This is a genomic window from Cryptosporangium phraense, from assembly GCF_006912135.1.
GTDB lineage: Bacteria > Actinomycetota > Actinomycetes > Mycobacteriales > Cryptosporangiaceae > Cryptosporangium > Cryptosporangium phraense.
The window spans coordinates 57,469-113,666 of record NZ_VIRS01000011.1; the positions used below are offsets into that span (position 1 = coordinate 57,469).

A 56,198-nucleotide genomic window follows, 5' to 3' on the forward strand; every position below is an offset into this window, starting at 1 on the left:
CCGCTGACCGACGAGCGCTTCTTCACGGTCACCAAGAAGAGCTGAGTTCGATCGTCCCCCGGGTCGGGGAAGGGCTGAACCGCCCCGACCCGGGGGACGCTCCCGTTTAAGGACGTCAATGCTTCGGTACGTCGTGCGCCGGCTCCTCGGAGTGATCCCGACGCTGTTCGTGCTGTCGTTCCTGCTCTACGTCTGGCTGCGATCGCTGCCGGGCGGGCCGGCGACAGCGCTGCTCGGCGATAAGGCAACTCCCGAGAAGATCGCGGCGCTGAACAAGACGCTCGGTCTCGACCAGCCTCTCTGGGTGCAGTACGGAAAGTTCGTCGGCCGGGTCTTCACCGGCGACTTCGGCTCGTCGCTGGCCAGCTCGCGCCCGGTGATCAGCGAGCTCGCCGACGCGCTGCCGGCCACGATCGAGCTGAGCGCGGCCGCGCTGCTGTTCGCGATCGTGCTGGGCATCCCGCTCGGCTACCTCTCGGCCAAGCGCCGGGGCGGCTACTTCGACAACAGCACGGTCATCGCCACGCTGGTCGGCGTCGCCGTGCCGGTGTTCTTCCTCGGCTACGTGCTCAAGCAGTGGTTCGCGGTCGACCTCGGCTGGCTGCCGCCGTCCGGGCGCATCACCGCGGGCATGGACCAGACGAAGATCACCGGCTTCCTGATCCTCGACGGCATCATGACCCGCGAGTGGGACGTCGTCTGGGACGCGATCCGGCACCTGATCCTCCCGGCGATCACGCTCGGCACGATTCCGCTCGCGGTCATCGTCCGCATCACCCGGGCGTCCGTATTGGACGTCCTCAACGAGGACTACGTCCGGACCGCGGAGGCCAAGGGCCTCCGGGCGCGGACGATCCGCAGCCGGCACGTGCTGCGCAACGCGCTGCTGCCGGTCTCGACGACGATCGGCCTGCAGGCCGGCCTGCTGCTCGCGGGGGCCGTCCTGACCGAGAAGGTGTTCGTCTGGGGCGGGATCGGGTCGCTGCTCGCGGAGGGCATCGAGAAGCGCGACTACCCGCGGTTGCAGGCGCTGATCCTGGTCGCCGCGCTCACCTACGTGCTGGTCAACCTCCTGGTCGACCTTTCGTACGCACTGATCGACCCGAGGGTGCGTGTGCGTTGAGCTCCGTTGAAACCTGCAGCATCGACACAGGTCCGGATGGGGTGCGTGTGCGTTGACAAGCCTCCTCGAACGTAAGCGCGACCGCATCGATCAGACCGCCCGGGGTCAGAGCCTCACCCGCTCCGCGTTCCAGCGGCTCTCCCGCAACCCGGTCGCGATCCTCGGCGCGATCATCGTGCTGCTGTTCGTGCTGGTCGCGATCTTCGCGCCGCTGCTCGCGCCGAAGGACCCGTACGTCCGGTACCTGATCGACGAGGTGCGCCAGAACTCGCCGCTGCCGGCTCGCGACGGATTCCCGCTCGGCGCCGACCAGAACGGCCGCGACGTGCTCAGCCGGCTGATCGTCGGCTCCCGCCAGTCGCTGCTGGTCGGCGTGCTGGCCACCACGGCCGGGCTGGTCGTCGGCATGCTGATCGGTGGCCTGGCCGGCGCGGTCGGCGGCTGGGTCGACACGGTCCTGATGCGGTTCGTCGACATCCTGCTGTCGGTGCCGAGCCTGTTGCTCGCGATCTCGATCGCGGCGGTCTTCAAGAGCGCCAGCCAATGGACGGTCATCGCCGCGGTCGCGGTCGTCTCGGTGCCGATCTTCGCCCGGCTGTTGCGCGGCGCGATGCTCGCCCAGCGACACGCCGACCACGTGCTGGCGGCCCGCTCGCTGGGCGTCAAAGAGTCCTCGATCGTGCTCCGGCACATGCTGCCGAACTCGCTGTCCGCGGTGATCGTTCAGGCCACGCTGACGCTGGCCACCTCGATCATCGACGCGGCCGCGCTCTCGTTCCTCGGCCTCGGCGACGCCGACCCGAACCGCGCCGAGTGGGGCGCGATGCTCGGCGATGCCCAGACGTACTTCGACATCCAGCCGTCGCTGGCGGTCTGGCCCGCGCTCTGCATCATCGTGGTCGCGCTGGGCTTCACCCTGTTCGGTGAGTCGCTGCGCGAGGCCCTCGACCCCAAGAACCGGCGGTAATTCCATGGCGCTCCTCGAGGTCAAGGACCTGACCGTCACGTTCGGCCGCCGCGGCGAGAAGCCGGTGCGGGCCGTGGACGGTGTCAGCTTCAGCGTCGAGCCCGGCCAGACGGTCGGGCTGGTCGGCGAGTCCGGCTGCGGCAAGTCGGTCACGTCGCTGGCGATCATGGGCCTGCTGCCCAAGCGGGGCGTCGACGTGGGTGGCACGGCCACCTTCGAAGACGTCGACCTGCTGAAACTGCCGGCCAAGCAGATGCGGGACCGGCGCGGCAAGGACATCGGCATGGTGTTCCAGGACCCGCTGAGCTCGCTGAACCCGGTCATCCCGATCGGCAAGCAGGTGACCGAGGTGCTCGAGCGGCACCGCGGGATGCACCGCGGCGAGGCTCGGGCCGAGGCGACCGACCTCCTCAAGGCGGTCGGGATCCCCGACCCGGAGCGGCGCCTGAAGGACTACCCGCACCACCTCTCCGGCGGTATGCGTCAGCGTGCGTTGATCGCGATCGCCCTCGCCTGCCGACCGCGTCTGCTCATCGCCGACGAGCCCACCACTGCTCTGGACGTGACGGTGCAGGCCCAGATCCTGGCCCTGCTCGAGCGTCTGGTGGACGAGGTGGGCAGCGCGCTGGTGCTCATCACGCACGACCTCGGAGTGGTCGCCGGGCTGTGCGACAGCGTCAACGTGCTCTACGCCGGGAAGGTGGTCGAGAAGACCGACCGGTACCGGCTGTTCGCGCAGCCCCGACACCCGTACACGGCGGGCCTGCTCGGGTCGGTGCCCCGCCTGGACGCCCCGCGCGGGCAGGCCCTCACGCCGATCCGCGGGTCGGTGGCGGACGCGATCCCGTGGGAGTCCGGCTGCGCGTTCGCGCCGCGGTGCGACAACAAGATCGACCGCTGCACGGCGGAGAGCCCGCAGCTCGAGCCCGACGCCGAGGACCGTCGGCTGCTGCGATGCTTCAACCCGGTGGAAGCGCCGGCCGTCGAGGAGGTTGCCCGATGACTTCTCCGGAATCCGAGGGGTTCGGGGAGCCGCTCGTCGAGGTCACCGACCTCGAGGTGCACTTCCCGATCAAGCGCGGGGTGCTGTTCGACCGCACGATCGGCCACGTGCACGCGGTCGACGGCGTCTCGCTGACGATCCTGCGCGGCGAGACGTACGGCCTGGTCGGCGAGTCGGGGTGCGGCAAGACGACGTTCGGCCGGGGCCTGCTCCGGCTGGTCGAGCCGACCGGCGGCAAGGCGCTGTTCGAGGGCTCCGACCTGCGCGAGCTCAAGGGCGAGGCGCTCCGGAAGGCTCGCCGCCGGATGCAGATGGTGTTCCAGGACCCGCTGTCCAGCCTGGACCCGCGCCAGAACGTCGAGTCGACGCTGTCCGAGGGCCTCAAGGCCCACGGGCTGTGGGGCTCCGACGGACACCGGACGCTGACCGAGATTCTCGACGCGGTGGGCCTGCCGAGTTCAGCGCTGCGCCGGTACCCGCACGAGTTCTCCGGCGGCCAGCGTCAGCGCATCGGCATCGCCAGGGCCCTCGTCCTCAAGCCCGACCTGATCGTCGCCGACGAGCCGGTCTCGGCGCTCGACGTGTCGGTGCAGGCCCAGGTGTTGAACCTGCTCGAGGACCTGCAGCTGCAGTACGGGCTCACGTACCTGCTGATCGCCCACGACCTGGCGGTCGTCCGGCACAGCGCCGACCGGGTCGGCGTGATGTACCTGGGCGGGCTGGTCGAGGAGGCCACGTCCGAGGCGCTGTACGAGGAGCCGCTGCACCCGTACACCCGGACGCTGCTCTCGGCCGTGCCGGTGCCGGACCCGCTGGTCGAGGACGATCGGCAGCGGATCCTGCTCGCCGGAGACCTGCCGTCGCCGGCGAACCCGCCGAGCGGCTGCCGGTTCCACACCCGGTGCCCGTGGCGGCAGGAGACTCGCTGCGACACCGAACGGCCGGTGCTGCGCGAGATCACGCCGGGCCACCGGGTGTCGTGCCACTACGCCGAGGACATCCGGGACGGCAAGATCCAGCCCCACGAGGTGCGTCCGGAGCTGGTGGAGGCGTCCGAGGCCCTCGGAGCGGCGTCCGTCCAGACCGTGACCGCGGAGATCGCCGGCACCCTCCCGCCCGGACACTGACGTCAGGTCATGACGGCCAGGTAGCCGTCCTCCAGGGCGGGCGCGGCCGGGCTCGCCCCGGGGGGCGGCGCGGTGGGGGCGACCACCCGGTAACGCATGCCGCCCTCGTGGGGCAGCGCGGACACCACCGTGCCCTCGGTCGGCGGCGGACCGTCGGTGACGACCGACCAGACCCGTCCGTCGGCCCGCTGGACCAGCTCCTCGGTCGTCCCCCGGAAGATCAGCCGGCCCTTGGCCAGCACCGCGACCTCCCGGCAGGTCTGCGCGATGTCGTCGACGATGTGTGTGCTCAGCAGCACCGTCCGGCTACCGGCGAACTGCGACAGCAGCGTCCGGAAGCGGATCCGCTCCTCCGGGTCCAGGCCCGCGGTCGGTTCGTCGACGATCAGCAGCTGGGGGTCGGCGAGCAGCGCCTGCGCGATGCCGACGCGCTGCCGCATCCCGCCCGAGAACCCGCGCAGCCGGCGGTCGGCATCGGCGGTCAGCGCGACGACCTCCAGCAGTTCGCCGACGCGCCGACGCCGGGCCGAGCGGTCGTCCAGGCCCTTGAGCAGCGCGATGTAATCGAGGAACTGCCGGGCCGTGAGGTCGGGGTACACGCCCAGGTCCTGGGGCAGATAACCGAGCTCGCGCTGGACGGCGGCCCGCCCCTCACCGGTGCCGAGGTCGTGACCACCGGCCACGACGCGGCCGGACGTCGGCCGCGCGATGCCGGCCAGGATGCGCATCAGCGTGGTCTTACCGGCCCCGTTCGCGCCGAGCAGCCCGAACATCCCGGTGGGGATCGTCAGGTCGAGGCCGTCGAGGGCCGCCACCCCGCCTCGAAACGTCTTGGTCAAGCTCGTGATCGTGATCTGCACAGGACTTCCTTTCAAGAGGCTCGGCGGGCGCGGAGGACCGAACCACCCGCGAGTGCGGCGGCGGCGAGGACCAGCAGCACGGCGATCGAGAGCCACGCGGTCAGCGTCGTCGGCTCGGGCCGGAGGAAGTTGAGCGTCGCGCCGGACGTCGGGCCGGCCAGCGTGTCGTCGCCGTCGACGCCGTTGAAGTGCAGCAACACGGTCAGTGGGTAGCCGCCGAGCGGGTTGATCAGCGTCCGCGCGAGCGTGGGCATCACGTCCGGCGGCACCAGGTTGCCCCAGAGCCAGTAGCCGACGAACAACACCCGGAACAGCGGCGCCGGAACGATCAGCGGGACGGTCAACGCGAAGGCGGCCACGAACAGCAGACCCGGCACGATCACCACGGCCGAGACGACGAGCGCCCAGCCCAGCGCTTCCGGCGCTGCGGTGTGCACCGCGTAGGCGGCGGCGAACCCGAAGTAGGCCAGGAAGACCGGGATGGCGGTCGCGGCGGCGGTTCCCAGGTACTTGCCGAGCAGGCGTCGGCGTGGCGAGGTCGGCGTCGCGTCCAGGATCGGGGCCACCCGCAGCCGGTCGTCGCGGATCAGCCGGTCGGCGAGCAGGCAGCCGAACCCGATCGACAGCAGCCCGTGGATCTGGACCGCGAGGCCGGTCACCGCGGTCCGCGCGTCCGGCGGAGCCTCGTTCGGGTCGAACAGGTCACGCAGCAGGCTGCCGCCGATCAGGACGAACAGCAGCAGCGTCAACGCGGGCACGATCCACACCGACCGCTTGCGGACCTGCATCCGGAACTCGTAGCGCAGGCTGGCGATCATTCGTCCTCCTCGCGAATGAGTCGCTCCGAGCGACCCAGCACCACCACGGCGAGCGTGATGAACACGGCGGCCGCGCCGAGCAGCGTCAGCCGGTTCGCGGTCCAATCGTCCGGGGCCGCGCCCCGCGTCGTCGCGAACAGGTAGAGCAGGCGTCCGGGCCCGAGCTGGGACGCGCCGGCGAAGAACTGCTGGATCGCCCAGATCGTGGTGACCAGCGCACCGGCCGCGGCCGCGCTGCGGAACAGGGCGGCCAGCGCGAAGCCCAGACCGCTCAGGCCGAGCGTCGGCGCCACCCAGGTGAGCTGCCCGACGACCGCGCCGTGGTTCTGCGGCCAGCGGGCCCACCAGCCGGTGACGATCAGCACGACCGCGGTGCCCAGAGCGAGCGCCGCGGACCAGCCGAGCGTCACCACCATCCGCCGCACCAGCGTGACGCGGTAGCGGGTGGGCGACGTGAGCTGCAGTTCGATCGCCGCGTCGTGGCCGACCAGCGAGGCGCAGGCGACACCGGCGGCGAGCGGGATCGCCATTTCCAGCGTGCCGAGCAGGACGCGGGCCGTGCTGGAGTCGCTCTCCAGTGGGTTGGCCAGCGCGGCCGCGACACCGAGGGCGATCGCGAGCGGTGGACCGAGCAGCGCGGCCCAGCCCGCCCGCCGGGCCTCGTACTGCCAGAGGGTCAGTGGTTTCACAGCAGGTGGGTAGCGCGCCGGGCGCTGAACGGTTCACCGCTGGCGAGCACCATCGCCGCGATCAGGACGACGACGCTGGCCGTCAGCACCGGCCCGTTCGTGGACCAGAGGTCGAGTACCAGCCGGGCCGGCCACGCGTTGTGGGTCAGGACGCTGTCCGAGAGCACCCGCACGGCCCACAGCCCCACCGCGGCCCCCAGCGCGATGTCCGGCCCGAACCGGACCGCGATCAGCAGGCTCAGCGACGACAGCAGCGCCATCGGTCCGAGCCAGGCCCCGACCAGCGTGTTCAGCCCGGCGGTCCCGGACGTGCCGGTGACGGCCAGCAGGATCGACGCCGCGCCCGCGAGTGCCAGGTCGTAACCGAACACCAGCGTGACCCGGACGAGCAGCAGCAACCGCCCCGACGTCGGCGCGGCCGCGATCAGCTCGGCGACCGGATCCCGCCGGGAGCGGTAGGTGCCCGCGATACCGGCCGCCGCGACGATCGGCGCGATCAGGCTGAGCACCAGGCCGGCGCTGCCCTCCGGCCCGAAGTCGCCTTGGAGCAGGACGAGCGCCACCCCGAGTGCCATCACCAGCGCCGACGCGACCGGCACGGCGAGCCGGACGAGCCGCACCTCGGCCAGTACCAGCCCGCCCAGGTACCGCAGCCGCCTTCGCGCCGGGCGCTCGGCCGGGCTCTCCAGCGCACTCCGGGTGAGCACGGTCCGCACGAGCCGGGCCGGGTCCGGGGGCCGAATCGTCGGTGTGGCGTCGGCGATCGTCTCCCAGGCGGCGAGGTCGGCGCGGCACCGTGGGCAGTCCGCCAGGTGGGCGCGGACCTTCTCGCGTTCCGCGTCGCTCAGCGAGCCGGCCGCGTAAGCCGGCAGCAGGTCTTTCACTCGGACACCTCCTGGGCGGTGAGCGCCGCGGCGACGGCGGCTCGGGCGTGGAACAGCCGGCTCTTCACCGTGCCGACCGGGATCGCCAGCACCTCGGCGACGTCGGCCAGCGGCAGGCCGGCCACGAACACCAGCGCGATCACGTCCCGGTGGTGGGCGGGCAGCAACTCGATCGCCGCGGCCACCGGGGTGCCTCCGGCGGCCGCGATCGCCAGTTCTTCGGGCCCGGCGCCCACGTCGGGCCGGTCGGGGAGATCGGTGGGCTCGGGCGCGAACCGGCCTCGCAGCCGGTTGTGGGCCTGACGCCGGGCCACCCCGAACAGCCACGTCCTCACCTTTGCGCGCCCGGAGAACGTGCCGGCCGAGCGCCAGACCGCGAGCATCGTGTCCTGGAGGACCTCCTCGGCGACCATCCGGTCACCGGCCAGCCGGTGGAGGTAGCCGAACAGCGCGCCCGCGTGCCGCTCGTACAGCCGGGACAGCGCGGTCGCGTCACCGACGGCGACCGCCCGCAGTAAGTCCTCGTCGCTGCCCGGCTCCACGTGACGTGGGTAGCAGCCACCGGCGCGAATGGTTCAGCAGATCGCGGGGTACTGGCGAGTAACATGAGCGACATGGCGGATCTCGCGGAGCTGCGTCGGGTGTTCGACGGGCACTGGGGGTGGGTGCGCGACGAGGCGCGCGAGGCCCTTCGGCGGCCCGAGTTCGGGCTGGCCGGCACCCTCGGGCTGGACGAGCACCGGCAGCACGTCTGGGAGCAGCTGCAGCAGCTGGCCAAGGTCGGCCACTCCCGGCTCGGCTTCCCGACCAGGTACGGCGGCGCGGGCGACACCGGGGCCTCCGTCGTCTCGTTCGAGATGCTCGGGTACGGCGACCTCTCGCTGATGGTGAAGTCCGGCGTCCAGTGGGGGCTGTTCGGCGGCGCGATCCAGGCGCTGGGCACCGAGCGGCACCACGCCGAGTACCTGCCCGCGGTCATGAGCCTCGAGCTCCCGGGCTGCTTCGCGATGACCGAGACCGGCCACGGGTCGGACGTCCAGCACCTGCTCACGACCGCCACCTACGACCCGGGGACGCGCGAGTTCGTCGTCGAGACCCCGGTCGAGGCGGCCCGCAAGGACTACATCGGCGGGGCGGCCCGCGATGCCCGGCTCGCGGTGGTGTTCGCGCAGCTCATGACGAACACCGAGACCCACGGCGTGCACGCGTTCCTCGTCCCCATCCGGGACGACCACGGCAACCCCTGTTCGGGCGTCCGAATCGAGGACTGCGGCGGGAAGGCCGGGCTGACCGGCGTCGACAACGGGCGGCTGTGGTTCGACCGGGTCCGGATCCCGCGGGAGAACCTGCTCGACCGCTACGGCCAGGTCGCCGAGGACGGCACGTACTCCTCGCCGATCGAGAACGCCGGCCGTCGGTTCTTCACGATGCTCGGCACGCTGGTCCGCGGCCGGATCAGCGTCGGCGGTGGCGCCGGGTCCGCGACCCAGACCGCACTGTCGATCGCGATCCGCTACGGCGAGGTCCGCCGCCAGTTCTCCGCTCCCGGTCAGGACCGCGAGGTGGTCCTGCTCGACTATCTGGCCCACCAGCGCGCGCTCCTGCCCGCGCTCGCCAAGACCTACGCTCTGCGCTTCGCGCAGGAAGGCCTCGTCCGGACGTTGGACGAACTGCAGCCGGGGGACGGTGTTCCGCCGCACAGCGTAAAAAAAGATGCGGACGTCGAGCAGAGGGAACTGGAAGCGCGCGCAGCGGGCTTGAAGGCCATCGCGACCTGGCACGCGTCAGCGACCATCCAGGCGTGCCGGGAGGCCTGCGGAGGGGCGGGCTACCTGACCGAGAACCGCCTTCCGCAGCTGCGGGCCGACACGGACGTGTTCACGACGTTCGAGGGCGACAACCGGGTGCTGTTGCAGCTGGTCGCGAAGGGTCTGCTGACCGGCTACCGGGACGAAGTCGGGGACCTGGACGCGTTCGGGATGGCGCGGTTCTACGCCGACCAGGTGTGGGAGCTGGTGGCCGAGCGGACGTCGGCGCGCAACCTCCTGGGCCGGTTCGGCGAATCGGACCTCCGCGACCGGGAGTGGCAGCTGGCGCTGTTCGAGGATCGGGAGAAGCACGTCCTGGAGGGGCTGGCCAAGCGGCTGCGCAAGGCGGGCGAGCCCGGAGCCGACCCGTTCGCGGTCTTCAACGACGCGCAGGACCACGTTCTGCGGCTGGCCCGTGTCCACGTCGAGCGGATCCTTCTGGAGGCGTTCTCGGCCGCCGTGGAGGGCTGCGAGGACGACGGCGTGCGCGCGCTGCTCGACCGGGTCTGCTCGCTGTTCGCGCTGTCGACGATCGAGGCGGACCTGGCCTGGTTCCTCGGCCACGGCCGGCTGACGCCGGGCCGGGCCAAGCGGGTCACCGGCGAGGTGAACGCGCTCTGCCAGGAGGTCCGGCCGGACGCGCTGCTGCTGGTGGACGGGTTCGGCATCCCCGAGGACTGGCTCGACGCGCCGATCGCCCAAGGTGCCGAAGCGGCGCGCCAGGCCGAGGCGCTCGGGTGAGAAGATCCCGTCCGTGACGGATCGGGGCGCCATCGCTGACGTGTGCAAACGGATGGTCGCCGACCGTCTGGTGATCGGGACGGCCGGGAACGTGTCGGCGCGGACCGGCGACCGGGTCGCGGTGACGCCGACCGGCGTTCCGTACCTCTCGATGGAGCCGGAGGACGTCGGGATCCACGCGCTCGACGGGACGCCGATCGACGCGCCGCTGCGGCCGACCAGCGAGTTGCCGCTGCACCTGGCGATCTACGCGGCCCGGGCCGACGTGGGCGCGGTCGTGCACACGCACTCGACCGCGGCCACGTCGCTGTCGTGCCTGGTGCCGCAGATCCCGGCCGTGCACTACTACCTGGGGTTGTTCGGCGGGTCGCCGCGCGTGGCGCCGTACGTCGAGTACGGCACCGACGCGCTGGCCGCCGGGGCGGTGTCGGCCCTGGAGGGGCGCACCGCGTGCCTGCTCGGCAACCACGGGGCGGTGACGGTGGGGGCCACGCTTGCGGAGGCCTACGACCGCGCGGTGTACCTGGAGTGGGTGTGCGAGGTCGCGCTGCGGGTGCTGTCGTCCGGCGTGATACCCCGGCTGCTGGACGGAGTGGAAATGGACGACGCGACCGCGCGCCTGGCCACCTACGGCCAGGCGGGCGGTCACTGAGCGGTCAGGACCGGTAGGCGCGATTCACCGCGCTGACTACCGCCTTCAGGGACGACGTGACGATGTTCGTGTCGACGCCGACGCCCCAGCGCACCTGATCGTCGCCGATCGCGCACTCGATGTAGGCCGCGGCCTTCGCGCCGCTGTCGGCCGACATCGTGTGCTCGGTGTAGTCCAGCAGCCGGGCCGGTATGCCCGCGCTGCCCAGCGCGTTGACGAAGGCGTTGATCGGGCCGTTGCCGCTCGCCCGCAGCGTCTTCGGAGACCCGTCCAGTACGACGTCGAAAGACACTTCCTCGCCGACGTTCTGGTAGCCGTTCAACGCCAGCCGGCCCCAAGGGTTGTCGGGGTTCGGCAGGTACTCGTCGCGGAAGACCGACCACATCGCCTCGGGGCTGACCTCGCCGCCCTCGTTGTCGGTGATCTTCTGGACGACCTGCGAGAACTCGATCTGCAGACGGCGGGGCAGGTCGAACTGGTGCTCGGTCTTCATGACGTAGGCGACCCCGCCCTTGCCCGACTGCGAGTTCACCCGGATGACGGCCTCGTAGGTGCGGCCGATGTCCTTCGGGTCGATCGGCAGGTACGGGACCGCCCAGCGGAAGTCGTCGACGGGGGTGCCGGCCGCCGTGGCGTCGCGCTCCATCCAGTCGAAGCCCTTCTTGATCGCGTCCTGGTGCGATCCGGAGAAGGCCGTGTAGACGAGGTCGCCGCCCCAGGGGTGCCGCTCGTGGACCGGCAGCTGGTTGCAGTACTCGACCGTGCGACGGATCTCGTCGATGTTGCTGAAGTCGATCATCGGGTCGATGCCCTGGCTGAACAGGTTCATGCCCAGCGTCACCAGGTCGACGTTGCCGGTGCGCTCGCCGTTGCCGAACAGGCAGCCCTCGACGCGGTCGGCGCCGGCCATCACGCCCAGCTCGGCCGCGGCCACCGCCGTGCCGCGGTCGTTGTGCGGGTGCAGCGACAGGATGATGTTGTTCCGGTGGGCCAGGTTCCGGTTCATCCACTCGATCGAGTCGGCGTAGACGTTCGGGGTGGCCATCTCGACCGTGGCCGGCAGGTTCAGGATCACCGGCCGGTCGTCGGACGGCTCCCAGATGTCGCTGACCGCGTTGCAGATCTCGGCCGCGTACTCCAGCTCGGTGCCGGTGTAGGACTCGGGGGAGTACTCGAACCGGATGTACGTGTCGCCCATCGACTCGGCCAGCTTCTGGCACAGCCGGGCGCCGTTGGTGGCGATCGCGGTGATGCCCTCGCGGTCGAGGCCGAACACGACCCGCCGCTGCAGCGTCGACGTCGAGTTGTACAGGTGGACGATGGCCTGCTTGGCGCCGCGGACCGAGTCGAACGTGCGCTGGATCAGCTCGTCGCGGGCCTGCGTCAGGACCTGGATCGTGACGTCGTCCGGGATCAGGTCTTCCTCGATGATCTGCCGGATGAAGTCGAAGTCGGTCTGGCTCGCGGCCGGGAAACCGACCTCGATCTCCTTGTAGCCCATCTTGACCAGCAGGTCGAACATCTTGCGCTTGCGGGCCGGGCTCATCGGGTCGATCAGCGCCTGGTTGCCGTCACGCAGGTCGACCGCGCACCAGAGCGGGGCCTCGTCGATCGTCTTCGTCTGCCAGGTGCGATCGGGCAGGTCGATCGGGGTGAACGGCGTGTAGCGGTGGATCGGCATGCCGCTGGGGCGCTGAGGGTTTTTGAAGCTCATCGCGGGGTGCTCCTCAAGACTTGGCGAGTGCAAGCCGGCAAGCACGCCAAGCGCCGCGACGAGGAAGCCGGCTCGTTAAGAGGCCTCGTCGCGGCAAAGAAGGAGGAGTCCGACCATGCGCACGTCCATCACCTTAACAGCACGAGAGGCCGCGGCTGAAAGCCGCGGCCTCTCGTGAAGGTGGATCAGCTGCCGACGCCGGCCGGAGCCGCGCCACGCAGGCGTAAAACGTACTCGACGAGCGAGATCAGCAGCGCCTTCGTCGAGTCGCGGCCACGGGCGTCGCAGTTGATGATCGGCACTTCCTGGCCGATCGTCAGCGCGTCCCGCACGTCCTGCGTCGTGTACGGCTGGATGCCGTCGAAGCAGTTCAGACCGACGACGTACGGCAGCCCGCGCTGCTCGAAGAAGTCGACGGCCGCGAAGCAGTCGGCCAGCCGCCGGGTGTCGACGAGAACGACCGCACCGATGGCCCCGCGCACCAGCTCGTCCCACATGAACCAGAACCGCGTCTGCCCGGGGGTACCGAACAGATACAGGATCAGGTCCTCGTCGAGCGTGATACGGCCGAAGTCCATCGCCACCGTGGTGGTGTTCTTGCCGGGGATCTTCGAGGCGTCGTCGACGTCGATCGCGGCGGCAGTCATCACCGCCTCGGTCGTGAGCGGGCGGATCTCCGAGACCGAGCCGACGAGCGTGGTCTTGCCGACACCGAACCCGCCAGCGATGACGATCTTGGCGGAGGTGGCGCGGCTCGCCGCAACCCGCGGCGCCGGGCGGCCGGGGTTAGAGCTTCCGAAGTCCACTGAGCACCCTTTCCAGCAGGTACGTTCCGAGCTGGTCGTCGAGCCTGCCGGGCTCGTGCACGTCCAGCATTCCAGCCTCGGCCATGTCGCCGACGATCACTCGGGCGACCCCGAGAGGAGTGCCAAGATACGCCGCGATCTCTGCCAGCGACTGCACTTGTTGACAGAGCTCGACGATCTTCTGCCACTCGTGCCGGGCCGATCCGGCCTCACGGTCACCACGGGCGGTGGCCGTGACCAGTGCCTCCATCGCGATGTCGACCCGTGGTCTGGTTCGACCACCGGTCATCGCGTACGGGCGCACCAGCGGCCCGCTTTGATCGACGTACTCGGTACTCATCGCGCGACGTCTCCTGTCGTCCCTCAGCGCGTCTCAGCTTGTCAGCGGGGCAGAGAAGCGTGGAGCTCGGATCGCAGAGCAGGAGTGAGCACCTGTCCCACGCGCTCCACCAGCAGAGCCATCTCGTACCCGACCTGACCGATGTCACACGCCCGCGACGCGAGCACGGCCAGCGACGAGCCGTCGCTGATGGACATCACCAGCAGGAAGCCGGTGTCCATCTCGACCACCGTCTGACTGACGTTCCCGCCCTCGAAGCAGAGAGCAGCACCCTGGGTGAGGCTCACCAGACCCGACGCGATCGCGGCGAGCTGGTCGGCCCGGTCACGCGGGAGTCCGTCGGAGACCGCCAACAGCAGTCCGTCGGCCGACACCGCCACGGCGTGTGCGATGCCGGGGACTCGGTTGGCGAAGTTCGCCACCAGCCAGTTGAGGTTCTGGGCATCGTGGCTCAGCGAGCTCACATCTCCTCCTGCGTTTCAGGTGAGCCGGCAAGGGTCGTACCGGTCCGGGACGGGCGCCCGGCGTTCCGCCCTTGCTCGAGACCGCTGCGGTAGCTGGACAGAACGCCCCGCACCGCCTCGGGAGACCGGTGGGACGCCGGGCGAGAAGGCTTCTTCGCCGCCGTCTCCACACGGCCTGGAACGAAGTGTGCCATCGGAACACGCTTCGGTAGACCCGACTTGGTGGTGCTGCTGGGAGCAGATTCGGCGGCCGCCTGGGCGGCGCGCCATCCGGCGTCCGCCGGCGACTCCCATGCGGCCGTCGCCGGCTGCCGCGAGGCGCCGACTCCGACCGGCTCCCCCTGCCCGAGGTCGGGCGCCTCGGAGGCGTCCGGCTCGTCCGGGGTACTGCCGTTACTGCCGTTACTTCCGACGGGACGCGGACGGCTCCAGGCCGCGGTCGCGCTCTGCGGGAAGGCTGTGTCGCCGCCGACCGCCGGGGACACCGGAGCGTCCGCGAGCGAACCGCCGGTGAGGCGGCTGGCGTCGTCGTCCGGCGCCTCGGCCTCGCTGTCGTCGGCGCGGCGGGCGGCGCCGGGCGCCTCCGGAACCCGCGGCGGCGACCAGGAGCCGTTGCTGCCGTTGCGCTGCGGGGCCGCGGTGGTGCGGGTGCGGAACCACTCCGACTCGATCGCGTCGAAGATCGGCAGCGGCATCTCGATCGTCGGGTCCGAGTTCGGCGGGTCCGACGGGCCGGCGCGGAAGATCTTCTGGGCGCCGGTCGTGCTCGAGCGCTCCGCGGACGCTTCCCGCCGCAGTGCGGCCATCGCGTCCGCGGCCGAGCCGCCGCGGCTGCCGTTCTGCGGCTGCTGCGGGACCTCGGCGGCCGGTGCCTGCGGAGCCGGTGCCTGCGGAGCAGGTGCCGGGGCCGGGGCGGGCGGGGTCTGGGCGGCGGGCTGCTCGGGGCGGGCCTGCTGCTGCGGGATCTGTTCGCGGGTGCCGAACGGGTCCCGGACCGGGAGCGGCGACGGCCGTCCCGGACCCTGCTGCTCCTCCTGCGGGCGCGGGCTGAGGCGCTGCTCGTCCTGCGGGCGCGGGCTGAGGCGCTGCTCGTCCTGCGGCCGCGGGCTGAGGCTGCCGGTGATGTTGCCGGTGTTGCCCCAGGTCAGGTCGGGCTCGCGGGCCTCGGCCGGAGCGGGCTCGGGCCGCAGGTCGCCGAGGATGCTGTGCGTTCCGGTCGCCGCGGCGGCGGCCGGGTCGCGGATGATCGGCACCGGACGGGTCGGCTCGGACCAGCTCGGGTCGGGCTGCTCGCTGCCGCCGTTACCACCCGGGGCGGTGAACGGCGGCTGGGCCGGCGTCGGCGTCGTGTGCGCGAACGGGAACGCCCCGCTGTCGTCGCGCTCGTCGCGACGCGGCAGCGGCTCCGGCGTCACCGGGCCGAACAGGTCGCGAGCGCTCGGCTGCTGGAAGCCGCCGGTGTTCTCGCGCTGCACCTCGTGCTCGCCGGTGTTCTGGCGGACGCCACCGAACGGCAGCGCGTTCAGCGGACGCCACTGGTCGCCCGGCTGCTCGGTGTTCTCCGCGGACGCCGCCGGAGCGAACGGCTGCGGAGCGGGCTGACCGAACGGCGGCGCGGCCGGGAGGTTCGGGATCGGAGCCGTCGGCGCCCCACCGAACGGTGGCTGGCCCGGCGCCGGAGCACCGAACGAACCGGTCGGCGCGTAGGGCGCGTTGGCGGCGGGCAGCGCGGGCTGGCCCGGCTGACCCTCGCCCCAGGACGGCTGGTCGATCCGCTCGGACGCGACCCGCTCGACCGGACGTCCGTCGGCGTCCTCGGCCTCGGCCGAAGCCGGCGGAAGAGCGCTGACGATCGGCTGGTCGCCGTGGAGGATGCCGGCCGGGAGCGTCACGATCGCCAGCACACCGCCGCCGGACGCGTCCCGCAGCATGACCTTGACGCCGTGGCGGGAGGCCAGCCGGCCGACCACGAACAGACCCATCATGCGGGAGACCGCGATGTCGAAGACCGGCGGCTTGGCCAGGCGCTCGTTGAACTCCGCGAGCTGCTCGCGGCTCATGCCGATGCCCTGGTCCTCGATCTCGATGACCACGTGGTCGCCGACCCGGCGGGAGTCCACGACGACGTCGGTGCGGGGGGAGGAGAACGAGGTGGCGTTCTCCAGGATCTCCGCGACCAGGTGGACGAGGTCGTTCACGGCCGCCGCGGAGATCTCCACGGTGTCGTCGATCGAACCGAGCTTGACCCGGGTGTACTGCTCCACCTCGGCGGTCGCGGCCCGGAGGACGTCGACCAGCGGGGCCGGGCGGGTCCACCGGCGGCCGGCGTCGGCACCGGCGAGGACCAGGAGGTTCTCGTCGTTCCGCCGCATTCGGGTGGCCAGGTGGTCGAGCTTGAACAGCTCGGACAGCCGGTCGGGGTCGCGCTCGCCCTGCTCCAGACCGTCGATCAGGCGGATCAGCCGGTCGACCAGGAGCTGCGAGCGGCGGGAGAGGTTGACGAACATCGTCGAGACGCTCTGCCGCAGCTGCGCCTGCTCGGACGCGACCCGGACCGCTTCCAGGTGGACCGCGTTGAACGCCTGGGCCACCTGGCCGATCTCGTCGCCGGAGCGGATGTCGAGGGTTCGGGCCCTGGTCTCCACCGCGGCCTGGGCGGCCGTCTGCTGGTCGGCGTCCTGCAGCTTGCGGACGACCTCGGGCAGCGACTGGTAGGCGACCTCGAGCGCGCTCGAACGCAGGCGGACGAGCGGGCGGACCATCGACCGGGCGACGGCCAGCGAGACCAGCAGCGCGACGACCAGAGCGGCCAGCGCGACCGTGATGACGATGATCGTCTTGCGGATCGCGTCGTCGCGGAAGTCGGCGGCAGACTGGACCGCGGAGCCGTTCAGCTTCTCTTCGACACCGCGGAGGACCACGTCGGCCTGGTTGCTGGTGCTGATCCAGGCCGTGTCGGTGACGTTCACCTGCTGACCGATCGACGTCTTGCCGACCCGGTTGCTCAGCGTCCGGTACTGCTGTTCCTGGCTGACCGTCTCGTTGCGGATGGTCAGCTGGTCCGGCGTCGCGGTGTTGCGGAACTGCTCGAGGAAGCTCTCCTGGTCGGCCACCGCGCGCAGGTCGCTGCGGAGCGTGTCGTTGGTGAACCGCTTCTGCCCGTCGACCAGCACCGACAGGACGACGATCTGCTCGTTGCCGACCGACTCCTTGTAGTGCGCGTAGGACGCCACCGCGCGCAGCTGGTCGGACAGGTTCCGGTCGTCCGCGGAGCGGGCCAGGCTGTCGGACAGGTGCAGCAGGTCGTTGATCAGGCCCTCGTACTTGCTGGCCGCCGCGTTGACGCTGACGCCCTGGTCGCGCGCGCCGTCCATCAGGTTGGTGCGGCCGTTGACCAGCGTCTGCGACCCGCGGGTGACGCTCTGCAGGTCGTTCTGGATCGGCGCCTTGGTGTCGGCGTCGAGCCGGTTGGCCTCGGCGAGGAACTCGCGCAGCGTGGCCTCGGTCTGCGTGCCCCGCTGGATGAACCGGCGCAGCTGCGGGTGGTTCTTGTCCTTACCCGGGTTGGCGGCGTACTCGGCGGCGGCCTGTCGCTCGAGCTGGAGGTCGTTCACCAGCTTCGAGGATTCGCTGCCGAGCCGGGCCAGCTGTTGTATCTGCTGGGCAGACTGGGCCTCGTCCGTCACGATGTACGTGAGCACGCCGGCGAAGAGGAACATCGCCATCAGCGGGACGAGCGTGATCAGAACAACTTTGACCCGGATCGGGGCGTTACCGAGGAAGCGTTGACTCCGGGTGAGTGGCCGTCCGACCTGCTCATGCCCGGAGTTGTTCCGGTCCTCGGAGGGCATTCCGGCGTTCGGGACCCGCCTGGCCGGCCCCTCTGAGGTTGCGGCCGGACGTAAGCCCTTGAGGGACGTGGGCACGACTCCTCCGTCTGTGTCGCTGCTTGGCGAAACGCGCCCCCGCGGCCGGTGAGTAGATCTCACCCACCGGCGGTGTTCGCTGTGGCATTGCACCACGATCCAGACCCTCTGGAAAGCGCGACCGTGCACAGTGGGGCCAGTTGTCCCGCAATGACCTGATACCGGGCGAGAATCTCGTCTACCCGGTGTTGCTGGATCCTCCGAACGAGGGAGGTGCAACTCGTGTGGTTACGGGATTAGCACGAAACCGTGCCATTACGGATTGTCTCGACAGAAGGCTACGTGAGCGCGGCGGGACGTGACGAGTCTCCCACGAGTGGTCAATCGGATACCACCCGGGGGCTGTGCGGCGAGGCAAATCGGCTGGACTCGCCGGTACCCTGGTGCGCGGAACTCTGCCCGGTACCGTCTACCGGGCCGTACGGAAGGAGCGACGTGGGACTCGTCGTACAGAAGTACGGCGGCTCCTCGGTCGCCGACGCTGAGCGGATCAAGCGGGTCGCGGAGCGAATCGTCGCCACCCGGAAAGCCGGCAGCGACGTGGTCGTCGTGGTCTCCGCGATGGGCGACACCACCGACGAGTTGCTCGACCTGGCCGGTCAGGTTGCACCGGTCCCCCCGGGTCGCGAGCTCGACATGCTGCTGACCGCGGGCGAGCGCATCTCGATGGCGCTGCTCGCGATGGCGATCCACTCACTCGGGTACGAGGCCCGCTCGTTCACCGGCTCGCAGGCCGGTGTGCTCACCACCGCCCGGCACGGCGCCGCGCGCATCATCGACGTCACGCCCGGCCGCATCCAGGGCGCGGTCGACGAGGGTGCGATCGCCATCGTCGCCGGCTTCCAGGGCGTCTCCCAGGACACCAAAGACATCACGACGCTCGGCCGCGGCGGTTCGGACACCACCGCGGTGGCGCTCGCCGCCGCGCTCAAGGCCGACGTGTGCGAGATCTACACGGACGTGGACGGCGTCTACACCGCGGACCCGCGGATCGTGAAGAACGCCAAGAAGCTCGAGACGGTCGTGTACGAGGAGATGCTGGAGCTCGCCGCCTGCGGCGCGAAGATCCTGCACCTCCGGTCGGTGGAGTACGCCAGGCGCTACGACATTCCGATTCACGTCCGCTCGTCGTATTCGAACAAGCCCGGCACGATCGTGGCCGGGTCGATGGAGGACCCTTCCGTGGAGCAGGCGATCATCTCCGGCGTCGCGCACGACCGGAGCGAAGCGAAGATCACCGTCGTCGGCGTGCCCGACAAGCCCGGTGTGGCCGCGTCGATCCTGCGCACGGTCGCCGACGCCGAGATCAACATCGACATGGTGGTGCAGAACATCTCGGCCGCCGCGACCGCGCGCACCGACATCTCGTTCACGCTGCCCAAGTCCGACGGCCCGACCGCGATGGCCGCGCTGCAGAAGGCCCAGCCCGCGATCGGCTTCGACCGGCTCATCTTCGACGAGCACATCGGCAAGGTCTCGGTCGTCGGTGCCGGCATGCGGTCGCACCCGGGCGTCATCGCCGGCTTCTGTGAGGCGTTGGCCAAGGTCGGCGTCAACATCGAGATCATTTCGACGTCGGAGATCCGGATCTCCGCCGTCTGCCGGGACACCGATCTGGACGCCGCGGTCCGCGCCGTGCACGAGGCGTTCGACCTCGGCACCGACGAAGAGGCCACGGTTTACGCCGGGAGTGGACGATGAGCAAGCCGACTCTGGCGGTTGTCGGGGCGACCGGCGCGGTCGGCACCGTGATGCTGTCGATCCTGTCCGAGCGCGCCGACGTGTGGGGCGAGATCCGGCTCGTCGCGTCCAAGCGCTCGGCCGGCAAGCGGCTCGTCGTCCGCGGTGAGGAAGTAGAGGTCCAGCTGCTCGAGCCGTCGGTCTTCGACGGCGTCGACGTGGCGATGTTCGACGTGCCGGACGAGGTGTCGGCGCAGTGGGCGCCGATCGCGGTCTCGCGTGGAGCGGTGGCGGTCGACAACTCGGGTGCGTTCCGGATGGACCCGGACGTGCCGCTGGTCGTGCCGGAAGTGAACGGGGACGTGGCGCGGGCCCGGCCGAAGGGCATCATCGCGAACCCCAACTGCACCACGCTGACGATGATGGACGCGCTGGGCGCGCTGCACCGCAAGTGGCAGCTGACCGAGCTGGTCGTCGCGTCGTACCAGGCCGCTTCGGGCGCCGGGCAGCCCGGTGTGGACCGTCTCTACGACGAGCTCGGCGTCGTCGGTGGGCGTCGTGATCTCGGCGTCCGGGCCGGTGACGTGCGGGCCGCGCTGGCCGAGAAGCTCGGCGACCAGCCGTCGCCGTTCCCGGCGCCGCTGGCGCTCAACGTCGTGCCGTGGGCCGGGTCGCTCAAGGACGGTGGCTGGAGCAGCGAGGAGCTGAAGGTCCGGAACGAGTCGCGCAAGATCCTGGGCATCCCTTCGCTACGAGTTTCGGCCACCTGCGTGCGGGTGCCGGTCGTCACCACGCACTCGCTGGCCGTGCACGCGACGTTCGCGTCGCCGGTGACGGTCGACGAGGCGCACGAGGCGCTGGCCGCGGCGCCGAATGTGGTCGTCGTCGACGACCCGGCGAACGGTGAGTTCCCGACGCCGGCCGACACGGTCGGGGCCGACCCGACGTTCATCGGCCGGATCCGCCAGGCGCTCGACTTCCCGAACACGCTGGACCTGTTCATCACCGGAGACAACCTGCGCAAGGGCGCGGCGCTGAACACGGCCCAGATCGCCGAGCTGGTGGCCGCCGAGCTCACCTGAGCCCGCCTGGTGAGCGCCGGGTTCGGGAGCCGGCGCTCACCAGCGCAACGTGGACGATTGTCAGTATCGACGGCGGTGACCTCGTCGGTCGTGCCCGCGTTCGGGATGCCGGCCTTCGCGCAGGCCAGTCGGTCGAGGTGCAAGCTGAGGTCGTGGTGGGGCCGGGCTTGGGCCGGGCATGGGCAGGGTCGGCGCCGGGAGGGCCGGCGTGGGCGCCGGGGCGCTGGCCGGGATCGGCGTCGGTGGTGGGCACAGGAACGGATGAGGCAGGGCAGTTCGTCCGGCGCCTGCGCCTTCACGGGCGTCCCCCGGCGGGCGCGTTCTAGGTCGGGGGACCAGGCGAAGATCGTTCCGCCGCCGACGATTCCGAGCACCATTTCGATCAGGAACTCGCCGAAGTTCGATACCAGCGCGAGCAGCCCCACGTCGGCCCGGTGATCGTCCGGAGCAGCGGCTGAGCCATCGTCGCCGCGCCGAGGACGACGAGCACCGACGACAGCACGATCGTGCCGAGCGGTCGGGCGTGTAAATCCACCGCGAACTCACGTCGATCTCGAGGCCGGTCAGCTTGAACGTCCCGGCCGCGACGGCCCAGGCCTGCAGCTTCGTTCGTCGATCGTCGCCAAGTCCAGCTGCAGCGCGCCGATACCGGCCGGGGTGTCACCGCCGCCGGCGTTCGGGCGGATCGCCATGTCGCCGACCGGGTGCTTCGCGCCGTCGAGGCCTTCGTCCACATCGCCGTAGAGGACCATCTCGTCGCGGTCAGTTTCGTCCGCGGAGTTCCTGTAGTTCTGACCGGAGACGACGAACGGGCCGCGAGGGCGCCCTCGCCGGTCAGGCCGACGATGGCGATCGCGCACGGCGGCGGGGACGACGAGCGCGGCGAAGCGTTTCCATCGGGCGCCGCTGGCCGGCTCGGGCATCGTTGCCTCTTGGCTGGTGCCATCGGGTAACGGCAAGGTGCGCGGTAGTTTGCGCACGAGTAGGGCGAATACTTGAGGGGATCGCGGATAGTTCTTCGCGGTGACCGAGACCGCTTTGATCGTAATTGACATGATTACGCCATATGACTATCCGGATGCCGACCGGTTGCTGTCGTCGGCGGAACAGGTCGCTCCGGTGGTGGCCGACCTGGTCGAGCGGGCGTCGGTACCGGTCATCTACGTGAACGACAACTTCGGGTCGTGGACGTCGAATCGGGACTCGATCTATCAGGCGGCCATCGACGGCAAGGCGCCGCACCTGGTCGAGCCGTTGAAGCCGGCCGAGGACACGATGTTCGTGGTCAAGGCCCGGCATTCGATCTTCTTCCAGACCCCGCTGGAGTATCTGCTCGGGCAGTTGGGTGTGACCCGGCTGGTGCTGACCGGGCAGGTGACCGAGCAGTGCGTGCTGTACTCGGCGCTGGACGCACATATCCGGCATCGCGAGGTGGTCGTGCCGCGGGACGCGGTGGCGTGTATTCATTCCGAGCTGGCGGAGGCGTCGCTCGAGATGATGGCGCTGAATATGGACGCGCGGATCGTTAATTCGGTGGATTTGCGGGGCGACGGGTTCTAGCGTCAACGTCGTGATCAGCTGACAACGCCTGCTGGCGGGGCTCCCCTCGAGGTCGAGCCCAGACGTCCCTGTCACTGCGTTCAGCTGGAGGTCCTCATGCGCCCATCTGTGTCGTCAACCACCGTCGACGTCGAACCGAACGCGGGGCTGAGCCGCGCGGAGCGGCGGGCCGCCGCTCGCGGACGGCGGGTTTCCGAATCGCCGCGGCCGGAGCCGCTGCCGAGCCGCGGGCGGAACGTCGTCCACGACCGGAGCCGGTACGCCGTGCGTCGCCGCGGCTGAGAACTGAGTGGAGCACCGGCCGTCCTGCCCCCTCCGGCAGGACGGCCGGTGCCGCTTCAGACCGTTCGACTCAGAACGGCGACCAGCAAGCCGAGCACCACGGCGGCGCCGAGCGCGAAGCGGAACGCGCTGACGGCGAACGCCCACGCCGCCCGAGCGGCGACCACGAACATGGCGCTGCCGGCGACGAACATCAGGACGACCGCGCCCAGGCTGCCGGCAACGAGCCATTCGGTCACCCCGGCCCCGGTCTGCGGTGCGGCCACATCGGCGGCGCGCGCCGGATCGGACCAACTCGTCACGACGACGAGGACGATCGCGGTGGCGAACAGGACCGCGAAGACCCGCGAGCGCTTCCGCGGACCGGCCACCGCCACGATCAAGACGGCGAAGACGAGCAGCAACCAGCCGGCGACTTCATGGGCGACGGTGATCGCCGCGGCGGCCCCGACCTCGGCAACATGTTGGATCACCGGCCGGGCACCTGCGGAAATGATTAGCTTGTGCATGGTTGGGTCACCCCCCAAACGGCACTGCGGTGCTGGCGGGGGAGAACCCCGCCCGTAGGGATGCGGACACCCCTGGCACTTCGCGCCAACGGACAGCCGGGGGTGGCCGTTACTCGTGCGCCGTGCCGCGCCGTTGCGGCTTCCGACCAACTGCTGCAGAAGAGAAGTGGGGTCGAGTCGTCTCGGCCTCCCGAGGGCCGCCGGAACAAGATTTACGGCGTTGCCGCCGCCCAGATGGGGCCGGCGTAGGAACTTCCGTCACGAAGAGCCACAAGCTCGTCGACTGACGATCTCGAGTGGCAATTGCTAGACCCGCGCTCGGCGGATCTGGCGTCAGGTGGCCGGCTGAAGTCATTATGTGCGCCCATGTGGGGCGTGGCTGACGAGACGGTAGCGGCGACGCCGCCACCGGGCACTACTCCTGAGTATCATTAGATCATTCAGTGAAGTAACTGACAATGCCCTTTCTGTTGTACCCGTCATGCTTAAGCGACAACCGCTTGCTTTGTGTAATTTATGGGCCTTATGTGGCCGATGATGTCTGTGTGACTGACCAGCTAGGCTGCCGTAAAGAGTGGTTGCCACGGGGTCTATCGTTTACTGAGTATCGTTCCCGAGGTCACGGAGCCCGTTCACTTCTTCAGTGAAGGAACCTGAAGTCATGTCGACCGCCTACGACCCAGGGCCGCCGGGGCAGCGCCTCGCCCAGCGGCTCCGGCAATTGCGCCGGTCGGGGCTGAGCAGGTCGATCACCCAGGAGAGGCTCGGTCAGCTACTCGGCGGCGAGGAGCCGCTGAGCGCGCCGCTGATCTCGTCCTGGGAGCGCGCGGTCAACCCGGTCGTCCCGCCGCCCGGGCGCATCCGGGCCTACGCCCGGTTGTTCGCCTCCGAGCGATCGCTGGTGCATGGCCTGCAGAACGAAGACGAACTCACTCCGGACGAGCGCGAGCGCCTCGTCGATCTGGAGCGGGAGTTGCTCCGCCTGCGGCAGGAGGCGGCCTCGACGGGCGATGCCGGGTCGGCCGCGCGGAGCGGGCTCATCTACGAGGAACCAGTCGCGAGAAAGCTGGGGTCGGGCACCTGGCGGTTCGACGACGAGCGGCCGGTCGTTCTCATCTCGAGCGAGCTACCGGTTGCCGATCGGCCCGACTATGCCGACGAGTCCAGCGCGGACTACGTCGAGCTGTACCGCTACGCCGACCTCGACGCGATGTTCGAGCTGCACGGCCACCTCCGCGCCACCAACCCGGAGAACACCCGCATCCGGGTGCGTTCACCGAACCGGCTCACTTCGGACGACTTCGCGAGCCATCTGGTGCTGCTGGGCGGTGTCGACCTGAACCCGGTCACCCGGGACCTGCTGCGCCGGCTCGACCTTCCGATCCGGCAGGTGTCGGCCGACGTCCGCGCGGAGGGCGCCTACTTCGAGGTGCTCGACGACGGTGAACAGCGACGGTTCGCGCCGATCGTTTCGCTCGACGGCGAGTCCGAGGAACTCCGCGAAGACGTCGCGATGTTCTACCGGGGGCCGAGTCCACTCAACCGTCGCCGCACCGTGACGATCTGCAATGCGATGTACGGGCGCGGCACGCTGGGCGCCGTACGCGCGCTGACCGATGCCTGGTTCCGGGACCGCAACGAGCAGTACCTGACCGAGGCGTTCGGGAATGCCGACGAGTTCTTGCTGCTCGTGCGCGTGCCGGTGTTCGCCGGCAACACGGTTACACCAGACTGGACGCTGCCGGACACCCGACTGTTCGAGTGGTCCCGTAGCGCCGACCCCGAGGAATCTGATCTGTGACCATGTCATTGGCCGACCGCCGGACCTCGAACAACCATCACGGCTCGCACCGCGACCTACTGCGGCCGGTCCCGGTGTCGGCGCGGGCACACGCGCGGGTCGACATGATCGCGGTACCGACGAGCCGTCCGGTCTCGTACCTGGCCCAGGCGGTTCACCTTGCCGAGCAGCTCGATTGCGTGCTGCTCGTCCTGGCCAGCGGGAAGTCGTCGGTGGCCGAGATCGAGCGCCGCTACGGCGACCGACTCGACGGTCGGCTGATCGCCGTCGAGGTCCCGCCGGGCTTCGCCCGCTACACCGAGATGTTCCGGTTCGAGACCGACGAGATCGCGGCAGGCGCCTGTACCCGTCCGAGCGACATCAGCGTCAAGCGCAACGTCGCGCTGATGATCGCTCGCGCTCTCGGCGTCCACCGGCTGTTCTTTCTCGACGACGACATCGTCGTTCCGGACCACGTCGACGTTTACCGGGCCGCGAGCGCGGTCGGGAAGCAGCACTGGGCGGTCGGGTTCTCCATCGAGGGGTATCCCGACAACTCGGTGGTCTGTCACGCCCACCGGGAGAGCGGGGGGCTCCAGGACGCGTTCGTCGGCGCCGGTGCGTTGATGGCCAGCCCTCAGCGCGCGGACGGATTCTTTCCCAACATCTACAACGAAGACTGGTTCTACCTGCTGAAATGTGCCGCGGATCGAGCGGTGGCCACGACGGGGAAAGCGATCCAGCGCCCGTACGACCCGTTCGGAACACCCAGCCGCGCTCGCCGTGAGGAGTTCGGCGATCTGCTCGCCGAGAGCCTGTTCTGGCTGCTCGATCTGGGTGGCTCGGTCACCGACGCCGGCCCGGAGTTCTGGCGGCAAGCAATTGAGAGGCGTCGGCTTTTCATCGAGGAGGTGCGAGCGGCCGTCGAACAGATGGCTGCGCCCTCGTCGCAATGGCGCATCGAGGCGTCCCTCGACGCGGCCGTGGACGCGCACCGCGAGTTCACTCCGCGCGTCTGCAGTTGGTACCTCGAGGCGTGGATGCGTGACCGCCTGCGGTGGGCCGATCGGATCGAGAGCTGGCGCCCCGGACGCACGCTGGGGGCCGTCGTCCGCAGCCTCGGGCTGGAATTGGGCGGGTCGGCGGAGTCGACGCTGACCTTCAAGGCGCACCGGCCCGTCCGCACCGGCCTGATGCCGGCGCCGCTGGCCGATCTCTCCGGGCAGCCGCTGTTCGGGTTGGCCAGCCCCGGGACGATGCCGGCCAGCGTCGACAGTGCGATCGCGGTCGGTCGCGTCAGCCGGTTCCGCGACGCAGGGTGAGCGCATCGTAAGTGCGTCGATTCGCCGACGGGGGAGTGCCCAGGTCAGGTCGGTGGTGTGGAAAGTGACACAGGGGAATCAGAGGGAAACGCTGCTGAACCATTCGCGGTGGTGAACCGTGTTGCTCGTATCGCCCCCGATGCTGTGATACCGAACTAAACGGACTCACGGCGTTGGTCGCACGTCGACACCGAGGAGCATGGATGCCTACTCCGCGCCACCGCCGCGCACCGAGCGCGCGCCGACGGACCGTCACCCTCTCGTCCGTCTTAGCCGGAGCCGTCGCCGCCGCGCTGACCGCGTTCCTGGTGACCGCACCGAACGCGGGCGCGTCCGATCGAGCGCAGCCGCAGGCGGAGACCGCGGCCGACACCGGACCGTCGGCGTACGCGCCGGCGATCAGGCAGAAGGCGATCCAGGCGATCGCCGAGGATCTCGGCATCAGCCGGACGCAGGCCGAGGCGCGCCTCGCGCAGCTCGACAGCCGCACCCGCACCGCCGCCGTCGTGCAGAGCACGCTCGGCGCCCGCACCGCGGGCACCTGGATCAGCAAGAGCGACGGCGCGCTGATGGTGGGCGTCACCGACCAGCAGACGGCCGACGCGGTCGCGGCTGCCGGGGGGACGCCGAAGATGGTCCGGCGGAGCATGGGCGACCTGCGGAAGGTCCAGTCGCAGCTCGACGCGACCAGCTCGATCCCGGGCACCAGCTGGGCGATCGACCCGGCCAGCAACAGCGTGACCGTGCAGGTCTCGGACAGCGCGGCCGCCGACCCGCGGGCCGACGCCTGGCTGCGGAAGCTCGACGGTTACGGCGACTCGGTCCGGGTCCAGCGCACCGGCGCGGAGTACACCACGCAGGCGTTCTTCGGCGGGCAGGCGATCCTGAACGCGCAGGGCAGCGGCCGGTGTTCGTCGGCGTTCAACGCGACCGACGGTCAGAGCGCGTTCGTGATCACGGCCGGGCACTGCACCGATGCGGTCCAGTCCTGGACCGACGGCCAAGGTGAGTTCATCGGTCAGTCCGACGTCGTCGAGTTCCCCGGCAACGACTTCGGCACGATCGCCGTCGACGACCCGGCTTCGCTCGACCCGCAGCCCGCGGTCGTCAACCAGAACCAGGCCCAGCCGATCACCGGCGACGAGCTGGTTCCGGTCGGCTCCACGGTCTGCAAGACCGGCTCGACGACCGGTACGACGTGCGGCGCGGTGCAGGCCTACGACACGACGGTCGTGTACCCCGAGGGCCAGGTCCGCGGCCTGACCCAGACCGACGTCTGCACGCAGCCGGGCGACAGCGGCGGCTCGCTGTTCGCCGGCGACCAGGCGCAGGGGTTGGTGTCGGGCGGCACGAACGGCGCGTGCGAGACGCCCGGCTTCACGTCGTTCTTCCAGCCCATCGACGAGGTCCTCGAAGCCACGGGCCTCCAGCTCCTGACCCAGTAGGTCACTCCGAACGACGGGCGGTCCGCACGGAAGCGGGCCGCCCGTCGTCCTCCCGGTCGACGAAACGGCGGGCGCCGGCCAGTAGTCCGAACGCCATCTGCGGCACGGCCAGAACCAGTAGCAGCCCGATCGGCGCCGACCACGAGTGCGTCACGTCGTGCACGGCGCCCACCAGCAGTGGCCCCGCCGCGGCCAGCAGGTATCCCACCGTCTGGGCCTGCGCCGACAACCGCGCGGTCGTCGCCGTCGTGCGCGTCCGCAGCGCGAACAGCAGCAGCGCCACGCCGAACGAGCCGCCCTGCCCGATTCCGACGATCACCACCCACAGGTACGGCGCGCCGGTCGGCGCCACCAGGATCCCGGCCAGCCCGAGTCCCGTCACCACCGTGCAGGCCAGCGTGTACCACCGCTGGTCGGCCGATCTGGCGGCGAACGTCGGCAGGACCAGCGACACCGGAATCTGCACGAACGCCGAGATCGACAGCAACAGACCCGCGGTCGCCGGGTCGTAACCGGCGTCCCGGTAGATCGACGGTAGCCACGACAGGATGCTGTAGAACGACAGCGACTGGAGCCCGAAGTACAGCGTGATCTGCCAGGCCAGGGGCTCGCGTAGGAGGGACGCGCCCGCCCGTGGCGGTGGTGCGTCCGGCCAGCGACGCCGGCCAGGCACCCAGACCAACGCCGTCCAGACTACGAACGCCACCAGGGCCGGCAGCGCCCAGAAGCCCAGGCCTCCTCGCCAGCCCGCGTCGGTCGCGTTCGAGAGCGGCACGGTCACCCCCGCGGCCACGGCCGCGAAACCCGACAGCGCCATCGTGTAGACGCCGGTCATCTGGCCCGCGTGGTCCGGGAAGTCCCGCTTGATCAGCGCCGGGATCAGCACGTTCGAGACCGCGATCGCGCCCGCGGCGAGGAGCGTCCCGCCGAACAGCGCGGTCCGTCCGTCGGTGACCCGCAGCGCGAGCGTGACCGCGATGACCGCCATCGCTATCGCGATGACGCGCTCGCTGCCCCAGCGCCGGGAGAGCGCCGGCGCGGCCGCGGCCATCACGCCCAGGAACACGACCGGCAGCGCGGTCAGGACCGACGCTCCGGCCCCGGACAGGCCGAGGTCCGTGCGGATGTCCGACAGCACCGGTCCGACGCTGGCCAGCGCCGGCCGGAGGTTCGCCGCCACCAGAGCGATGGCAGCGCCCAGCACGAGCGTCCGCCGGCGGTCCGTGTTCATCATTCCGACGTTAGGGGACGCCCAGCAGGCGCAGCCCGGCGGCGGTCACTGCGGCCGCGATCACGACGACGACGAACGGGGCCTTGCGCCAGGCCAGGACCCCGCCGACGAGCACTCCGGCCGGGCGGGCGACACCGGCGGACCCGTCGCCCTCGAGCGTCGCCGAGGTCGCGACCAAGGCCACCAGCAGGACGACCGCGAGCTGGGTCATCAGCGCCTCGACGCGCGGGGAGAGCGTGACGCGGTCGCGGAGGAGCGGGCCGGCGATCCGGTAGGCGTAGGTGCCGATCCCGAGCACGAAGACGGCGAGGATGGTCATCGGCTCCCTCCCGCTGCGGTGTTCAGTTCCGGCTTCTGCGCCGGGCGGCTCTTCCGGACGAGCGCGACGACCGCTACGCCCACCAGCGCGAGCAGCACCGGGGCGCCGGCCGGGAGCAGCGGGGTCGTCGCGAGGGCCACGACGACGCCGATCAGCGCCGCCCAGCGGGTGGCGGTGTCGTTCAGCGACGGCAGCACCAGCGCCAGCAGCACGGCCGGGAACGCGGCGTCGAGGCCGAGCGCGTCGGTGTCCCGGATGACCGTGCCGGCCAGCCCGCCCAGCACCACCGAGACGTTCCAGGCCACGAACAGCGTGACGCCGCTGGCCCAGAAGGCGGCGCGGCGACGGGTCGGGTCGGTCTGGGCCAGCGTGAACGCGGTCGCCTCGTCGGTGAGGAGATGCGAGCCGGCCAGGCGACGCAGCCGATCGCGCGTCGTGTGGGCTTCCGGTGGGTCGCCGCCTTGGACCGTCCTGCGGTGGTTCGCCGGGCGTCGTAGGTCGAAAACATCGGCCACCGCGAAGCCGAAGGGGAGGTGGCGGGCGTTGACCAGCAGACCGGCCGCGACCGCGGCGAACGGGTTGCCGCCGGCGGCGAGCAAGCCGATGAAGAGGAACTGCGCGGCGCCGGCGAAGACGACGACGGAGAGCAGCATCGGGAGCCAGAGCGGAAAGCCGGCGCTGACCGCGATCGCGCCGAAGGACGCGCCGACGAGGGCATCGGCGAGGCAGACGAGCGCGATGCTGCGGGTCAGTTCGGGGCCGAGTGTTCGGTAGATCGAACGCATAGCAAGATACGATGAACGCGTTGGTGTCGTTCGTCAAGGCGAACGGTCGGACCGGTGGAGCGAACGTTGACCGATAATCCTCGGCGGGGTGGCGCCCCGCTGGACGTGATCGCGGCCTCGCTGCGGCGCGAGCGGGCGCGGGCGCGGCTGTCGCTGAGCGAGGTCGCGAAGCAGGCGGGCATCGCGAAGTCGACGCTCTCGCAGCTCGAGTCGGGCACCGGAAATCCCAGCGTGGAGACGTTGTGGGCGCTCAGCGTGACGCTCGACGTGCCGTTCTCGCGCCTGGTCGAGCCGGCGCTGCCGAAGGTGCAGGTGATCCGGTCGGACGAGGGCCCGACGTTCGCCTCCGAGCACGCCGAGTACGTCGCGACGCTGCTCGCGTCCTGCCCGCCGAACGCCCGGCGCGACGTGTACCGGATCTCGGCCGAGCCGGGGCGCGCCCGCGAGTCGGACCCGCACCTGCCCGGCACGGTGGAACACGTGATCCTCTGCACCGGGCGGGCGCTGATCGGGTTGACCGACGAGCCGGTCGAGCTCGGCCCGGGTGACTACGTGAAGTACCCGGGCGACCTCCCGCACGTGTTCGAGGCGCTGGAGGCGGAGACGCGCGCGGTCCTGCTGTCCGAGAACGTATGACGTTTCTGCTGCTCGTGGTCGCGGGCTTCGCGGCCGGCCTGACCGGCACGATCGCCGGTCTGGCGTCGCTGGTGAGCTACCCGGCGCTGCTGGCGATCGGGCTGCCGCCGGTGTCGGCCAACGTGACGAACACGGTCGCGTTGCTGTTCAACAGCTTCGGGGCGGTGCTCGGATCGCGGCCGGAGCTGACGGGGCACTGGCGTCGGGCGCTGCAGCTGGCGTCGGTCAGCGTGCTCGGCGGGGCGGTCGGCGGCGCGCTGCTGCTGTGGACGCCGTCGGACGCGTTCGAGAAGATCGTGCCGATCCTGATCGGTGGCGCGTCGATCGCGATTCTGGCCCGGCGGCCGGCCGAGGCGCGTTCGTTGGAGCAGCGCCCGGGATGGCCGACGTTGCTGGCGATCTTCCTGATCGGAATCTACGGCGGCTATTTCGGCGCCGCGGCCGGGGTGCTGATGCTCGCGGTCCTGCTCGCGATCGGTACTGGAACGCTGGCTCGCGCCGGCGCCTACCGCAATCTGGTGCTCGGCGCGGCGAACGGGATCGCCGCCGTCGGCTTCGCGTTGTTCGGTCCGGTGGTGTGGTCCGCTGCGCTTCCGCTCGCGTTGGGTTTCTTCGTCGGCGGCCGGCTCGGGCCCGTCGTGGTTCGCCATTCCCCGGCGGACGCTCTGCGAGTGGTCATCGCGCTGGCCGGCGTCGGTCTGGCGGTCTATTTGGCGGTGGACGCCTATTGAGCGACGCGTCGTCGGCTGCCGAGTTTCCACGCGCCGAGAATGATTATCGCGTGACCGGTGATCAGCAGTGGAACCGTCGATTCGTTGGTGCTTTCCAGCACTGAATAGAGATACGTTCCGACGACGATCGACGGCGCGGCCGAGGCCAGGAGGGCCGCGTAGCGCAGGGGGCCCTGGCCGTACTGGGCGACCGCGGCGAGGGCGATCCAGACGCCGATCAGCGAGGTGTAGAGGTTGTCGGTGAGGGCCGAGAGCGCCAGGCTCTGGCCTACGACCAGCCAGAACACGGTGAGCGGGAAGTGCCGCCGGACCGCCAGGAACGTGAAACCGAGCGCGCCCAGGGCCAGCGCGGCCAGGCTCGTGCGGTCGAATTCGCCGGCCTTCTGCAGGATGTACGGGTCGACCATCGTCAGGACGTCGACGAGGAACCCGGCCGGGAGAACGATGAGATCTTTTCCGGTTTGCCGGGCGGCGGCTTTTTCCAGGGTGCTCATGGAGCCTTCTGGATGAATTGAGCGCGTTTCTCGACCAGCGTGCGGTCGGTCTTGAAGAAGGGACGGCAAATGAGACCGGGGCAGAACTGGGCCTGGGTGGAAATCGTGCGGTGAGGAACTTCGGCGGCGGCCGGGGTAGCGAAAGTGAGGCCGGCCGCGACCGGGACCAGCAGCGCGATCGAGAATTTGGCGAACATGGGTGCCTCCTAGCGATTGGACCTGATTCGGCGGAGCCGGTCGCCGACGAACGCGATTGCTCCGCCCAGTGCGGCGAGGTTCTGGATGTTGTCGAAGATCGCGCCGGCGCTGCCGGTCCTGGCGTAGAGGTAGACGCCGGCGCCTACGGGCGGGAGCGCCGAGGACAGGAAGAGGCGCAGATCGGAGCCGAGGACCCAGTCCAGCGGGGCCCAGAACGTGGCGGCGAGCCGGTGGGTTCTGATTCGCAGGGCCGCGGAGACCAGATCGGCCGCGTAGCGGAAGCGGCGCCACGGCGTCGGGACGTCCTCGAGGTCGCGGCGGACGCCCTCGGGGGTGAGGGTGTCGTTCGGGCCGGCGAGCAGCCCGATCAGCGCGCCGAGGTCCGCCCGCCCTTGGCGCAGGATCAGGCCGGCCAGCCCCCAACTCGCACCGAGGCTGAGCCCGACGCCGATCACGACCTCGTGGCCGAGGACGGCCGGCGCCCGGGAGAGCGTCGCGCAAGCCGCGTTGACGAGTCCGGCGGCCGCGCCGACCAGGCTGCCGGTTCGGAGCCAGGCGATCGGCCGGGCCGGGGCGGCGCTGTCGAGGTAGACGACGACGGCGGCGCAGGCGCCGAGCAGGGTTCCGGCGAGTGGGTTCGAGTTCAGCGCGGCGGCGAGGCTGACGACCACGCCGGTGAGGAGGGTGGCCGCGATCCGGCGCGGCAGCGTCGGGGGCGCTGGTCGGGCCGGGGCGGCGAGTTCGGTCACGCGATGCCGCCGGCGGCGGCTGGACGCCAGTGAAGTTTCGCTGCCGCTTTTGCTTGCAGGGCCGCGGTGGCGGCGGTGCGGCCCTCGGGGGTCAGCTGGTAGAGCCGACGGCGGGGGCGGGGAGCCGAGTACTCACCCTCCCAAGTGGAGCTGACCCAGTCGGCGACGGTGAGCCGGTCGAGCGCTGGGTAAACGGTGCCCGGCCCGAGTTTCGCCTGTTCACAGATGCGAAGGCCCCAGTGGGGGTCGTCGTCGTTAGCGTCGAGGAGGACGTGCAGGATGGCGACCATCGCTGCCGTCAATCGGGGAATTCTCGTCATGGAGGCACATTAGATCCTCCAGGGCGATATATCGGGCAAGCCACGCTTATCGGCGTAGGAGGCGGAGGAGCGGGTGCTGGCGGCGCTGCTTCCAGTACTTGGTGAGCCCGACGGCGAGCCAGGCGATGGATCCGAGCAGCAGCGCGTACCAGCAACCGGCCCAGATCATTTCTCCGATGGTCACGGAGTTGTCGGTACCCGGTTGGGCCGGGTCTTAGTGCTTCTCGCTCAGCGGACCTCGACGATCAGCTCCACCTCTACCGGCGCGTTCAACGGCAGAGCCGCCACCCCCACCGCACTCCGCGCGTGCTTCCCCGCCTCACCGAACACCGCGCCGAACAGCTCGCTGGCCCCGTTCACCACGCCCGGCTGCCCAGTGAACCCCGGCGCCGAGGCCACGAAACCCACCGCCTTCACGACGCGCACCACGGCGTCCAGATCGATGACGGACGCGACCGCGGCGAGGGCGTTGAGCCCGCAGAGGCGGGCCTGCTCGTAGCCGACCTCAGCCGTCACCTCGGCACCCAGCAGACCGGTGACGGTGAGCTTGCCGTCGACCAGCGGGAGTTGCCCGGACGTGTACACGTACGGGCCGGTGCGCACCGCCGGGACATAAGCCGCAACCGGGGGCGCCACGGCCGGGAGCGTCAGGCCGAGCTCGGCGAGGCGGTCAGCGATCTTGCTCACTGCCCCTCCTTCGGACGCTTCAAGTAGGCAACGAGCTGCTCGGCGTTCGGCCCGGGGATCACCGAGACGAGTTCCCAGCCGTCTTCGCCCCAGTTGTCGAGGATCTGCTTCGTGGCGTGCACCAGCAGCGGAACCGTCACGTACTCCCACTTCGTCATGGCCCGAACCCTACTGTGAGAGGCGGCTACTCCCCGACCGTGGTTACGCTCGTAGAGTGCCCGAGGAATCCACTTCGTTCCCCCAGGCGCGGCTGCACGTAGTCACCGGAAAGGGCGGAACCGGCAAGACGACGGTCGCCGCCGCGCTGGCCCTCGCGTTGGCCGCCGGCGGTCGCCGCACCCTGCTCGTCGAGGTGGAGGGCCGGCAGGGCATCGCCCCGCTGTTCGGCCTGGACCCGCTGCCCTACAGCGAGCGGCCGATCGCGGTCGCCCCCGAGGGTGGCGAGGTCCGCGCGCTCGCCGTGGACGCCGAGGAGGCGCTCCTCGACTACCTGGAGATGTTCTACAAGCTCGGCCGGGCCGGCCGGATGCTCAAGAAGCTCGGCGCGATCGACTTCGCCACGACGATCGCCCCCGGCATGCGTGACGTGCTGCTGACCGGGAAGGTCAAGGAGGCGGTGACCCGTGCGGACCGCGGCCGCCGCGTCTACGACGCGGTCGTGATGGACGCGCCGCCGACCGGCCGCGTCGCCCGCTTCCTCAACGTCAACCACGAGGTGGCCGGGCTCGCCAAGGTCGGGCCGATCAAGTCCCAGTCCGACGGGGTGATGGCCGTTCTCCGCTCGCCGATGACCGCCGTCCACCTGGTGACGCTCCTCGAGGAGATGCCGGTCCAGGAGACGGCGGACGCGGTGACCGAGCTGGCCGGTATCGGGCTGCCGATCGGCGCGGTGCTGGTGAACTCGGTCCGGAGCGCGTCGCTCGTCGACGCGAAGGTCACCCAGGCCGAGCTGAAGCGCGGGCTGACCGCGGCCGGGCTGCCGACCGACCGGGGGACTCTCAAGGGCCTCACCGACGAGGTCAGCGACCACGTCCGGCGGGCCGCGCTGGAGCAGCGCCTGCGCGCCGACCTGACCGAGCTGGGCCGGCCGGTGGTCGACCTGCCGTTCCTGGCCGGCGGGATCGACTCCGACGGTCTGTACGAGCTGGCCGACGTGCTGCGGAACGCGGGGGTGCGAGCGTCGTGACGCGACTGGACATCGAGGCGCTGCTGACCGATCCGGCCACCCGGATCATCGTCTGCTGCGGCTCCGGCGGAGTGGGCAAGACCACGACCGCGGCCGCGCTGGGGCTGCGCGCGGCCGAGGCCGGGCGCCGGACGGTCGTGCTGACGATCGACCCCGCCCGCCGGCTGGCCCAGTCGATGGGGCTCTCCGAGCTCGACAACACGCCCCGCCGGGTGAAGGGCGTCGAGGCCGGCTCCGGCGGCGAGCTGCACGCGATGATGCTCGACATGAAACGGACGTTCGACGAGGTCGTGCTCGCGCACACCGACCCCGAACGGGCCGAGGAGATCTTCGCCAACCCGTTCTACCAGGCCATGTCGTCCTCGTTCTCCGGGACGCAGGAGTACATGGCGATGGAGAAGCTGAGCCAGCTACGGGCGGCCGACGAGTGGGACCTGATCATCGTCGACACCCCGCCGAGCCGGTCGGCGCTGGACTTCCTGGACGCGCCGCAGAACCTGGCCAACTTCCTCGACGGCCGGCTGCTGCGGATGCTGCTGGCGCCGGCCAAGACGGGCGGGCGGGGCGTCATGAAGGTGATGTCGGCGTCGTTCTCGATCTTCGGCCGGGTCATCACGAAGATCCTGGGCGCGCAGCTGCTGAACGACGTCTCGACGTTCGTCGGAGCGCTGGACTCGATGTTCGGCGGGTTCCGGGAGCGGGCTCAGCGCACCTACGACCTGCTGAAGACGCCGGGCACGGCGTTCGTCGTGGTGGCGGCTCCGGAGCCGGACGCGGTGCGGGAGGCGTCGTACTTCGCCGCTCGGCTGATCGCGGAGGACATGCCGCTCGCCGGTCTGGTGCTCAACCGGGTGCACGCGACCGAGGCGCCGTCGTTGTCGGCGGCCGACGCGCTGGCCGGTGCGGAGGAGCTCGAGCGCACCGGCGCGTCGCCGGTGACGGTCGAGGTGCTCCGCATCCACGCCGATCTGTCGCGGCTGGTGGAGCGGGAGAAGCGGATCGCGGCGGGGTTCACCACCGCGCACCCGGACGTTCCCGTCGTCGAGGTGCCGGCCGAGGCCGAGGACGTCCACGACCTCGACGGCTTGCGCCGAGTGGGCGCCGCACTAACCCGTCGGCTGTAGGTCGTGCGCTTTGCGTGCGGTTTCGAGCAGCTTCCACCACGACGTGACGTCGGGGCGCCGGCGTAAGAGAGCACGGCGCTCGCGCTCGGTCATACCGCCCCAGACCCCGAACTCGACGCGGTTGTCGAGGGCGTCAGCGAGGCACTCGGTTCGAACCGGACAACCCATGCAGACCGTCTTGGCACGGTTCTGCGCCGCTCCCTGGACGAAGAGCGAGTCCGGATCGCTGGCACGACAGGCCGCACGTCCAGCCCAGTCAGCGATCATTCCCATCTCTGCCCCCTTCAGCGTCACGCCGTCCCGGCAAGGCTCGTCAGGCACGCAATCCGTGTGGGCGACGCCGTATCGGTCCGGCATGCCTGCCCCAGGACGGTAAGAAAGGGGCGGTAGCAGTTGGCAGCGGCCATTCGGGTGGTCTTTCAACAGAACTAATGGCCAGTGGCCATCCACCGTTCGTTCGAGGTTGCCCTGCTCAGGCCTGGTGCCCCCTGTCACACCAACCCGCGAGTAACCACGCAACCGGGGATTCTGGAGTTCTCTGCGTACTCTGTCAGCCGTGAAGTTGCCTCAGGACCGCACGATCGCCAATGTCGTCTCACTGGTGCTCTGCGGAATCCTCGCCGGTGTGGTGATCGCCGCCGCCGCTTTCCCAGCGGTCGGTGTGTCCGGATTAACCGCTAAGTCGGCCTCGGATTCCTTCAGTGACCTTCCGGCGAACCTCAAGATCCCGCCGGTGCCGCAGAACTCGGTGCTCTACGCGGCCGACGGGCGGAACGTCATCGCCCAGTTCTACGACGAGAACCGGCGGAACGTCGCTCTGGCCGACATCGCCCCGGTGATGCGTCAGGCGATCGTGGCGGCCGAGGACAACCGGTTCTACCAGCACCAGGGCGTCGACGGCCGTGGCGTGATCCGGGCGTTCGTCAAGAACCAGGCGAACGGCGAGGTGTCGCAGGGCGCCTCGACGCTGACCCAGCAGTACGTGCGGTCGATCCTGAAGTACGGCGCGACCAACTCCGAGGAGTACCGGCTGGCCACCGAGGACACGGCGGGCCGGAAGCTGCGCGAGATGCGGTACGCGATCGCGCTCGAGAAGCAGCTCTCCAAGGACCAGATCCTGCAGAACTACCTGAACATCACGTTCTTCGGGAACAGTGGCTACGGCATCTACTCGGCGTCCTACGCCTACTTCAGCAAGCCGCCGTCGCAGCTGACGCTGCCCGAGGCCGCGATGATCGCCGGCATGGCGCAGAACCCGACCCAGTACAACCCGGTCGGCGGCAAGTTCGGCCAGAAGCCGGCGCTCGACCGCCGGGAGTACGTGCTGAACCAGATGGTGAAGCTGAAGTACATCACCCAGGCCGAGGCCGACGCGGCCAAGAAGACCGACCTCGGGCTCAACCCGAAGCCGACCAAGCAGTCCTGTGAGAACGGCAACACGAACTTCGGCTTCTTCTGCGGCTGGTTCCTCGACTGGTGGAAGTCGAACCCGGCGTTCGGCAAGACCCGCACCGAGCGTGAGGACAACCTCAAGAAGGGCGGCTACAAGATCGTCAGCTCGCTCGATCTCCGGATGCAGGCGGCCGCCCAGAAGAACGTCGACAACGAGCTGAGCGCGAGCAACCCGTTCGCGACCGGCGTCGTCGTGGTCGAGCCCGGCACCGGCCGGGTGAAGGCGATGGCGATCAACCGGAAGTACGGCATCGGCAAGGGTCAGGGCCGGAAGAGCTACCCCTACACGGTCAACCCGCTGCTGTCCGGTTCGTCGGTGTCACCGGGCTTCCAGGCCGGATCGACGTTCAAGATGTTCACCGCGGTGGCGGCGCTGGAGAAGAACATCCCGCTGAGTCACACGATCTTCTCGCAGCCGCGATACACCTCGCAGTTCCCCGGCGACTGTTCGGACGGCAGCGGCAAGTGGTGCCCGAAGAACGCGGGCAAGAACATGACCGGCCTGCAGACGATGTCCAGCGCGTTCGGCGAGTCGGCCAACACGTACTTCGTCCCGCTGGAGGAGCAGGTCTCGGTCAAGTCGGCCATTTCGGCGGCCGAGGCGGCCGGCGTCGAGCTCCGCTCGACCGAGGACCTGAAGAACAAGAAGGACGCCCAGACCGACCCCAACGCCTGGGGCGCGTTCACGCTCGGCGTCGCCCAGGTCTCGCCGCTGGACATGGCGACGGCCTACGCGACGATCGCGGCCCGCGGCAAGTACTGCGCGCCGCTCCCGCTCAAGTCGATCACCGACCAGGACGGCAAGCAGCTCACCGACCTGGCCAACCCGAGCTGCAAGCAGACGATCCCGCAGCAGGTCGCGGACGCCGCCGCCGACATGGCGCGCTGCCCGGTCGGCGACCAGTCGATGGTCGGCATCTCCTGCACGCACCCGGGCGGGACCCGGACGGCGGCCAGCGTCGGCGGTCAGATCGACCGCCCGGTCGCGGGCAAGACCGGTACCACCGACGACAACGCGACGGCCTGGTTCGTGGCCTTCACGCCGAACCTCTCGGCCGCGTCGTTCATCGCCAACCCGGACAGCCCGACCCAGGAAGTTCCGAACACGAACATCCCGATCCACGTCGGCCGCAACACGCTCGACGCGGCCGTGTCGAAGCTGCCGGTGAAGCAGTTCACGGCGCCGACGAACAAGCTGGCCTACGGCGTCCGGGTGACGGTGCCGGACACGACCGGCGACTCGGTGGACGCGGCGACCAGCAAGCTCCGGGCGGCGGGCTTCGAGGTGCGGGTGTCGTCGACCCGGGAGAACTCCGACGAGGGTGAGGGTCGCGTCTCCCGGAGCGAACCGCCCGGCGGTAGCTCGAGCACCAAGGGCGGCGTCGTCATGCTGGTGCTGAGCAACGGCCAGGAGAAGGCTCCGGAGACCCCGAAGCCCGGCGAGAACGGCGACGGCGGCATCCGCGACCAGATCTGCGCGGCCAACCCCGACCTGCCGATGTGCAAGGACCAGCAGGGCGGCGGGCCCGGCAACAACGACAACTAGGCGCTCGTGACAGTGGCCCCCGGGATGCTCCCGGGGGCCACTTCTGCGTGCGGTCCGACGTCGGCCTGGGTGACGTCGGAAGGAATCAGGAGAGCTGTCGCTTGACCTCGGCCGCGACGCGGCCGCCGGGCGCGCGCCCGGCGACGGCGGCCTGCACCGCCTTCATGGCCTGACCCATCTGTTTGACGTCGGTGACGCCGGCGTCGGAGAGGGCGGACGCGACGACCGCGGTCAGTTCGTCGTCGGAGAGCTGCTTCGGCAGGTACCGGGAGAGGACCTCACCTTCGGCGCGCTCGCGGTCTGCACGATCGGCCCGTCCGCCCGACGCAAAGGCCTCAGCGGCCTCAGTTCGCTTCTTGGCTTCCCGGGTGAGCACCCGGAGCACTTCGTCGTCAGAGAGCTCACGAGCGGCCTTTCCGGCCACTTCCTCGTTGCGGATCGCGGTGAGGGCCATCCGCAGGGTCGCGGTGACGAGTTCGTCCCGGGACTTCATCGCGGTCGTGAGATCGGTCGTGAGGCGGGTCTTCAGGCCGCCTTCAGTAGTGCTCATGAGGTCCGACCGTACTCCCGGCGGGTGGGGTGGCCGGTGGATTTTCGGCGGGTACGCTGCTCAACCATGAAGCGCTTGCTCCTGGGTGCTGTTGGCGGGGCGGTCGGCGCGGGCGCGGCGACGCTGGCCTACTCGGCGCTGTACGAGCGGACACGCTGGACGCTCCGCCGTTTCGACGTCCCCGTGCTGGCCCAGGACGCCGAGCCGCTACGCATCCTGCACATCTCGGACCTGCACATGCTGCCCGGGCAGCACAGCAAGCAGGAGTGGGTCCGCAGCCTGGACGCGCTGGACCCGGACTTCGTCGCGCTGACCGGTGACAACCTCTCGTCGGCGGACGCGGTGCCGTCGGTGCTCGACGCGCTCGGCCCGCTGCTGCGGCGGCCCGGAGCGTTCGTGTTCGGGTCGAACGACTACTACGGGCCGGTCCCCAAGAACCCGTTCAAGTATTTCGACAAGCACCACAAGCGCGTCCACGGCCCGTCGCTGCCGTGGACCGATCTCCGCGACGCACTGGCCGAGTCCGGGTGGGCGGACCTGACGAACGCTCGGGCGACCGTCACGGCCGGAGGCCGGGTTCTGGACCTGGGTGGGGTGGACGACCCGCACCTTCGTTTGGACCGGTACGTCGCGGGGGCGTTGCCGCCGGCGGACCTGCACCTGGGCCTGGTGCACGCGCCGGAGCCGCGGGTGCTGAACTCTTTTGCCGCCGACGGGTACGACCTGGTGCTGGCCGGCCACACGCACGGCGGGCAGCTGCGGGTGCCGGGCTATGGCGCGCTGGTCACGAACTGTGGCATCGAACGTGATCTCGCTCGCGGTGCGCACCGCTGGAGCGGGGACACGTGGCTGCACGTTTCCGCAGGTATGGGGACGTCACCGTACGCGCCGATCAGGTTCGCCTGCCCGCCTGAGGTGAGCCTGCTCACGCTGGTGCCGAGGCCGGAGCACGGGGGGCGGGATACCCGTGCGCGGGAGTCGGCCGGCGTCGGCTAGTATTTGCTCCGTGCCGCCGGGGTGTGGCGCAGCTTGGTAGCGCGCTTCGTTCGGGACGAAGAGGCCGTGGGTTCGAATCCCGCCACCCCGACCACGTTATTGCAGGTAAAGGCCAGTTTCCCTTCGTGGGGAACCGGTCTTTTTCTGTTTTGACCGTGGACAATGCAGCCGTGACCGTTAGACGACGGCCTGCCAAGGGTCCACGATCTCCACGCCCGTTGGCGCAAAATCGGACACGTTGTGGGTCACGACCAACATCCCGTGCACGAGCGCAGTCGCCGCGATGAGCGAGTCCCTGACCGGATGCGGGTCAGGGACGTGCAACCTAGCGCTGCGCCGGGCGACCGCGGTGTCCACCGGGAGGACGCGCTCCGCGAACGCGGGCAGAACCTGTGATTCCAGCCAGCGGCGCAGCACCGATCCCTGGGCCGGGTCCCGCCGTTCGACGAGGAGGACCCCGATCTCCAGTTCCTGGACCGTGATCGCCGAGATGAACATGCTGCTCGCCGCAGCGCCGGCGGCCCAATCAACGACGTTCTTATCGGCCTTACCCGCCTTCGCCTTCCGAAGCTCGGAAACGACGTTCGTGTCGAGCAAGAACATCAGCTGAGGTCCGCCGGCCGAGCGACGTCACGCGACGGCGTGGTATCGAACTCGATATCCGCCTCGTCTACGGGGCTACCGAGCAGGTCGACGATGCTGTCTTGGCTGCCGGTCAGCCGCTGGTAGACACCGAAGGTCAGCAGGACGTACGCCGGTCGACCGCGGTCGGTGATGAAGACCGGGCCGTTGCGGGCGGCGTTCTTGGCGCGGCCAGTGTCTTGGTTGAACTCGCGACTCGAAAACGTCGTGATGGCCATAGCTCCCCCTCCACATCCGGTAGGAACGTTACTACCTTCAGGGTGTGCGGACCTGAGTATTCACAGATAAGTTGGGGTGATCCTCCCCTTCCCCGGCAGGAGAGCCGATGCCAGATCCCCAGCCCCCGTCGTTCGGGCTGGATGACTTCGGGTTGGACGACCGGCTCCGGCTCTTCGGCTACGTCACCGCCGACAATCGCCTCGCCTACCTGTGGGTGCTGCGCGCCTTCGACGCCGCCCGCTCCAGCTACCACGTGGTCCTGCACACGACCGAGGTCGCGTCGGCGCTGGCCGGGCTGGCCACGACGCACAGTGAATGCCCGGAGCCCGCAACACTCGAACTTCCGCGTCTGCTGGATGCATTGGTCGAGTGGGGCGTCCTCGACCGGGGCCAGGACGGCACCCGGGCGGCGACCCTGGCCGAGTACCGCAATCGCCACTCGATCTACCAGTTCACCGAGGCGGGTTATCGGGCTCACCGGGCCGTCGAGAGTGTGCTCGCGGCGAACGTTCAGGACAGCACCCTGTCGCGCCTGGTTTTTGCCGATCTGCTCGCGGATCTCAAGGCTCTGGCTGTCGCGAACGAGTCCGGTGACGCTGAAGAGGTCTACCGGAAGCTGAACCGATTGGACCGGGAGCTGGCGGACGTCGCCGAGCGAGCCGCGCGTTTTTACCACATGCTCGGCGACCTGAGCCGAACGCCCGACATCCGCCCGGAATGACTTCAACGCCGACCACGCGGCCACGACGGTCTTCGAGGACGGCGTCCACTTCGAACTTGGAATGGTCGCGGTAGTGGTAGAGGTCGACCATCGTGTCCGACCAGTTGCGTTGGCGTGCCAGCTCCGATAGCACGAAAGTCTCCAGCAGCGGGCCGAAGGGGGCGCCGGGACGTAGCAGCGCCCGGGAGTCGACGGACAGTTCCTGCGCGGCGATGCCGGAGTCGACGAAGATCAGCTTCGGTGCGGCGGTCGCGCGTGCCCAGGTTGCGGGACCAGCCGGGGATCCGTTTGACGAGGAAGATTTCCTCCAGGGCTTGCAGATATCGCCCGATCGTGAGCCGGGACAGGCCCACGTCGAATCCGAGGCGGCCGTCGGCGTGCACGATTGTTCCGGTCCGTGCGGCGAGCAGGCGGATCAGGCGCCTCAGCTCGTTCTTGCGTTGAATATCGGCGAGCCGGCTGACGTCCCGATCGATGAGCGACTGCACATAGGCATCGTGGAAGCGAGCCCGTCGGCGCGGGTCGGTGCGGCTCACGGCCTCGGGCAGCCCGCCCCGGACGATCCGGTGGGCGTACTCGGCGCGCGTCATGTCGGACTCGATACGCAAGTCAACGCCGAGCTCGAAAGCGGCGTCGATGAAGCGGTCCGGGGCTCCGTCGATCTCACCCTGACTGAACGGCCACAGCTCGATGGCCTCCATCCGGCCGTGCAGGGCGTCCGGCGCGGCCGCCAATTTACGTTCGCGTCAACTGTTTCTCGGGAGCGTCGAGCATCGGGACGGCGCTGCACCGGCTGATCGCGTGCCTTGGCGAGCCGGTGATTCAAGCGCTACAGACCGTCGACCACACCGCGCACCAACCGCGAGAGCTGAACCTCGAACGTCGCCGTCACCAGTGCCGTCGCCACCGAACTCATGCTCGCGTAATCCTCGATCTTCCGGTCCGGCCCACCCCCGGCCGCCCGGAAGATCGCACTGAACGACTCGATGATCTCCCGCGACAACTCCAGCGCCGCCGCCGCCACCCGCAACTGCAACCTCGTGATCTCCGTCGACGGCATCCCGAGTTCCCTCGCCCGCCTGCCCACGGCCACCAGCACCGGGTGGGTGCCGTACCAGTTGCCGTCCGGATCCCGGCTGACCAGCCCGTACGACTCCAGCGCCTCCCAGGCGCCGGGCTGCGCATGCAGGTCAGCCACACCCTCCGGCTCGACCTGCAGGTCCGGGTCGGACGTGTCGTCGGTCGACGGGAAGCGCATCGCCAGACCTTCGGCGTGCCAGGCCAGCGCCAGCTCGGGCGCGTTGTGGCCGGTCTGCAGCAGCGCGCGGATCGCCGCCAGCGAGAACCCGGCCTTCTGCAACCGCTGGATGAGCTCCAGGCGGTCGATGTGCGAGTGGTCGTAGACGCTGCGGCGGCCGACCCGACGTGGGGGATGGAGCAGCCGCCTCGACTGGTGCGCCCGCACCAGCCGGACGCTGACCCGGCAGAGCTCGGCCAGCTGATCGACGGTCAATTCCGCCGGTAACGGAACGTCCGTGCCCGACTCTCCGTATTCACCGTAATGGCGCCCCGTCACAGCAGGCACCGTACTCCACGAGCCCTGGACCCCAAGACAGCGCAGCAGATCGCCGACAGCAGGTCGACGACCACCCTCGACGACCTACGATGCCCTCATGCGGGACGCCTCTACCACGATCCTCCTACGGGACGCGCCCGGCGGTCTCGAGGCCTACCTGCTCGTCCGCTCGACGGCGCTGCGCGCGTTCGCCGGTCTGACCGTCTTCCCCGGTGGCTCGGTCGACCCGGGAGACCACGTCCCGGAAGGTTCCTGGCGGGGTCCCGACCCCGCGCAGTGGCCGCTCTCCGCCGACGCGGGTCTGTCCCGGGCGCTGGTCACCGCCGCGGTCCGGGAGACGTTCGAGGAGATCGGGGTGCTGCTCGCCGAGCCGGCCGGTGACACGCCGTTCCCGGGCGCGGACGAGCTGGCCGAAGACCGGGCCGACCTGGAAGCCGGGGACACGACCCTCCCGGACCTGCTCGCCCGGCGCGGGCTGGTCCTCCGGACCGACCTGCTGCGTCCGTGGACGCACTGGATCACCCCCGAGGCCGAGAAGCGCCGGTTCGACACGCGGTTCTTCGTCGCCGGCCTGCCGGCCGGTCAGGAGCCGCAGGAACCGTCCGGCGAGGCCACCCGGGGGCTGTGGATGAGCCCGGCCGACGCGTTGACCGCGGTGACCGCGGGCGAGTTCGGCATGCTGCCGCCGACCGCGTCCACGCTGCTCGGCCTCACCGAGTTCGGCACGCTCGCCGACGTGTTCGCGGCGGCCGAGGGCCGCCCCATCCGGCCGATCCGGCCGACCTACTTCGGCCCGCCGGACGGTCCGCGGATCGAGCTCCCGGACGACGTGCGTGAACTGCTGCCCGCCGGCGTCACGCCGGAGTTCATCGCCGGTCTGATGACCGGTATCGCCCGACACGGGCGTCCACCCGCGGTCGACGGGGGAGGATCTAGGGCGTGACGCTGCCCGAGTGGGTTCCGAACTGGGCGACGCTCGTGCGCGCCGACAACCCCGGCCCGATGACGCTCGACGGCACCAACACCTGGGTGCTGCGTGCGCCCGGCGCAGAAGCGTGCGTCGTCATCGACCCGGGGCCGCTGATGCCCGAACACCTGGAGCGGGTCGCCGCGCTCGGCCCGGTCGCGGTCACGCTACTCACGCACGGTCACCCCGACCATGCCGAGGGTGCGGCCCGGTTCGCCGAAATGACCGGTTCGGACGTGCTCGCGCAGGATCCGAAGCACTCGGTCGGGGGCCAGGCCCTGATTCCCGACGGCGAGCCGCTCGACCTGGCCGGCATCAGAATCCGAACCTTCGCGACTCCCGGCCACACCGCCGACTCGGTCTCCTTCGTCATCGGTGAAGAAGCCGTGCTCACCGGCGACACGATCCTGGGCCGGGGCACCACGGTCGTGGCCTGGCCGGACGGTGCGCTGGGCGAGTACCTCACCAGCCTGGAGCGGCTCCGCGGCCTGGGCTCGATCCCGGTGCTGCCCGGGCACGGCCCGGTGCTGCCCGACGCGTCCGCGGTCGCCGGGTACTACCTGCAGCACCGCGCCGAGCGGCTCGAACAGGTGCGGGCCGCGGTGGCGGCCGGCGCGTCGACCCCGCACGAGGTCGTGGAGACCGTCTACGCCGACGTCGACCGGTCGGTCTGGCCCGCGGCCGAGCTGTCGGTCCGGGCCCAGCTGGACTATTTGCGAGCGAACGGCCGACCATGACCTGCCCGGTCTGCGGCACGGTTGCGGTCCCCGGCGCGCTGTACTGCCATCACTGCGGTACGCGCCTGCCGGACGTCGACCTCGGCAGTGTCGAGACCGAACGCCGGGTGGTGACGGTCCTCTTCGGCGACCTCACCGATTTCACGGCCTGGTCGGAGGACCTGGACCCGGAACGGGTCGGTCGGCTGACCGACCGGGTCCTCGCGGCCTGCGCGCAGGCCGTCACCGCCTTCGGCGGTCACGTCGACAAACTGACCGGCGACGGCATCATGGCCGTCTTCGGCGCTCCCGTTGCCCACGAGGACGATCCGGAGCGCGCCGTCCGTTCCGCGCTCGCCATGCAGCGCGCGGTCAAACGCGTCATCGAGGACGAACTGGGAGGCGGACGTCGACTCGGGCTGCGGGTCGGGGTGAACACCGGTGAGGTCGTCGCGGGCGTGCAGGCCGCCCTGTCGTACACGGTCATCGGCGACACCGTGAACACCGCGGCCCGGCTGTCCGACGCGGCCGGCATGGGCGCGGTCTACGCCGGCGCCCGTACCCAGCGGGCGACCCGCGACCGGGCCGCCTGGCGTCGGCTGCCGCCGCTGCGGCTGAAGGGCAAGCGTCAGCCGGTGGAGGCGTACGAGCTGCTCGGGCTGCGTGACGCGCCCGGCATCCGGCCGGGGCTCGGCGACGAGGCGCCGTTCGTCGGCCGCGAGGTGGAGTCCGGACGCCTGCTCGGACGCTTCGCCGAGGTGGCCGAGCAGGGCGAGCCGCGGGTCGTCGTCGTCACCGCGGAGGCCGGCGCGGGCAAGACCAGGCTCGGCGCCGAGGTGGCCCGCGCGGTCGGCGACGGGTTCAGCGCCCGGGCGCTCAGCACCCGGTGCCCGGCGTTCGGCGAGGTCGGTGGGTCGGCCGCACTGGCCGACCTGGTGCGTCAGGCTTGCGGCGTCGAGCCCGACGACTCGCCCGAGCGGATCGCCGAGAGCATCCGCCGGGTCGCGACCGCGCTGCCCGACCCCGGCCTCGGCCCCGGCGGCGTCGAAGTGCTGTTCGACCTGGTCGGGGTCGAGTCCGACGTGGAGGCGCTGCCCGGCGTCCCCGGGGTGCCGACCGCGGCCGGCCGCCGGGAACGGACCCCGCAGGTGCTGGCCGCGCTGCTCAACGGGCTCGCCGCGGTCGAGCCGCTGCTGATCGTGGTGGACGACGTCCACAACGCGTCGCCGGACACGCTCGACGCGCTCGGAGCGCTCGTCGACCACCTCGACGGGGCCGTGCTCGTGCTGCTGTTCGGGCGGCCCGAGCTGGTGCGCACCCGGGGGCTGCTGACCAGGCTCCCGGCCGCCGAGCCGTTGCCGTTGCCGCCGCTCACCGGGGCCGCGGTGTCCCGGCTGCTCCGGTCGTACCTCGGCGGGCCGCTCGACCGGGCCGACGAGACCCGGCTGCTCGCCACCGCCCAGGGCAACCCGTTCTACCTGGCCGAACTGGTCTCGCTGCTGGTCGAGCAGGGCCGGCTGACCGGTGGGGCGGCCGGCTGGCGGCTGGCGCCGGGCGGGTTCGCCGGGCGGCTGCTCTCGTCCGACCTCGCGGCCGTGCTGACCGCCCGCATCGACGCGCTGCCGCCGTACCCGCGGTCGGTGCTCCGGGACGCGGCCGTGGTCGGCGACCGGGTGCCGGCCGGTGCGCTGGAGGAGATCCGCGGGCACTCCCCGGTGGCGGCGACGTCCGACCTGGATCGGGCGCTCGGCGACCTGATCAGCCGTCGGATGCTGCGGCGGACCGCGAGCGGTGGGTACGCGTTCGTCACCGCGCTGATGCGCGAGGCCGCCTACAGCGCGGTCGGCCGGGCCGACCTCGCGGTCCGGCACGCGCGGATCGCCCGCTGGGCCGACGCCGACCCGGTCCGCGGCCTGTCCGACGTCGAGCGGGACGAGTTCATCGCCCGGCACGTCGAGCGGGCGTTGAAGCTGGCCAACCAGATGTCGCTGCCACCGCAGCACGAGGCTCGGGACGTGGCTCCGATCGGCGTCGCCGCGCTCTCCCGGCTGGCCGAGCGGGCGATCGCGCTGGGCGAGCCGGGCCGGGCGCTCGACCTGCTCGACCGCGCGCTGGCGCTGCAGGAGCCGACCGGGGAACTCGAGCTGCTCCGAGCCCGGGCGCTGCTGGCCAGCGGACGTTCGGACGAGGCCGGGGAGCTGGCGTCGGCGGTGGCCGCCGGTACCGGGCCGGTCGCGGTCGCCGCGCTGCTGGTCAAGGGCGAGGCCCTGCGCGCGGGCGGCGACAACCGGGGCGCGATCGCGGCCTGGAACTCGGCCCTGCGCAAGTCCCGCACCGCCGACCTGCCGAACTGCGAGAGCGAGGCGCTGCGACGGCTCGGCATGCTCGACTACCTGGGCGGACGTCTGCCGCTGGCCGAGCGTCGGTTCACCGCGGCCTACCGGGTCGCCTCGGCGTCCGGGGACGGGCCGGGCACGGCCTGGGCGCTCCAGCACCTGGCCTGGTCGGCGACCACCCGGGGAGACTTCGGCCGGGCCGACCGGGTGCTCGAAGAAGCCCGGGCGGTGTTCGCGCGACTCGACGACCCGGCCGGACGCTCCTGGGTGCGGGGTACGACCGCGTTCGTCCGCCTGCTGGAGGGGCGGCTGCACGATGCTCGTCGGCTGGCCGAGAAGTTCGTCCCGTACGCCGAGCGGGTGGCCGACGGCTGGGCCGTCGCCGCGCTGCGGATCGTCGACGCGTTCGCCGCGGCCGAGCTGGGCGAGCTCACGTACGCGACCCGCCAGGCCGACCTGGCCAACGCCGCTTTCCGGGCCGGCCACGACCCGTGGGGCGCCAGCCTGGCCCTGACCGTGCGCGGGGTGATCGCCCGCGGCTACGACCGGCTCGACGAGGCCGTCGACCTGTTCACCGAGGCGCTGGCCGTCGGCCGTGAGATCGGCCACCCGCTGACCGCCGGGATCGCGCTGACGATCCGCGGCTACTGCCACCTCGCGACCGGCGAGATCGCTGCGGCCGAGGCCGACGCCGTCCGGACGCTGGAGCTCATCGAGCCGCTGGAGGTCGACCCGTCCACCCGGGTGGGGCCGCTGGTGCTGCGGGCCCAGGCCCGGCGGCTGACCGGCGACCGGGACGGTGCGCTGGAGCTGCTCGGCGAGGTCGTGAACGACGCCGGCGGCCCGTCGCTGCTGTTCCCGCGGCGGCAGGCGCTCGCGCACTACTCGGGCGTGCTGCTGGAGGCCGGCAAGACCGAGGAGGCGCTGGAGTGGGCGCGCCGGGCGTCGCGGGTGCCGGCCGAAGACATCCGGAGCCGGATCGTCGCCCGGCGGGCCCTGGCGATCTCGCTCGGCGCCAGCGGAAGTCTGGACGAGGCGCTCGTCGCCGCCGACGATGCCGTGACGCTCGCCTACGGCACCGAGCAGGCGTCGGAGCGAGCCGCCAGCGACACGGTGCGTGACCGGGTGGCGCTCGCTCGGGCGTTGGCGCGGCCGGAGTAGTCCCACGGGTCGCAGTAAGTCGGTACGGTCGTCCACGTGCGAAGTGAGGCGTCCGGGACCCAACCGGCATCACCGGTGGCCGGTCTGTCCGATCTGACCGTTCTGGCGCGCGGAGGGTACTCGACCGTATACCGCGCCCGGCAGGACTCGATCGGACGTGAGGTCGCGCTCAAGATCGACACCCGCTCTCTGGAGTCCGAGCGCGACCGGCGTCGATTCGTCCGTGAGGCCGAGGCGGCCGGTCGGATGTCCGGCCACCCCAACGTCGTCAACATCTACGACGCGGGCGTGACGCCGGACAACCATCCGTATCTGGTCATGGAGCTGTGCACCGGCGGGTCGTACGCGGCCCGGCTGCGCGAGCGCGGGCCGCTGTCGCCGGTCGAGGTCCGGGACGTCGGTGTGAAGATCGCCGACGCGCTGCAGGCCGCTCACGACAACGGCATCCTGCACCGGGACGTGAAGCCGGGGAACATCCTGATCAACCGGTACGGGGTGCCCGGGCTGGCCGACTTCGGGCTGGCCGCGCTGCCCGACCCGAGCCGCGAGCTGTCGGTGACGATCGAGGCGCTGACGCCGGCGTACGCGCCACCCGAGGTGTTCCGGATGGAGGCGCCCTCGCCGCTCGGCGATCAGTTCTCGCTCGGGGCGTCGTTGTACGCGCTGCTGTCCGGGCGTCCGCCGAGGTGGCCGGAGACCGGGACGCCGAGCCTGGCGACGATGGTCATGATCCTGGACGAGCCGATACCGGATATTCCGGGCGTGCCACCGGGGCTCTCGGCGGTGTTGCGCCGGGCGATGGCGCCGTACGCCGAGGATCGGTACCCGTCGGCCGGGGAGTTCCGGGACGCGCTGGCGTCGCTCGACCTCGAGTCGGACACCGGGTCGCGGGCCGCGGGCTTCAGCGCCGCGCCGACGATCCCCGGGCCGCAGAGCGGCCCCCCGTCATCCGGCGCGCCGTCGTCCGGGCCGCCGTCGGGCGGGTTCGGGTCGGCGAGCGTGCCGGTCAGCGGCGGGGCGCCGTACCCGCCGTACGGTGGAGCGCCGTCCGCCCCGCAGAGCGGTCCGCCGGTGCAGCAGAGTGGGCCGCCGGCGCCACACAGCGGGCCGCCTGGGCCGCACAGCGGCGCGCCGACGGCGCACGGGATGCCTCCGACGTTGTACGGCACCCCGCCGAGCGGGCCGCCGCCGTACGGCCAGCCGCCCGGTGGGCCGTCCGCGCCGAACAGCGGTCCGCCGGCGAGCCCGGCGGCGGCTTACGGCGCGCCTCCGGTCTCGGGGCCGGGTGGTGGGCGGCCGATGAACCAGACGACGGTGTTCCCGGCCAACACGTTCGCGCCCGGCGGGCAGCCGCCCGGCGGGCCGCCGCCGTACCCGCCGCCGGGCGGCTTCAACGCTCCACCCGGCGGCCCGCGGAAGAGCAACGGCTCCAAGCGCCTGGTGGTGATCCTGGCCGTCGTCGTCGCGGTGCTGCTCGTGGCCGGTGGCATCGGCGCCGCGGCGATCGGTTTCCTCGGTGGCGGCGGGGACGACACCCCGACCACGCTCGAACCCAGCGGCGACCCCGGCCCGACCGCGCCGACCCAGGCGCCGTCCGGCGAGCCGCTGCCGTCCCAGAGCGGCGAGATCCCCGATTTCCCGCTCGACCTGCCGACCGGCACCGCGGGCACCGACGCGCTCGGCTCCCCGTGCGACGTCGCCGTGCTGGCCGCGCGGGGCGCGGGTATCCAGGCTCGGTGCCCGTCCGGCCCGGAATGCTGGCGCGTCAAGTCCGACGGGACCTACCAGAGCCGTGAGTGCACGAACAACCACACCTGGGAGACGTTCGTGATCGGCCAGCTCGCCTCGAGCGAGAGCAGCGCGAACGCCTCGTCGCTCAAGGCCGACGCGAACGTCCAGGTGCTGTGCTCGGACGCGGTGCTCCAAGGGGCACTATCGGCGACCGGTCAGGATCCGAGCGGCTGGCGGATAGCCGTGTCCGCCGACAAGACCGGTGCCAACTTCCGCTGCCTGGCCGGCAAGGGCGAGAACACCCCCCGCAAGGCCGTGTTCGTCAAGTAGGTGCGACGTATCCCCGCGACCGGCCACGGCACATGTTGCCTCGGTCGTCGATCGTGAGTCGGGTGTCGCACGCCCCGCCCCGTTGCCGCCGTGCCGCGGCGGCCAGGGAAGATGTGCTCGTCATCTCCGGCGCCTACCGTCCCAAGTGTCTATTATATGACGGTAAGCACTATCTCATGTCAGGAGAAGAAGCCCTGTGACGGTAAGCGGCATTTTCGAAGACCGTGCTTACGTCACAGCGTTCGAGCGAAATCGATACGTCGCTGCGCATCGCGCCGAGGAGTACGCGGCCGAAGCGATAAAGGAAGCCCCCGATGTCGCGCATCTCGAAGTGCTGGACGTGGGTGCCGGGACCGGGCAGTTCGCAGGTCCGCTTCATCGCGCGGCGGCTAGTCGATCTTCCTCGCACCAAATAATTCTTCTTGACAACTCGACCGAAATGGCAAGCCACCTCCGAACGGCGAGTGCAGAGCTGGGTCCGAGCGTCAGGGCGGTGACCGACGACTTCTGGCACTACCGGAATTCTGCCTCCGACGTCCACGTCACATTGTTCTCGGAGAGCATCCATCTGTTAGGAGATTTGGACAAGGTGATCGCGGCCGTCGCGGGCTTCTCCGCGCCGCGCGGCGTCCTGGCCCTCCGCATCGCGACCCGTGAGCAGGTGCACGCCCGGCCTTGGTACCAGTGGTATCCAGACGCACTAGCGATAGATCTGATGCGTCATCCCTCCAAGGCCGAGCTGATGAAATACCTGCACGACGCAGGCTACGACGCATACTCTCGTGAGGCCGATGAATCGCGGGTCATGTCAGCCCACGAGTTGGGGGAGATGCTCGAGGCGCAGTCGTTCTCGGCGCTCAGGCTCATGGACGGGCATGCGTTCGGGGAGGGAGTTCGTCGTATGAGGAAGGATCTCAGGCGCGCTGGAGATGTTCACTTCGACTATCGCCTGACCTGGACCATCGCGCGGTTGCGTGAAGGCAATGGAGGATGAGGGTCAGGGTGAGCCGCGCAAGGGAGCGATGAAGAACCAGCCGAGAGTAGGTCTGCTCTGGCTGGCCACGCTCGAGTACGGGCCTTTCGTACTGGCGGCCGTCCTGTTGTTACTCACCTCTTTCGCTGATGACGTTCCCAGTATTCAGCACCTGTTCCCCGCCACGAAGGTGGGCGTATACGTCTGTCTTACGTTCGTAGCCCTGTTCGCTTTTGTTCTTCGACTGACCGACCGTATCGGTTCTCTCGAGAGAACCGTTCGGCAGAGCCTGGCCCTCCAGCAGGACTTTGTTGCGGCAGCCAAGCCACCGATCAGCCTGGTTCCGTTGGCTCAGGCCTTCCGGGCCGCCGAGAGCACCGTGGGCGAGAGCGGCCTGGTGCGAATCTATGCTTTCAGTTCGCGTTTCATTTCCCAACACATGCAGCCACGGGATTTCACGGTCGGTTCCATGTGCCTCTTGACATCGGGCGCTGGACCGACCACCGATTCGATGCTCGATATGGAGATCCAGCTCTCGGTGTTGTACACCTGGGCCAGCCGCGTCCGAACCGGCGACATCAACTCGTTGGAATTGCGGCAGTACGACTTTTATCCAACGGAATGGTATGTGATCTTCGACGATAAGTTGATGATCACGAGTTCCTATGTTCACGACGTCCACAGCGTCGGGCGGGTGGGCACGTCGCCCGAGACCTTCGTGGTTCTTCCACACGGCGAGGGGGCCAGCCTGATTCGTTCGAAGATCGAGTCCTTCGACTTGCTGTTCGCGGCGGCCCAGTCGGATTTCGGACCGGGGAAATACGAGGGCTGCTACGAACTGCGAGACGGTGTGGTCAAGGTACGAGATTTGAACGAAGACGCTTGGCGTGAGCTGAGCCCGGTCAGTCAATCGGTCCCGGTGATCAAGTCGTCGAAGGACGAGAGCAGCCGCCTCTGACGGCTCGGTTCCGACCAGCGTTGCCGGCTCTCCAGCCGATCACGACCAGCGCCGAAGCAGTGCGGACGCTGCGCAGGTGCGCAGCGTCCGCATGGGCTCGTACGGGTCAGCGCGCGCGGCGCGAGAGGCGCTCCGGGTCGAGGAGGACGACGCTCTTGCCCTCCAGGCGGAGCCAGCCACGGGACGTGAAGTCGGCCAGGGCCTTGTTCACGGTCTCGCGGGACGCCCCGACGAGCTGAGCGATCTCTTCCTGCGTCAGGTCGTGGGTGAGGCGCAGCGCGCTGCCCTCGCGCGTCCCGAATCGCTTCGCGAGCTGCAGCAGGTTCTTCGCGACGCGGCCAGGCACGTCGGTGAAGATCAGGTCGGCGAGCGCGTCGTTGGTGCGACGCAGTCGCCGGGCCAGCACGCGGAGCAGCTGCTCGGCGATCTCGGGCCGGTTGGTGATCCACGGCCGCAGCGACTGCTGACGCATCCGCGCGACCTTCGCGTCGGTCACCGCGACCGCGCTGGCGGTCCGCGGGCCGGGGTCGAACAACGAGAGCTCGCCGAACAGATCGGACGGGCCCATCACGGCGATCATGTTCTCGCGACCATCGGCAGCACGCCGACCGACCTTTATTTTCCCGGACATCACGATGTAAAGCGAGTCACCGAGTTCTCCCTCGGAGAAGATCGTGTGACCCTTCGGGATGTCGAGGTACTCCAGGTGGGCCGCGAGAGCCTCAGCTGACTCCGGCTCGACCCCCTGAAACAGCCCTGAGCGGGCAAGTACCTCGTCCATGACCCCACCTCCAGCAGCGGCCGACTGACGGTGAGTCTATGGGGCCGGTGGGACGGGGCGGGCAATGACCCGCTTCCGACGCCCCAGGACGGCATTTTGCCGGGCACCGGTGTCCGATCGGCGACTCGCACGAAGACCGGCCCATCGTAGGCTAGAAGTTCGGCTGACACGGGGAGGCGGGGCAGTGGAGACTTCCCCGGTTCCGGGGTTCCCGATCCTGTCCGTGCTGGGCAGCGGCGGTTTCTCCACGGTATACCGAGCCCTCCAGGAGTCGATCGGACGCGAGGTCGCGCTCAAGATCGACCACCGCGTGCTGATCGACGAGGGCGACCGCGCGCGGTTCTTCGCCGAGGTGCGGGCGGCCGGGCAGGTCTCCGGGCACCCGAACGTGATCGACATCCACGACGCCGGCATCACCGCCGACGGGCGGGCGTACCTGGTCATGGAGCTGTGCCCGGCCGGGTCGCTCGCCGACTACCTGCGCCGGCAGGGTCCGATGCCGCTCGTCGACGTGCTCGACGTGGGGGTCGCGATCGCCGACGCGCTGGCCGCCGCGCACCGGGTCGGCGTCGTCCACCGGGACGTGAAGCCGGCCAACGTGCTCTACGACCGCTACGGGCACCCTGAGCTCGCCGACTTCGGCCTGGCCGCCCGCTACGACCCGACCACCGAGTCGACGTCCACGCTCGAGCTGTTGACGCCGGCCTACGCGGCCCCGGAGATGTTCTGGTCGCGCCGCCCGACCCCGGCCGTCGACGTGTACGGGCTCTCGGCGACGCTCTACGCGCTGCTGACCGGACGTCCACCGCGGTGGCCGAGCGGGGAAGCGAACCTGACCGACGCCGAGATCGAGGCGTTGCACTCGGCTTGGATCCCCAGCATCTCCGGCGTGCCGGAGTCGGTGGTCGGGGTGCTGCGAGCCGGCATGGCCCGGGAACCGGAGGACCGCCTGCCGACAGCGGGCACGCTCCGGGACGCGCTGCGGGCCGAGCGGTCGGCCCTCGGCCGGGCGTCCGAGCGGTTCTCCGACCCGGGCGCCCCCGGCGCCGACCACGACCTCGCCGATCAGCCGACCGCCCGCCTCCCGCGGCTGCGCCCGACTGTCGGTAGGGAGGGTTAGCATTCCGGCCGTGACAGTCGCCGTGGAGAGCGGGCTCGCGCTCAAGCGCCGGGCCCGCCGGATGCACCGGATCCTCACCGAGACCCATCCCGACGCTCACTGCGAGCTCGACTTCACGACGCCGCTGGAGCTCGCGGTCGCGACGGTCCTGTCCGCGCAGACCACCGACGTCCGGGTGAACCTGACGACGCCGAGGCTGTTCGCGAAGTACCGCACGGCCGAGGATTACGCCGGCGCCGATCGGGCCGAGATGGAGGAGATCCTCAAGCCGACCGGGTTCTTCCGGGCCAAGACGAACTCGCTGATCGGGCTCGGTCAGGCGCTGGTCGAGCGGTTCGGTGGCGAGCTGCCGGCCACGCTCGACGAGCTGGTCACGCTGCCGGGCATCGGCCGCAAGACCGCGAACGTCGTGCTCGGCAACGCGTTCGGCGTCCCCGGCATCACGGTCGACACGCACTTCGGGCGGCTGTCCCGGCGCTTCGGCTGGACCACCGAGGAAGACCCGGTGAAGGTCGAGCACGAGGTCGGTGCGCTGTTCGAGCGCAAAGACTGGACGATGCTCTCGCACCGGCTGATCTTTCACGGGCGGCGCGTGTGCCACGCGCGGAAGCCGGCCTGCGGTGCGTGCACGCTGTCGGCGCTGTGTCCGTCGTACGGGACGGGCCCGACGGACCTGCCGACGGCGGTGAAGCTGTTGAAGGGCCCGCGAGTGGATGAGTTGGCGGCGCTGGTAGGCGCATGAGGGGGTTGGCAGGCCGGGCCGGGCGCCGCGGGGCTGGGCCGGGGCGCCGCTCGGCCGGGCTGAGGGCCGTGGGGCCGGTTCGGGTTCTGGTCGTGGTGGTGCTGTTGTTGGCCGGGTGCAGCAGTGGCGGGGGTGGGAAGGCCGAGGAATCGCCCACGCCCGGATGGAATCCGTCCGCTTTCGCGGACAGCAAGTTCGCCGCCTGCCCGGCCGCCACCGGTCCGGTGCCCGGTGGCAGCCCGCTGCGCAGCGTCAAGCCGCTGCTCTGCATGGTGAAGACCGGCGACCCGGTGACGGTCGGCGCGCCGATCGGGCGTCCGATGGTGCTCAACCTGTGGGCGTCCTGGTGCCTGCCCTGCAAGGACGAAATGCCGGTGATGGAGCATCTGTCCACGGCGGCCGGCGCCCGGCTCGCGGTGGTCGGCGTCAACACCGGCGACGACGCCCCGAACGCGATCCTCGCCGCCGACGACGTCGGCGTCACGTTCCCGAACGTCTACGACCGGGCCCAGGACGTGCTCCACGCGCTGAAGCTGAACTCGCTGCCCGCCACCGCGTTCATCTCGGCCGACGGCGAAGTCGTCCACGTTTACCGGGGCACCCCCCTGACCGACAAGACTCTGTCCGCATTGGTCGAGC

At 70.4% G+C, this 56,198-nt stretch carries 58 protein-coding genes, 1 tRNA gene and 1 pseudogene (2 of these 60 only partly in view); 30 read left to right on the forward strand and 30 right to left on the reverse strand.

Annotation, left to right across the window (positions count from 1 at the left end):
- From FL583_RS17120 to FL583_RS17140, 5 genes are all read left to right on the forward strand, one after another.
- Nucleotides 1–45 carry the 3' portion of an ABC transporter substrate-binding protein gene (locus FL583_RS17120; protein WP_420843155.1) on the forward strand. Its footprint begins 1,560 nt before the window's first position, so only the last 45 of its 1,605 coding nucleotides appear in the window; its start codon lies beyond the left edge, outside the window; the stop codon is at nt 43–45.
- Between the two features lie 73 nt (nt 46–118).
- Nucleotides 119–1,123 carry an ABC transporter permease gene (locus FL583_RS17125; protein ID WP_142705671.1) on the forward strand — a complete coding sequence of 335 codons (1,005 nt, stop codon included), beginning with the start codon at nt 119–121 and terminating at the stop codon, nt 1,121–1,123.
- 52 nt (nt 1,124–1,175) lie between these two features.
- Nucleotides 1,176–2,090 carry an ABC transporter permease gene (locus FL583_RS17130; RefSeq protein WP_142705672.1) on the forward strand — a complete coding sequence of 305 codons (915 nt, stop codon included), beginning with the start codon at nt 1,176–1,178 and terminating at the stop codon, nt 2,088–2,090.
- Between the two features lie 4 nt (nt 2,091–2,094).
- Nucleotides 2,095–3,093, forward strand: a complete 999-nt coding sequence (locus tag FL583_RS17135) for an ABC transporter ATP-binding protein (RefSeq protein ID WP_142705673.1) — start codon at nt 2,095–2,097, stop codon at nt 3,091–3,093.
- Complete coding sequence (locus tag FL583_RS17140) at nt 3,090–4,220, forward strand: ABC transporter ATP-binding protein (RefSeq protein ID WP_142705674.1); 1,131 nt, start codon at nt 3,090–3,092, stop codon at nt 4,218–4,220. Before FL583_RS17135 ends, FL583_RS17140 begins: the two co-directional genes overlap by 4 nt.
- 2 nt (nt 4,221–4,222) lie before the next feature.
- Here FL583_RS17140 and FL583_RS17145 read toward each other — a convergent pair whose 3' ends face one another.
- From FL583_RS17145 to FL583_RS17165, 5 genes are read right to left on the reverse strand one after another with little or no spacing between them, the layout of a single operon-like run.
- Nucleotides 4,223–5,080, reverse strand: coding sequence for an ABC transporter ATP-binding protein (locus FL583_RS17145; RefSeq protein ID WP_142705675.1), 858 nt, complete (start codon nt 5,078–5,080; stop codon nt 4,223–4,225).
- Between the two features lie 11 nt (nt 5,081–5,091).
- Nucleotides 5,092–5,898 carry a hypothetical protein gene (locus FL583_RS17150; RefSeq protein ID WP_142705676.1) on the reverse strand — a complete coding sequence of 269 codons (807 nt, stop codon included), beginning with the start codon at nt 5,896–5,898 and terminating at the stop codon, nt 5,092–5,094.
- Nucleotides 5,895–6,587 (reverse strand): hypothetical protein, encoded by a 693-nt coding sequence (locus FL583_RS17155; RefSeq protein ID WP_142705677.1) that lies wholly within the window; start codon nt 6,585–6,587, stop codon nt 5,895–5,897. The genes FL583_RS17150 and FL583_RS17155 overlap by 4 nt, the downstream gene beginning before the upstream one ends.
- Nucleotides 6,584–7,471, reverse strand: coding sequence for a zf-HC2 domain-containing protein (locus FL583_RS17160; protein WP_142705678.1), 888 nt, complete (start codon nt 7,469–7,471; stop codon nt 6,584–6,586). Before FL583_RS17160 ends, FL583_RS17155 begins: the two co-directional genes overlap by 4 nt.
- A complete protein-coding gene (locus FL583_RS17165) occupies nt 7,468–8,013 on the reverse strand; it encodes an RNA polymerase sigma factor (RefSeq protein WP_142705679.1) in 546 nt (181 codons plus the stop codon). Before FL583_RS17165 ends, FL583_RS17160 begins: the two co-directional genes overlap by 4 nt.
- A 63-nt stretch (nt 8,014–8,076) precedes the next feature.
- Between FL583_RS17165 and FL583_RS17170 the strand changes: the two genes are divergently transcribed.
- Both FL583_RS17170 and FL583_RS17175 read left to right on the forward strand, forming a co-directional pair.
- Complete coding sequence (locus FL583_RS17170) at nt 8,077–10,020, forward strand: acyl-CoA dehydrogenase family protein (protein ID WP_142705680.1); 1,944 nt, start codon at nt 8,077–8,079, stop codon at nt 10,018–10,020.
- 13 nt (nt 10,021–10,033) lie between these two features.
- Nucleotides 10,034–10,672 (forward strand): class II aldolase/adducin family protein, encoded by a 639-nt coding sequence (locus FL583_RS17175; protein ID WP_240746719.1) that lies wholly within the window; start codon nt 10,034–10,036, stop codon nt 10,670–10,672.
- Nucleotides 10,673–10,676: 4 nt separating this feature from the next.
- Here FL583_RS17175 and leuA read toward each other — a convergent pair whose 3' ends face one another.
- From leuA to FL583_RS17200, 5 genes are all read right to left on the reverse strand, one after another.
- Nucleotides 10,677–12,386: a 2-isopropylmalate synthase gene (gene leuA, locus FL583_RS17180; RefSeq protein WP_205752214.1), complete on the reverse strand. Its 1,710-nt coding sequence runs from the start codon at nt 12,384–12,386 to the stop codon at nt 10,677–10,679.
- Nucleotides 12,387–12,571: 185 nt separating this feature from the next.
- Nucleotides 12,572–13,192 (reverse strand): GTP-binding protein, encoded by a 621-nt coding sequence (locus FL583_RS17185; protein ID WP_142705682.1) that lies wholly within the window; start codon nt 13,190–13,192, stop codon nt 12,572–12,574.
- Nucleotides 13,173–13,532 (reverse strand): DUF742 domain-containing protein, encoded by a 360-nt coding sequence (locus FL583_RS17190; RefSeq protein WP_142705683.1) that lies wholly within the window; start codon nt 13,530–13,532, stop codon nt 13,173–13,175. The genes FL583_RS17185 and FL583_RS17190 overlap by 20 nt, the downstream gene beginning before the upstream one ends.
- Before the next feature lie 41 nt (nt 13,533–13,573).
- Nucleotides 13,574–13,996, reverse strand: a complete 423-nt coding sequence (locus FL583_RS17195) for a roadblock/LC7 domain-containing protein (RefSeq protein WP_073254777.1) — start codon at nt 13,994–13,996, stop codon at nt 13,574–13,576.
- Complete coding sequence (locus FL583_RS17200) at nt 13,993–17,922, reverse strand: sensor histidine kinase (RefSeq protein WP_142705684.1); 3,930 nt, start codon at nt 17,920–17,922, stop codon at nt 13,993–13,995. Before FL583_RS17200 ends, FL583_RS17195 begins: the two co-directional genes overlap by 4 nt.
- Nucleotides 17,923–18,357: 435 nt before the next feature.
- Between FL583_RS17200 and FL583_RS17205 the strand changes: the two genes are divergently transcribed.
- Complete coding sequence (locus tag FL583_RS17205) at nt 18,358–19,623, forward strand: aspartate kinase (RefSeq protein ID WP_142705685.1); 1,266 nt, start codon at nt 18,358–18,360, stop codon at nt 19,621–19,623.
- Complete coding sequence (locus FL583_RS17210) at nt 19,620–20,684, forward strand: aspartate-semialdehyde dehydrogenase (RefSeq protein WP_142705686.1); 1,065 nt, start codon at nt 19,620–19,622, stop codon at nt 20,682–20,684. Before FL583_RS17205 ends, FL583_RS17210 begins: the two co-directional genes overlap by 4 nt.
- Nucleotides 20,685–21,066: 382 nt before the next feature.
- Here the strand turns inward: FL583_RS17210 and FL583_RS40180 are convergent, their stop codons facing one another.
- Together FL583_RS40180 and FL583_RS17215 are read right to left on the reverse strand one after the other, a co-directional pair.
- Complete coding sequence (locus FL583_RS40180; protein ID WP_170323692.1) at nt 21,067–21,219, reverse strand: hypothetical protein; 153 nt, start codon at nt 21,217–21,219, stop codon at nt 21,067–21,069.
- 28 nt (nt 21,220–21,247) lie between these two features.
- The gene (locus FL583_RS17215; protein WP_142705687.1) at nt 21,248–21,739 is read right to left on the reverse strand and encodes a hypothetical protein; all 492 of its coding nucleotides are present in this window, start codon (nt 21,737–21,739) and stop codon (nt 21,248–21,250) included.
- Here FL583_RS17215 and FL583_RS17220 point away from each other — a divergent pair.
- The gene (locus FL583_RS17220) at nt 21,738–22,244 is read left to right on the forward strand and encodes a cysteine hydrolase family protein (RefSeq protein WP_240746720.1); all 507 of its coding nucleotides are present in this window, start codon (nt 21,738–21,740) and stop codon (nt 22,242–22,244) included. The two genes, FL583_RS17215 and FL583_RS17220, sit on opposite strands and share 2 nt — an antisense overlap.
- Nucleotides 22,245–22,582: 338 nt before the next feature.
- On the opposite strand, the gene FL583_RS17225 is transcribed toward FL583_RS17220, so the two are convergent.
- The gene (locus tag FL583_RS17225) at nt 22,583–22,999 is read right to left on the reverse strand and encodes a hypothetical protein (protein WP_142705689.1); all 417 of its coding nucleotides are present in this window, start codon (nt 22,997–22,999) and stop codon (nt 22,583–22,585) included.
- Between the two features lie 679 nt (nt 23,000–23,678).
- Here FL583_RS17225 and FL583_RS17230 point away from each other — a divergent pair.
- The 3 genes from FL583_RS17230 (at nt 23,679) to FL583_RS17240 (ending at nt 27,582) form a co-directional block, all read left to right on the forward strand.
- Nucleotides 23,679–24,836 carry a helix-turn-helix domain-containing protein gene (locus tag FL583_RS17230; RefSeq protein WP_205752215.1) on the forward strand — a complete coding sequence of 386 codons (1,158 nt, stop codon included), beginning with the start codon at nt 23,679–23,681 and terminating at the stop codon, nt 24,834–24,836.
- Nucleotides 24,833–26,137 carry a hypothetical protein gene (locus tag FL583_RS17235; RefSeq protein ID WP_142705690.1) on the forward strand — a complete coding sequence of 435 codons (1,305 nt, stop codon included), beginning with the start codon at nt 24,833–24,835 and terminating at the stop codon, nt 26,135–26,137. Before FL583_RS17230 ends, FL583_RS17235 begins: the two co-directional genes overlap by 4 nt.
- A gap of 203 nt (nt 26,138–26,340) precedes the next feature.
- Nucleotides 26,341–27,582 carry a S1 family peptidase gene (locus tag FL583_RS17240; protein WP_142705691.1) on the forward strand — a complete coding sequence of 414 codons (1,242 nt, stop codon included), beginning with the start codon at nt 26,341–26,343 and terminating at the stop codon, nt 27,580–27,582.
- A 1-nt stretch (nt 27,583) separates the two neighbouring features.
- Here FL583_RS17240 and FL583_RS17245 read toward each other — a convergent pair whose 3' ends face one another.
- From FL583_RS17245 to FL583_RS17255, 3 genes are read right to left on the reverse strand one after another with little or no spacing between them, the layout of a single operon-like run.
- Nucleotides 27,584–28,813 (reverse strand): CynX/NimT family MFS transporter, encoded by a 1,230-nt coding sequence (locus FL583_RS17245; RefSeq protein ID WP_170323693.1) that lies wholly within the window; start codon nt 28,811–28,813, stop codon nt 27,584–27,586.
- Nucleotides 28,814–28,823: 10 nt separating this feature from the next.
- Entirely contained in the window at nt 28,824–29,132 is a 309-nt protein-coding gene (locus FL583_RS17250; RefSeq protein WP_142705693.1) for an AzlD domain-containing protein, read from the reverse strand.
- Nucleotides 29,129–29,917: an AzlC family ABC transporter permease gene (locus FL583_RS17255; RefSeq protein WP_142705694.1), complete on the reverse strand. Its 789-nt coding sequence runs from the start codon at nt 29,915–29,917 to the stop codon at nt 29,129–29,131. The genes FL583_RS17250 and FL583_RS17255 overlap by 4 nt, the downstream gene beginning before the upstream one ends.
- A 66-nt stretch (nt 29,918–29,983) precedes the next feature.
- Here FL583_RS17255 and FL583_RS17260 point away from each other — a divergent pair, with 66 nt between their 5' ends.
- Both FL583_RS17260 and FL583_RS17265 read left to right on the forward strand, forming a co-directional pair.
- Nucleotides 29,984–30,553: a helix-turn-helix domain-containing protein gene (locus FL583_RS17260; RefSeq protein ID WP_142705695.1), complete on the forward strand. Its 570-nt coding sequence runs from the start codon at nt 29,984–29,986 to the stop codon at nt 30,551–30,553.
- On the forward strand, nt 30,550–31,284 hold the full coding sequence (locus tag FL583_RS17265; protein ID WP_142705696.1) for a sulfite exporter TauE/SafE family protein: 735 nt from the start codon (nt 30,550–30,552) through the stop codon (nt 31,282–31,284). The genes FL583_RS17260 and FL583_RS17265 overlap by 4 nt, the downstream gene beginning before the upstream one ends.
- Here the strand turns inward: FL583_RS17265 and FL583_RS17270 are convergent.
- Genes FL583_RS17270 through FL583_RS17295 form a run of 7 tightly spaced genes read right to left on the reverse strand, consistent with a single transcriptional unit; the run spans nt 31,278 to nt 33,890 of the window.
- On the reverse strand, nt 31,278–31,778 hold the full coding sequence (locus FL583_RS17270) for a DUF7134 domain-containing protein (protein ID WP_142705697.1): 501 nt from the start codon (nt 31,776–31,778) through the stop codon (nt 31,278–31,280). The genes FL583_RS17265 and FL583_RS17270 overlap by 7 nt on opposite strands.
- Nucleotides 31,775–31,975 (reverse strand): hypothetical protein, encoded by a 201-nt coding sequence (locus FL583_RS17275; RefSeq protein WP_142705698.1) that lies wholly within the window; start codon nt 31,973–31,975, stop codon nt 31,775–31,777. Before FL583_RS17275 ends, FL583_RS17270 begins: the two co-directional genes overlap by 4 nt.
- A 9-nt stretch (nt 31,976–31,984) precedes the next feature.
- Nucleotides 31,985–32,725 (reverse strand): hypothetical protein, encoded by a 741-nt coding sequence (locus tag FL583_RS17280; protein WP_142705699.1) that lies wholly within the window; start codon nt 32,723–32,725, stop codon nt 31,985–31,987.
- Entirely contained in the window at nt 32,722–33,045 is a 324-nt protein-coding gene (locus FL583_RS17285; protein ID WP_170323694.1) for a PadR family transcriptional regulator, read from the reverse strand. Before FL583_RS17285 ends, FL583_RS17280 begins: the two co-directional genes overlap by 4 nt.
- A gap of 46 nt (nt 33,046–33,091) precedes the next feature.
- Entirely contained in the window at nt 33,092–33,229 is a 138-nt protein-coding gene (locus FL583_RS40185; protein WP_170323695.1) for a hypothetical protein, read from the reverse strand.
- A 44-nt stretch (nt 33,230–33,273) separates the two neighbouring features.
- On the reverse strand, nt 33,274–33,732 hold the full coding sequence (locus FL583_RS17290; protein WP_142705700.1) for a RidA family protein: 459 nt from the start codon (nt 33,730–33,732) through the stop codon (nt 33,274–33,276).
- Nucleotides 33,729–33,890, reverse strand: coding sequence for a Sp36 family protein (locus FL583_RS17295; protein WP_142705701.1), 162 nt, complete (start codon nt 33,888–33,890; stop codon nt 33,729–33,731). Before FL583_RS17295 ends, FL583_RS17290 begins: the two co-directional genes overlap by 4 nt.
- A gap of 56 nt (nt 33,891–33,946) precedes the next feature.
- Between FL583_RS17295 and bagA the strand changes: the two genes are divergently transcribed.
- Nucleotides 33,947–34,918: an ATPase BagA gene (bagA, locus tag FL583_RS17300; RefSeq protein ID WP_142705702.1), complete on the forward strand. Its 972-nt coding sequence runs from the start codon at nt 33,947–33,949 to the stop codon at nt 34,916–34,918.
- Complete coding sequence (bagB, locus tag FL583_RS17305) at nt 34,915–36,042, forward strand: ArsA family ATPase (protein WP_142705703.1); 1,128 nt, start codon at nt 34,915–34,917, stop codon at nt 36,040–36,042. Before bagA ends, bagB begins: the two co-directional genes overlap by 4 nt.
- On the opposite strand, the gene FL583_RS17310 is transcribed toward bagB, so the two are convergent.
- On the reverse strand, nt 36,025–36,315 hold the full coding sequence (locus FL583_RS17310) for a WhiB family transcriptional regulator (RefSeq protein WP_142705800.1): 291 nt from the start codon (nt 36,313–36,315) through the stop codon (nt 36,025–36,027). The genes bagB and FL583_RS17310 overlap by 18 nt on opposite strands.
- A 283-nt stretch (nt 36,316–36,598) precedes the next feature.
- On the opposite strand from FL583_RS17310, the gene FL583_RS17315 reads away from it, so the two are divergent.
- A complete protein-coding gene (locus FL583_RS17315; protein WP_142705704.1) occupies nt 36,599–39,040 on the forward strand; it encodes a penicillin-binding protein in 2,442 nt (813 codons plus the stop codon).
- Between the two features lie 85 nt (nt 39,041–39,125).
- Here the strand turns inward: FL583_RS17315 and FL583_RS17320 are convergent, their stop codons facing one another.
- A complete protein-coding gene (locus FL583_RS17320; protein WP_142705705.1) occupies nt 39,126–39,590 on the reverse strand; it encodes a GatB/YqeY domain-containing protein in 465 nt (154 codons plus the stop codon).
- A gap of 66 nt (nt 39,591–39,656) precedes the next feature.
- On the opposite strand from FL583_RS17320, the gene FL583_RS17325 reads away from it, so the two are divergent.
- Entirely contained in the window at nt 39,657–40,586 is a 930-nt protein-coding gene (locus FL583_RS17325) for a metallophosphoesterase (protein WP_142705706.1), read from the forward strand.
- 17 nt (nt 40,587–40,603) lie between these two features.
- Nucleotides 40,604–40,680: transfer RNA gene (locus tag FL583_RS17330), tRNA-Pro, on the forward strand.
- A gap of 83 nt (nt 40,681–40,763) precedes the next feature.
- Here FL583_RS17330 and FL583_RS17335 read toward each other — a convergent pair.
- Nucleotides 40,764–41,189 carry a type II toxin-antitoxin system VapC family toxin gene (locus tag FL583_RS17335; protein WP_142705707.1) on the reverse strand — a complete coding sequence of 142 codons (426 nt, stop codon included), beginning with the start codon at nt 41,187–41,189 and terminating at the stop codon, nt 40,764–40,766.
- Nucleotides 41,189–41,446: a type II toxin-antitoxin system Phd/YefM family antitoxin gene (locus FL583_RS17340; RefSeq protein WP_142705708.1), complete on the reverse strand. Its 258-nt coding sequence runs from the start codon at nt 41,444–41,446 to the stop codon at nt 41,189–41,191. The genes FL583_RS17335 and FL583_RS17340 overlap by 1 nt, the downstream gene beginning before the upstream one ends.
- 107 nt (nt 41,447–41,553) lie before the next feature.
- Between FL583_RS17340 and FL583_RS17345 the strand changes: the two genes are divergently transcribed.
- Nucleotides 41,554–42,168, forward strand: a complete 615-nt coding sequence (locus FL583_RS17345) for a DUF2397 family protein (RefSeq protein WP_420843153.1) — start codon at nt 41,554–41,556, stop codon at nt 42,166–42,168.
- On the opposite strand, the pseudogene FL583_RS42960 reads toward FL583_RS17345, so the two are convergent.
- A pseudogene (locus FL583_RS42960) lies at nt 42,167–42,902 on the reverse strand (ATP-binding protein); the annotation flags it as partial. The gene FL583_RS17345 and the pseudogene FL583_RS42960 overlap by 2 nt on opposite strands.
- A 95-nt stretch (nt 42,903–42,997) precedes the next feature.
- Nucleotides 42,998–43,744 (reverse strand): MerR family transcriptional regulator, encoded by a 747-nt coding sequence (locus FL583_RS17355; RefSeq protein WP_170323696.1) that lies wholly within the window; start codon nt 43,742–43,744, stop codon nt 42,998–43,000.
- A 97-nt stretch (nt 43,745–43,841) separates the two neighbouring features.
- Between FL583_RS17355 and FL583_RS17360 the strand changes: the two genes are divergently transcribed.
- From FL583_RS17360 to FL583_RS17385, 6 genes are all read left to right on the forward strand, one after another.
- Nucleotides 43,842–44,687, forward strand: a complete 846-nt coding sequence (locus FL583_RS17360; protein ID WP_170323697.1) for an NUDIX hydrolase — start codon at nt 43,842–43,844, stop codon at nt 44,685–44,687.
- The gene (locus FL583_RS17365; RefSeq protein WP_240746722.1) at nt 44,684–45,448 is read left to right on the forward strand and encodes an MBL fold metallo-hydrolase; all 765 of its coding nucleotides are present in this window, start codon (nt 44,684–44,686) and stop codon (nt 45,446–45,448) included. Before FL583_RS17360 ends, FL583_RS17365 begins: the two co-directional genes overlap by 4 nt.
- The gene (locus FL583_RS17370; protein ID WP_142705710.1) at nt 45,445–48,924 is read left to right on the forward strand and encodes an AAA family ATPase; all 3,480 of its coding nucleotides are present in this window, start codon (nt 45,445–45,447) and stop codon (nt 48,922–48,924) included. Before FL583_RS17365 ends, FL583_RS17370 begins: the two co-directional genes overlap by 4 nt.
- Nucleotides 48,925–48,960: 36 nt before the next feature.
- Nucleotides 48,961–50,985 carry a serine/threonine-protein kinase gene (locus FL583_RS40960; RefSeq protein WP_205752217.1) on the forward strand — a complete coding sequence of 675 codons (2,025 nt, stop codon included), beginning with the start codon at nt 48,961–48,963 and terminating at the stop codon, nt 50,983–50,985.
- Between the two features lie 196 nt (nt 50,986–51,181).
- Nucleotides 51,182–51,979, forward strand: a complete 798-nt coding sequence (locus tag FL583_RS17380; RefSeq protein ID WP_142705711.1) for a class I SAM-dependent methyltransferase — start codon at nt 51,182–51,184, stop codon at nt 51,977–51,979.
- Complete coding sequence (locus FL583_RS17385) at nt 51,969–52,916, forward strand: hypothetical protein (RefSeq protein WP_142705712.1); 948 nt, start codon at nt 51,969–51,971, stop codon at nt 52,914–52,916. The genes FL583_RS17380 and FL583_RS17385 overlap by 11 nt, the downstream gene beginning before the upstream one ends.
- A 106-nt stretch (nt 52,917–53,022) precedes the next feature.
- On the opposite strand, the gene FL583_RS17390 is transcribed toward FL583_RS17385, so the two are convergent.
- A complete protein-coding gene (locus FL583_RS17390; RefSeq protein ID WP_035847775.1) occupies nt 53,023–53,697 on the reverse strand; it encodes a Crp/Fnr family transcriptional regulator in 675 nt (224 codons plus the stop codon).
- Between the two features lie 184 nt (nt 53,698–53,881).
- On the opposite strand from FL583_RS17390, the gene FL583_RS17395 reads away from it, so the two are divergent.
- The 3 genes from FL583_RS17395 to FL583_RS17405 form a co-directional block, all read left to right on the forward strand.
- Nucleotides 53,882–54,817, forward strand: a complete 936-nt coding sequence (locus FL583_RS17395) for a serine/threonine-protein kinase (protein WP_170323698.1) — start codon at nt 53,882–53,884, stop codon at nt 54,815–54,817.
- 61 nt (nt 54,818–54,878) lie between these two features.
- Entirely contained in the window at nt 54,879–55,559 is a 681-nt protein-coding gene (nth, locus tag FL583_RS17400; RefSeq protein ID WP_142705802.1) for an endonuclease III, read from the forward strand.
- A gap of 68 nt (nt 55,560–55,627) precedes the next feature.
- Nucleotides 55,628–56,198 carry the 5' portion of a TlpA family protein disulfide reductase gene (locus tag FL583_RS17405; RefSeq protein WP_170323699.1) on the forward strand. Its footprint extends 26 nt past the window's final position, so 571 of the gene's 597 nt are visible here — the first part of the coding sequence; its start codon is at nt 55,628–55,630; its stop codon lies off the right edge, out of view.

Coding starts and splice junctions, on each gene's coding strand:
- FL583_RS17125 (WP_142705671.1), top strand. CDS start 119: ATGCTTCGGTACGTCGTGCGCCGGCTCCTCGGAGTGATCCCGACGCTG.
- FL583_RS17135 (WP_142705673.1), top strand. CDS start 2,095: ATGGCGCTCCTCGAGGTCAAGGACCTGACCGTCACGTTCGGCCGCCGC.
- FL583_RS17140 (WP_142705674.1), top strand. CDS start 3,090: ATGACTTCTCCGGAATCCGAGGGGTTCGGGGAGCCGCTCGTCGAGGTC.
- FL583_RS17150 (WP_142705676.1), bottom strand. CDS start 5,898: ATGATCGCCAGCCTGCGCTACGAGTTCCGGATGCAGGTCCGCAAGCGG.
- FL583_RS17170 (WP_142705680.1), top strand. CDS start 8,077: ATGAGCGACATGGCGGATCTCGCGGAGCTGCGTCGGGTGTTCGACGGG.
- leuA (WP_205752214.1), bottom strand. CDS start 12,386: ATGAGCTTCAAAAACCCTCAGCGCCCCAGCGGCATGCCGATCCACCGC.
- FL583_RS17190 (WP_142705683.1), bottom strand. CDS start 13,532: ATGAGTACCGAGTACGTCGATCAAAGCGGGCCGCTGGTGCGCCCGTAC.
- FL583_RS17210 (WP_142705686.1), top strand. CDS start 19,620: ATGAGCAAGCCGACTCTGGCGGTTGTCGGGGCGACCGGCGCGGTCGGC.
- FL583_RS17220 (WP_240746720.1), top strand. CDS start 21,738: ATGATTACGCCATATGACTATCCGGATGCCGACCGGTTGCTGTCGTCG.
- FL583_RS17215 (WP_142705687.1), bottom strand. CDS start 21,739: ATGTCAATTACGATCAAAGCGGTCTCGGTCACCGCGAAGAACTATCCG.
- FL583_RS17240 (WP_142705691.1), top strand. CDS start 26,341: ATGCCTACTCCGCGCCACCGCCGCGCACCGAGCGCGCGCCGACGGACC.
- FL583_RS17245 (WP_170323693.1), bottom strand. CDS start 28,813: ATGAACACGGACCGCCGGCGGACGCTCGTGCTGGGCGCTGCCATCGCT.
- FL583_RS17250 (WP_142705693.1), bottom strand. CDS start 29,132: ATGACCATCCTCGCCGTCTTCGTGCTCGGGATCGGCACCTACGCCTAC.
- FL583_RS17255 (WP_142705694.1), bottom strand. CDS start 29,917: ATGCGTTCGATCTACCGAACACTCGGCCCCGAACTGACCCGCAGCATC.
- FL583_RS17265 (WP_142705696.1), top strand. CDS start 30,550: ATGACGTTTCTGCTGCTCGTGGTCGCGGGCTTCGCGGCCGGCCTGACC.
- FL583_RS17270 (WP_142705697.1), bottom strand. CDS start 31,778: ATGAGCACCCTGGAAAAAGCCGCCGCCCGGCAAACCGGAAAAGATCTC.
- FL583_RS17275 (WP_142705698.1), bottom strand. CDS start 31,975: ATGTTCGCCAAATTCTCGATCGCGCTGCTGGTCCCGGTCGCGGCCGGC.
- FL583_RS17285 (WP_170323694.1), bottom strand. CDS start 33,045: ATGACGAGAATTCCCCGATTGACGGCAGCGATGGTCGCCATCCTGCAC.
- FL583_RS17295 (WP_142705701.1), bottom strand. CDS start 33,890: ATGACGAAGTGGGAGTACGTGACGGTTCCGCTGCTGGTGCACGCCACG.
- FL583_RS17310 (WP_142705800.1), bottom strand. CDS start 36,315: ATGGGAATGATCGCTGACTGGGCTGGACGTGCGGCCTGTCGTGCCAGC.
- FL583_RS17320 (WP_142705705.1), bottom strand. CDS start 39,590: ATGAGCACTACTGAAGGCGGCCTGAAGACCCGCCTCACGACCGATCTC.
- FL583_RS17325 (WP_142705706.1), top strand. CDS start 39,657: ATGAAGCGCTTGCTCCTGGGTGCTGTTGGCGGGGCGGTCGGCGCGGGC.
- FL583_RS17335 (WP_142705707.1), bottom strand. CDS start 41,189: ATGTTCTTGCTCGACACGAACGTCGTTTCCGAGCTTCGGAAGGCGAAG.
- FL583_RS17340 (WP_142705708.1), bottom strand. CDS start 41,446: ATGGCCATCACGACGTTTTCGAGTCGCGAGTTCAACCAAGACACTGGC.
- FL583_RS17345 (WP_420843153.1), top strand. CDS start 41,554: ATGCCAGATCCCCAGCCCCCGTCGTTCGGGCTGGATGACTTCGGGTTG.
- FL583_RS17360 (WP_170323697.1), top strand. CDS start 43,842: ATGCGGGACGCCTCTACCACGATCCTCCTACGGGACGCGCCCGGCGGT.
- FL583_RS17370 (WP_142705710.1), top strand. CDS start 45,445: ATGACCTGCCCGGTCTGCGGCACGGTTGCGGTCCCCGGCGCGCTGTAC.
- FL583_RS17385 (WP_142705712.1), top strand. CDS start 51,969: ATGGAGGATGAGGGTCAGGGTGAGCCGCGCAAGGGAGCGATGAAGAAC.
- FL583_RS17390 (WP_035847775.1), bottom strand. CDS start 53,697: ATGGACGAGGTACTTGCCCGCTCAGGGCTGTTTCAGGGGGTCGAGCCG.
- nth (WP_142705802.1), top strand. CDS start 54,879: ATGCACCGGATCCTCACCGAGACCCATCCCGACGCTCACTGCGAGCTC.